Raw genomic sequence first — 57,671 nt, forward strand, 5'->3', positions numbered from 1 at the left:
TCGAGCGCACGTCGTACGAGTCGGCGGACGCCGTGATCGCCGTCAGCGCAGGCATGCGCACGGACGTGCTCGACTGCTACCCGGCGCTCGATCCCGAGCGCGTGCACGTCGTGCACAACGGCATCGACACCGAGTTCTACCGGCCCGATCCCGCCCGCGACGCGCTCGTCTCCGCCGGCGTCGACCCCGATCGGCCGAGTGTGGTCTTCGTCGGGCGGATCACGCGGCAGAAGGGGCTCGGGCACCTCGTCGCCGCGGCGCACGACATCGACCCCGCGGCGCAGATCGTGCTGTGCGCGGGCGCGCCGGACACCCCGGAGATCGCGGCCGAGACCGAGGCCGCCGTCGCGCGGCTGGCCGAGGCGCGCGGCAACATCGTGTGGGTGCAGCGGATGCTGCCCACCACGGAGGTCCGGCAGCTGCTGTCGGCGGCGACCGTCTTCGTCTGCCCCTCGGTGTACGAGCCGCTCGGCATCGTCAACCTGGAGGCGATGGCGTGCGGCACGGCGGTGGTCGCGTCCGACGTCGGCGGCATCCCGGAGGTCGTCGACGACGGGCGCACCGGCCTGCTGGTGCACTACGCCGAGGAGGACGAGCAGACGTTCCGCAGCGGCCTCGCCGAGGCCGTCAACAGCCTGCTCGCCGACCCCGCACGAGCGCAGGCAATGGGAGAGGCCGGCCGGGAACGCGCCGTGCGCGAGTTCGCGTGGGAGCAGGCCGCGACAAGGACCGTGGAGATCTACCGCAGCCTCACGTGACCGTCGACAACGACGTTTTGGTCGATGTGAGCGCTAACAAGCAGCCAGAACGTCGTTGTCGACGGCTACTGGGCTCGGGCGCGGGCCCTGGCGCGGTGGGCCGCGACGGCGGAGCGGTTGGCGCATGCCGGCGAGCAGTAGCGGCGTGCGGCGTTGCGTGACGTGTCGGCGTAGACCTTCGTGCAGCCGTCGGCCGCGCAGCGGCCGTGGCGGTCCATGCCGTACTCCGAGACCAGCATCGCCAGCGCGAACGCGGTGGTCGAGCGCAGCCGGTCGACGACGCCGGCCTCCGGCGGGGAGTAGTGCAGGTGCCACCGCTGACCGTCGTGGCCGGAGAGGTGCGGCTCGACGGTGACGTCGGCGAGCAACGCGTTGACGGCCACTGCCCCGGCATCGAGATCGGGTGCGTCGAACACCGTGCGCAGCCGGCGCGCCCAGGCCCGCAGCGCGGGTTCAGCCGACTTCGGGGCCCGCCCGGCGAGGTAGCCGTGCGCCGTCAGGACCGTCCGCATCTGGTCGTCGACGGGCGGCTCGTCGGCCTTGAGCTCGGCCAGCGCGTTGACGAGCGCGACCGCGGCGCCGAGCGCGTCACTGCGGTAACCGATGAAGTCCACTGGCCTATTACTCCTGAGCGATCGGGTGTAAGATGCTACTTACAAAGACATCTTACATCGAGAGGGGGCGCGGCCCATGCGGTGCGCGCACTGCGGTTGGCCCAACGACGAGGCGAAGGTGCTCTCGACGCACCACACGTCGGAGGGATGGGTGCGGTACCGCCGGTGCATGTGCGGGCAGGTGTCGATCGAGCTGATCACGCTCGACGAGCAGGCCGAGACGCATGCCCAGCCGGTCTCCGCGGGCTGACACCCATCCCCGAACACACGAACGGCGCCACCCGATCCCGGGTGGCGCCGTTCGCTTCTGTCCCAGCGCTCAGCCGGAGGCAGCCTTGAGCGCGTCGCCAAGGTCGCTCGCCTCTTCCGCCGACATTTCGACGACCAGGCGACCGCCGCCCTCGAGAGGGACGCGCATCACGATGCCCCGACCCTCCTTGGTCACCTCCAGGGGACCGTCGCCGGTCCGGGGCTTCATCGCCGCCATCTCCTGCTCCCTCCGTCATCATCCAGCCAGGTCTCTGCGTGCAGGACGCCGCTCCGATGCTGACGAACATCTTTCCTCATCGGCTTCAGCGAGGTGAAACCGGAGCGATCAATCGACCATTTCGTTCACGCTCCGCTGCGATCACGTCGCTGCCCGCCAGCAGTTCTCGATGTGGTCATCGACCAGTCCGGTCGCTTGCATGAGGGCGTAGCACGTCGTCGGGCCGACGAACTTGAAGCCACGCCGTTTCAGCTCCTTGGCCATCGCCTTCGACTCCGGGGTGATGGCGGGGACGTCCGCGAGCGTCGCGGGCCGGACGTGCCGCTCGGGCACGAACGACCACAGCAGCTCGTCGAGCGGGACGTCGAGCTCCAGCACCGCACGGGCGTTGTTGATGCTTGCGTCGACCTTGGCGCGGTTGCGGACGATCCCCGCGTCGGCCATCAGACGTTGGACGTCCGCATCGCCGAACCCGGCGACGGCGGCGGGCTCGAACCCGGCGAACGCCGCGCGGAACGCCGGCCGCTTGCGCAGGATCGTGATCCAGGAGAGGCCGGATTGGAACCCTTCGAGGCACAGCCGCTCGAACATCGCGGTGACCCCTCGCAGCGGGCGTCCCCACTCGTCGTCGTGATAGGCGACGTATTCGGGAGCGCTGCCGGCCCAGCCGCAGCGCGTTCTTCCGTCATCCATTCCGGTACCGCCGTTCGCACACCGCAGCCATTCGACGAAGCGACACCACCACGCCGGCCCTGACGACCGGGCGGGCGAGCGGCCACGCGAGCCGTCCGGCTGCGCCGAGCGGCAGCTCCATCCGCTCGATCCACAGGAAGCGGGACCGCGCGGGCGCCAGCTCCGTCACCTCGAACACCCCCGTCCCGCGCACCACTTTCCCGTCGTGGCGCATCACGCACCGCCGCGGCGGGTCCCACTCGACGACCTCCATCGGGTCGGTGAACCCGAGCGGCCCGACGCCGGTGAACGCGCTCACCCGCGCCCCGATCCGCTGCCCGTCGCCGCCTCCTTCGACCGTGACGGTCGTGCCCAGCATCCACTCGCGCTGGCCCGGCCAGTCGGTGACGGTCGCCCACACGACAGCGGCGGGCGCCGCCACGTCGATCGGCACCGCCAGCTCGACGGTGGCGCTCAACCCGGCTCGCCCTCGCCTGCGCTCACCGGCTCGGCCTCAAGCGCCGCGATCCGGTCGAGCAGGTCGTCCCGTTCGGCCGCGGTGCGGTCGAGCTCGGCGGCCAGGCGGGACAGCACCCAGTCGACGTCGCCCATCCGGTAGCCGCGCACCGCCTGCGGGAACCGCAGACCGCGGACGTCCGGGCCGGTGATGCGGCCGACGGGGAGCCGGGTCGGGGTGGCGGTCGGCGGCAGCGGCGCCAGCTCCTCGCCGCGCCCGAAAACCACGGTCGCGATCCCGAAGACGGCGGCGCCGACCACCGCGACGGAGAGGAGGTAGATCAGCGCAGTGCCCACCTTGGCCATCCCACCACGTCGGGCTTGTTCACCGCACGGGCCCCGGCACATCGCGCATCGCGGGCCGCTCGGCCAGCGGTTCCTCGGCCGGAGCCGCCAACCAAACGCCGTCGACCTGCACGAACTGAGTGAGCGGGGCGCCGGTGTCGGGGACGTCGCAGCGCGCCAGCGCCGCCGCCAGGATCTGGCGGGCCATCACCCCGAGCTGCAGGAGCGACCGGTTGCGGTGCTTGCGGACCCCGAGGTTCACCTGTGCGAGTGCATCGAGACCGTGCCGCGTGTGCGTGTCGAGCAGCAGCCCGATCTCGACGCCGTACCCCGCAGCGAACGGCAGCGACTCCAGCAACGCCCTGGTGGCGGCGTACTCCCCGCCGAGCGGCTGTACCACCCCCGACAGCTCCGGTCGCAACGCCGCCAGCAGAGGCCTGACCAGCAACTCCGTCACCCGGCCGCCGCCGGTGTCGAGCTGGGTCGTCTCCAGCCGCAGCGGCCGGCGGTAGAAGCCCTTCACGAGCCGGACGTCCGGCTCGACGAGCAGCGGACCCAGCAGCGCCGGCACGAAGGCGGCCTCGAAGTCGACGAGGTCGGAGTCGAGGAAGCAGATGATGTCGCCGGACGTCGCGGCGAGCGAGCGCCAAAGCACCTCACCCTTGCCCGGCTGCGGCGTGACACCGGGCAGGACGTCGTCGCGACGCACGACCCGCGCACCGGCCGCTGCGGCACGGGCCACCGTCGCGTCACGGGAGCCGGAGTCGATCACCACCAGCTCGTCGACCAGCGGATCCGGCAGCCGGGTCAGCGGCGCGATCGCGGCCACGATCGCGCCGACCGTCGCCTCCTCGTCGAGCGCCGGCAGCACGACCGACACGGTCCGGCCCGCCTTGGCCGCCACCAGCTCGCGCACCGTCCAGCTCGGTTCCTGCCATGTCCGGCGCACGAACCAGCGCTCGACGAGGGGCTCCACCTACGTCCTGCGGCGGGGCCGCACGACGACCCTGACCGCGAGGAAGAAGATCATCATGACGGCACCGGCAACGACCAGCAGCACTCCGCGCTGCCACCACTCGAGGTTGCCGATCGTCACGCTGGCCGTGCCGGCCGCGAGCAGCGCGATCACCGCGGTGAACAGGGCGAGGATCTCCACCATCCGGAACAGCGAATCGGAGACCTTGCCCTCGATCTGGTCGGCCTTCGTCGCGACCGCACCCTCCAGCGCGCCGACGTGCTCCTCGACCTGCTCGGCGAGCGAGTGCCGCGCCTGCTCGTAGGCCGCCTGCGTGTCGCGCACGGCGATGATCATCGAGCGTTCCCGGACGAAGTCGCGGTGCACGTCGAGCGCGGCCGGCGAGATCTGCGAGATGCCGAGGTCGATGCTCTGCAGCGCCTCGTCGAAGCGGTGCAGCTTGCGCAGGGCGTGCGCCTTGCGCAGCGCGACGACCGGGTCGTCCGCGCGCAGGACGTCGGTCGAGTCGACGAACCGGAGGATGCGTTCGGCCTGGTCGGGGAGCGATTCGGCCAGCCAGAGCCCGTGCAGCAGCGCGTGCTGCACCTTCTCGTTCGAGCCGCCGAGCGCGCTGGTGGCGTCGAACTCCGCGGTCGCCTCCGGGGCGGACTGGCCGAGCAGCGCGAAGGCGTGGATCGCACGGCTGAACGGGTCGAGCGCCTCGACGGCGACGCCCAGCCCGGCCACCGTCTCCCGGATCGCGGCGAACCGGAAGTCGTAGCGCTGCGACTGCAGCAGCAGGTGCAGCAGGCCGCGCTCGCCCGCCGTGATCACCGGCAGCGTCAGGTCGCTCTTGTCGATGTGCAGGAGCGCGCTGTTGCCCGCAGCGCGGGCCGTCCACGAGACGTCGGCGCAGAAGTACGCCGACCGTTCCCATCCGGCGTCGCCGTCCTGCAGCCACGAGATGGCCATCCCGATCCACTCGCCGCCACCGGCCCTCGCGGCGTCCTCCACCTCCCACGTGGCCAAGACCCACGCGTTGTCCGCGAGGTCGGGGTCGGACATGCGCTCGACGACGTACTGCCTGCCGGTGACGTCCGCGAAGACCTCCGCGGCCAAACCGGCAACCTCGATAGTGGGGGCATTGTGGATACGGACCAGCCGCGCGTCCCAGCGGTTGGTCTGCTCGTTCGACTCCACTCGAATCCTTTGCGTAGTGTTTCTGCAGGTCAGGCAGCTGGTGGAGCGCAGGCGTCGAGTGCGGCGTCGACATCGGTCGCGACGATCAGCCGGGCAAGCGCCTCCGGCACGACGAATCCGCGGTCGGCGAGCCCGCGCACCCACTCCAGCAAGCCGCGGTAGTGCCCGTCGGGGTCCAGCACGACCACCGGCTTCGCGTGCAGACCGATGTAGCCGGACGTCCAGACCTCGAACAGCTCCTCGCAGGTACCGATGCCGCCCGGCAACGCGATGAACGCGTCGGCGTGGGCCTCCATGAGCGCCTTGCGCTCGCGCATGGTGTCGACGATCAGCAGCTCGTCGGAATCGTGGTCGGCCCATTCCCGCTCGACCAGGGCCTTCGGCATCACACCGATGGTGCGCGCGCCGCCCGCGCGGGCCCCGATCGCGACCGCGCCCATCAGCGACGAGCGCCCGCCGCCGGAGACCAGCTGCCAGCCGCGGGCGGCGATGCGGCTGCCCAGCTCGGTGGCGAGTTCGCGGTAGTGCGGTGGAATGCCTTCGATGGAGGCGCAGTAGACGCAGACGGCCAGCGGCCCCATCAGTGCGCTTCCTCCCACGCCCGCCAGGCTTCCTGGACGATCTTGCAGGCGTCATCGACGTCGTCGGTGAGGTGCAGCAGGGCGAGGTCCTTCTCGCCGATCTTGCCGCTCTCCAGCAACGTGCCCGCGATCCACTCGTAGAGGCCGCCCCAGTACTGGCTGCCCAGCAGGACCACGGGGAACTTGGTGACCTTCTTGGTCTGCACCAGCGTGAGCGCCTCGAACAGCTCGTCGAGCGTCCCGAACCCGCCGGGAAGGCAGACGAACGCCTGCGAGTACTTCACGAACATCGTCTTGCGGGCGAAGAAGTAGCGGAAGTTGATGCCGAGGTCGACCCAGTCGTTGAGGCCCTGCTCGAACGGCAGCTCGATGCCGAGCCCGACCGAGAGCCCGCCCGCCTCCGAGCAACCCCGGTTCGCGGCCTCCATCGCGCCCGGCCCACCACCGGTGATCACGGCGAAACCGGCCTCGGCGAGAGCCGCACCCAGCGCGCGGCCCTGCTCGTACTCGGGATGGTCGCGCTTGGTGCGGGCCGAGCCGAAGACCGTGACCGCGCGCGGCACCTCCGCGAGCATCCCGAAACCCTCGACGAACTCCGCCTGGATGCGCATCACCCGCCAGGGGTCGGTGTGCACCCAGTCGCTGGGGCCCCGGGAGTCGAGCAGGCGTTGGTCGGTCGTTGTCGGCTCGTTCCGGCGCTCGCGGCGCAGGATCACCGGACCGCGCTGCTTCTCGTCCGGGCGCCGGTCGACGCTCTCGCTCATGAAAGCAGCCTATTGGGTGGTGTTCCTGGCGGCAGGCGCGGTCAGGAAAGCCACTTTCATGCAACGTCATTGCATGAAAGTGGCTTTCCTGACCCCCAGAGCCCTATGGGGCGAGGAACGTGCGCAACATCGCGGTCGCCTCGGTGATCTGGCGGGTGTCGACGTGCTCGTCGCGGGTGTGGGCGAGGTTCGGGTCGCCGGGGCCGAAGTTCAGCGCCGGGATGCCGAGGGCGGCGAAGCGGGAGACGTCGGTCCAGCCGAACTTCGCGGTGGGCGTGGTGCCGGTCGCGGCGACGAACTCCTGCGCGGCGGGCGCCGTCAGGCCGGGCAGCGCACCCGGCGAGGAGTCGGTCAGCCGCACGTCGAACCCGTCGAACACGTCACGCACGTGCGCCTCCGCCGCAGCTACATCACGGTCGGGGGCGAAGCGGAAGTTGACGGCCACCACGCAGACGTCCGGCACGACGTTGCCGGCCACTCCCCCGTCGATCCGGACGGCCTGCAGGCCCTCGCGGTACTCGCAGCCGTCGATGTCGACGGATCGCGGCTGGTAGGACCCGAGTCGTTCGAGCACGGCCCCGGCCTTGTGGATCGCGTTCTCGCCCAACCAGGAGCGTGCCGAGTGCGCCCGCCGTCCGCTCGTCGTGATCTCGACGCGCAGCGTGCCCTGGCAGCCCGCCTCAACAGCGCCGTTGGTCGGCTCGCCGAGGATCGCGAGGTCGGCGTCGAGCCACTCGCGGTGCTCGCGCTCGATCCGGCCGAGGCCGTTGCGCGCTGCCTCGACCTCCTCGCAGTCGTAGAAGACGAGCGTCAGGTCGTGCCGCGGGTCGGGCAGCGTCGCGGCGAGGTGGGCGATCACGGAGTCGCCGGCCTTCATGTCCGACGTGCCGCAGCCGTACAGCATGTCGCCCTCGCGGCGGCTGGGGAGATTGTCGGCGATCGGGACGGTGTCGATGTGGCCTGCCAGCAGAACGCGACGACCGCGGCCCAGTCGTGTGCGCGCGAGCACGGCGTCGCCGGACCGCAGCAGCTCCAGGTGCGGGGCCTGCGCGCGGAGCGCGGCCTCCAGCGCGTCGGCGAGCGTCGCCTCGTCGCCCGAGACGCTCGGCACGTCGACCAGCGCTGCGCACAGGTCGACCGGGTCGGCGGTGAGATCGAGATCAGCCACGGCCCCGACGCTACCCACCGGCCGGTGGATCGACGGAATGTGGCCTTCCGGCAACCCTCCAGCTCGGCGATCCCTCCTATCCTCGATCACGTGGACCCGTCGAGCTGAGGAGCGTCATGACGAAGCAAGGCCTGACCCTGATCGCTGCGCTGCTGGACCGCTCCGGCTCGATGCAGAGCCTGCGGTCCGACACCGAGGGCGGGTTCGACGCGTTCGTCGCGGACCAGCGTGCCGTGCCCGGCGAGGTGCAGGTGACGCTCGCGCAGTTCGACGACCACTACGAAGTCGTCTACTCGCGCCGCCCGATCGCCGAGGTGCCGCCGCTGCAGCTGCACCCTCGCGGGACGACCGCGCTGCTCGACGCGATCGGAAAGCTCGTCACCGACGTCGGCAGCGAGCTCGCGGCGCTGGCGGAGCAGGACCGCCCGGAGAAGGTCATCGTGATCGTCATGACCGACGGGCACGAGAACTCGAGCCGGGAGTGGACTCCGGAGGCGGTCCGCTCGATCATCGCGCAGCAGGAGCAGGTCTACTCGTGGGAGTTCCTGTTCCTCGGCGCCAACATCGACGCCGTGACCGTCGGGAGCCACCTCGGGTTCTCCGCCGAGCGGTCGCTGACGTACGGCGCGAGCAGCAGGGGCGTCGGTGGCGCCTACCGGGCCGCCTCCGCCTACACCAGCCGTTCGCGGACGGCGCGCCCCGGCGCCGCCCGACCGGTCGGGTTCGAGCAGTCCGAGCGGGAGGCCGCCGAGCCGCCCCGCTGACCGGGCCGGATACCGTGGTTTCCCGTGAGCACCGCACCGCGCCGCGAGGGCGCCTCCGGCACCGGCCTTGCCACGATCACCACCGACGGGGTCGTGCTCGATACCTGGTACCCCGCGCCCGCGCTCGGCCCCGAGGCGCCTGACGTCGCCGCCGATCTCGAACCGCTGGCCGGTCCCGACGCCGCGCGTGGTGTCACGACCGTCGTCGTGCGCACCGCGATCGAGTCGCTCGCCGACCCGCCCGTCGACGCGCAGGACGTCTACCTGCGGTTGCACCTGCTCAGCCACCGGCTCATCGCCCCGCACGAGGCGAACCTCGACGGCCAGTTCGGACTGCTCGCCAACGTCGTATGGACCAACCACGGCCCGTGCCCCGTCGCGGGGTTCGAGATCGCCAGAGCCCGCCTGCGCGCCAAGGGCACCGTCACGGTGTACGGGGTCGACAAGTTCCCGCGGATGGTCGACTACGTGCTGCCCAGCGGGATCCGGATCGCGGAGGCCGACCGGGTGCGCCTTGGCGCGCACCTCGCCGAGGGCACCACCGTCATGCACGAGGGCTTCGTGAACTTCAACGCCGGGACGCTCGGCGCCTCGATGGTCGAGGGCCGCATCTCCGCGGGTGTTGTGGTCGGCGACGGCTCCGACGTCGGCGGCGGCGCGTCGATCATGGGAACGCTCTCCGGCGGCGGCAAGGAGGTCATCTCGCTCGGCCGGCGGTGCCTGGTCGGCGCGAACGCCGGCATCGGCATCTCGCTCGGCGACGACTGCATTGTCGAGGCGGGCCTCTACGTCACCGCCGGCACGAAGGTGCGGCTGCCCGACGGCACGGTCGCCCCCGCGCGCACGCTCTCGGGGCAGAACGGCCTGCTCTTCCGGCGCAACTCCGTGACCGGCGCCGTCGAGGTGCTGGCGCGCACCGGCGACGGCGTGGCGTTGAACACAGCGCTGCACGCGAACTGAGCTTGGCCGCGTTTAGGAAGTCAGGGTCGATGCTCTTCGTGATCCAGATCGTCGCTGGCAAGGCGCCGCTACGAGCCGTCGTACTGAGTACCCGGTCGTAGCGGCAACGCCGCCAGCGGCGATCTGGGCGCGAAGAGCGCGATCAGGACTTTCTAAACGCGGCCTAGCTGCGCCGACTATCCTCGGACGTCGTGCCGACCGCGACTCCCCGCCGCCCTCGCCAGCGCCTCGTCCAGCTCCCGGAACCGCTCACCGCATCCCCGACGGACGCGCCGGCGCACCACGTGCGTGCCGCGCTCGACCTGCGGCTGCGGGCGCTGCTGGCGCACGACCCCGGCACCCGGACCGGCGAGGACATCGAGGACCTGCACCAGATGCGGGTATCGGTGCGGCGGATGCGGGCCGCGCTGAAGGCGGCGCGGCCGCTGCTCGACACGGTGTGGGCCGACGGGCTGCGCGCGGAGCTGGGGTGGCTCGGCGGTGCGTTGGGCCCCGTCCGCGACCTCGACGTGATGCTGCTGCGGCTGCGCGGGGAGATCGCCGACCTGCCGGAGGCGGAGCAGGCCGCCGGCGAGACACTGGTCGCGGCGCTCGACCAGGAGCGGGTCGAGGCCCGCGCGACGATGCTCGCGGCGCTCGAAGCGCCCCGCTACACGGCGTTGCTGGAGCGGCTCGCCGACTCGATCCGGCTCCCGCTGCCCTCGCCGTCGGCCACGCGGGCCCGTCCCGAGCTGATCGACCTGGTCCGCGGCGAGGCCGACAAGCTGCGCAAGGCCGTGCGGCGGGCCGGCGACGACCCCGCCGACGAGGTGCTGCACGGGCTGCGGATCTACGGCAAGCGGGTGCGCTACACCGGCGAGCTGGTGGAGCCGAGCATGCGCGGCACCGAGCGCGGCGCGGCGATCAAGAAGCTCCTCGGGGCCACCGCCGAGCTGCAGGAGGTGCTCGGCGATCACCAGGACGCGTGTGTCGCGGAGCAGCGCATCCGCCAGCTGCTCGACGGGTTCGGCGAGCTGCCCGACGCACACGTCGTCTTCGTCGCGGGGCGGCTGGTGGAGCGCGAGCGCACCCGGGCGGAGGAGAAGCGCGGGCAGTGGCGCGCGGCGTGGGCGACCGTCGACGAGCGCATCAGCGCGCTGGCGGCGGCGCGGCCGGAGTAGTGCCTGCTCGGCGAGCGCCGGGATCCGCGTGAACCACATTTTCGGGCCAGCCCTGCCGTCCGGAAATGCCGCTCGCGCAGCTCACTCGAGGGCGGCAAGGGCAGGAAAGCCACTTTCCTGCCCTGTGAGGGCGGGAAAGTGGCTTTGCTGCCCTCACATGCGCAACGCACACATCCCCGGCCGGCTGTCGCGGCCCGGGTCGGGCTGCGGGGCGGCCCTCCGGGGGCCGCCCGCGCTCGGTCAGCATGTCGTGAGGCGCGTGATCGCAGCGTCGATGCGCTCGTCCGTCGCCGTGACGGCCACGCGGACGAACTGCTCGCCCGCCGGGCCGTAGAACTCGCCCGGCGCGACGAGGATGCCCTGCTCCGCGAGCCGGCGGACGGTCGAGCGGCCGTGCTCGCCCGCCGTCGCCCACAGGTAGAGGCCGGCCTCGGAGTGCTCGATGCGCAGCCCGGCGCTCTCCAACGCCCTTCTCAGCACCGCCCGGCGGCGTGCGTAGACGGCGGCCTGCGCCAGCACGTGCGCGTCGTCCGTCGCCGCCGCCTCCATCGCGGCCTGCACCGGCCGCGGGACGATCATCCCGGCGTGCTTGCGGATCTCCAGCAGCGACGAGATCAGCGCGGGGTCGCCGGTGACGAAGCCGGCGCGGTAGCCGGCGAGGCTCGACGACTTCGACATCGAGTGCACAGCGAGCAGGCCGTCGGCCGAGCCGCCGGACACGTCCGGGTGCAGCACGGAGCTGGCGCCGTCGGACAACGAGAGGTAGCACTCGTCGGACGCCACGACGGCACCGCGCTCGCGGGCCCACTCGACGACCTTGCGCAGATGTTCGGGCGGCAGCACCCGACCCGTCGGGTTGGACGGCGAGTTCAGCCACACCAGCGACACCCGGCGCGGCCCGAGCGCGGTGGTCGAGTCGGAGCGGATCGGCTCCGCACCGGCCAGCAGCGCGCCGACCTCGTACGTCGGGTAGGCCAGCTCGGGGATCACGACGGTGTCGCCCGCGCCGAGGCCGAGCAGCGTCGGCAGCCAGGCCACGAGCTCCTTCGACCCGATCGTCGGCAGCACCGCGACGGGGTCGACGACGACTCCGAACCGGCGCGCGAGCGACCCCGCTATCGCCTCCCGCAGTGACGCCGGCCCGTGCGTCGTCGGGTACCCGGGCTCGTCGGCCGCCGGCCCGGACAGCGCGGCGCGCACGACGCCGGCGACCGGGTCGACGGGTGTGCCGACGGAGAGGTCGACGATCCCGTCAGGATGGGCCTGCGCCCGCGCCTTGTCGTCGGCGAGCGAGTCCCATGGGAAGTCGGGAAGGTTCTTGGTCACTCGTCGTGCTGCTGCGGCGGCAGGCTGGCCGCAGGCTCGACGTCGCGCTCGACCTTGCCGACCTTCGACGCACCGCCCGGCGAGCCGAGCTCGTCGAAGAAGTCGACGTTCGCCTTGGTGTACGCCGCCCATTGCTCGGGCACGTCGTCTTCGTAGTAGATGGCCTCGACCGGGCAGACCGGCTCGCAGGCACCGCAGTCCACGCACTCGTCGGGGTGGATGTAGAGCATCCGCCCGCCTTCGTAGATGCAGTCCACCGGGCACTCTTCGATGCACGCCTTGTCGAGCAGGTCGACGCAGGGCTCGGCGATCACGTAGGTCACGGGTGGTCCTCCACTCGACCGAACAGGGTCATTGCACAGTATGTCCCCGGACATGATCGGATCGAGAGCCGGGGCGGTGTGACACTGATCCGACCGGAGGGGGAACCGATGGAGCTCGACGGCCTGCTGGGGCAACGCGTGGCCCTGCGCCACCTCGTCGGGACGCGTGAAGGGCGCCCGCTGTACAGCGACGCGGTCGGCGAGCTGGACGTCGTCGGCGACGACGTGACCGTGGTCACCCGTCGTGGACCGGTGCGGGTGGCGCGGGCCGCAGTGGTGGCGGTGCGGGCGGTGCCGCCTGCCGTCGCCCGGCGGGCACCGCTTGCCGCGGTGAGCCGGCTGGAGGGTTTGTGCGCCGACGCGTGGCCGGCGATCGTCGACGAGCCGTTGGGCGAATGGCGGCTGCGTTCGGCCGGTGGTTACACCGGTCGGGCCAACTCGGCGCTCGCCATCGGCGATCCGGGCCTGCCGGTGCCCGCGGCCCTCGACGCCGTGCGGGCGTTCGCCGAGCGCACCGGGACGCCGATCCGCGTGCAGGTGCCCGTCGGGTCGCCCTGGGAGAAGGCGGTCGCGGCGCAGGGGTGGGTGCTGGACGCGGGACACCGCCGTGGCGCGGAGGTGTCGGTGCAGGTCGCCGCGCTCGACACGCTGGGTGAACGCGAGCCGCTCGACGTCGAGCTCCCGGAGCGGCCCGACCCCCGGTGGTGGGAGCTGGTGACCGGCGGTCCGCCCACCGCCGCCGAGCGCCACGTGCTGGCCCCCGAGACCGGGCTCGTGACCGCATTTCCGCTGCTCACCGGCCCGGACGGGACCGTGGGCGGCGGGCTGCGCGCGGCGGTCGTCGAGGATCATCTGCACCTCTCGGCGATCGAGGTGGCGCCCGCCGTGCGCCGCAACGGCATCGCGAGCGGACTCGTCGCGACGGCCGCGCGGTGGGGCCGTGACCGCGGCGCGCGGTGGGCCGTGCTGCAGGTGGCGCTGCACAACACGGGAGCGCTGGCCCTCTACGACCGCCTGGGGTTCAGCGAGCACCACCAGTACCGCTACCTGATCCCCCTGACGTAACGCCACAGCCCGAACTTTCCCACCGTTTTGCCAACCTGCACGCCGAACAGCCCGTGCAGGTTGGCAAAACGGTGGGGACGTTTCGCGGCCGAGACGCACCACGACCCGAAACTTGGGTCAGATGAGGCGCTTGTAGCCGGCGAGCCGCTCTTCGGCCTGCTGCGCGGCCTTCTTCAGCCCCGACCACTCACCGAGGTACTTCCCGACCGCCCCGACGACCGGCAGCATGCCGAGGCCCTCGTGCAGGAGGTTGCCGTGCGGCCGCTTGTCGAGCTCGCCCTCCAGCGCGAACAGCGCCCGTCCGAGCCGCCACACGACCCGGCCGATCCGCTGGATGGTCGGCGGCGTGCCCTTCTCCGCCAGGTCGCCGGCGATCTCGGCTGCCTGCTCGTCGGCGACGGCGTCCGCGGCGGCGTCGGGCGCGGTGACCTCCAGCTCGCGGCGGAAGAGGATCGCGCCCAGCAGCTGGACCAGCTCGTCCTCGTCGCGCATGCCGTGCTCACCCGCGATCGCGACGAGCAGCAGCCCCTGCCCGGCAGCACCGATCGCCTTCGAGACGGGCAACCGGTTCGCCAGCGCGCCGCCGATGCCTGGAACGGCGGCGATCAACGTCGTGAACCTGCCGACCCTGCGCACCCACCACCGCGAACGTTCCGGCACGCCCATCGCCGCCCAGGCCGCCGTACCGGGCACCTCGACGGCCGCGAGCGCGTCGAGGATCTTCTCGCCGAGCTGGCGCTCCTCGCCGTCGGCGGCCTCGGCCCCGACCACACGTGCGCGCAGGCCGAACGGGTCGGACTCGCGCAGCCCGTCGAGCACGGGCCGGGTGGCCCGAACGAACGGGCGGAGCACACCGATGATCGCGCGGTCGGGAATGGCCTCAGCCACCCTTCACCACCGGCTTCGCCAATTGCACCGGCGAGAGCAGCACCTTGCGCAACGCCCACAGGCCGGTGCCCAGCCCGCCCAGCACCAGCAGCGCCGACTGCCACGTCGGCGGCAGCAGCACGTCGCCACCGGGACCGAGCAGGCCGAGCACGCCGACGACGAACAGCCACGCCCACAGCGGCGCGCCCGCCATCGACGGCCCGCGGTCGATCTCGCCCGCCTTCAGCACGAGCCACGGCAGCACGATCATCGAGATCACCGCGCCGATCGGCACCGGGATCGCCGCGACGTAGAGCGGGGTGAACCCGAGGCCGAACCCGCCGATCAGGGCACCGTCGATGGTCAGGAGCGTGAGCGTCCCGACCCCGTCGCCGGTGTTGCCGTCCTCGTCGAGACCCGGGTCGTCGAGACCCTGTGTCATGCGGTCACCCCTGTGAACAGGTCGTCGGACAGCGGGGTGTCCCGCTGCGCCGCGACGTACTCCTCGACGTCCAGCAAGGGCTGGGCCACCAGGTTGCTCATCGCGTACGCGACGGCGGCGCCACTCTGCCAGAGCGCTATCTGCGTCGCGTGCGCCCGCATCGCCGCGATCCGGCGTTCGCGCTGGTCGGCGACGTCGATCCGGACGGTGATCTCGTCGTCGGGGACGCTGGGCAGCTCGTCGGGCGCCGGCACGCGGAACGGCTGCGCGGCATCGAGGCCGGCGAGGCCGGCATCGAGCCCGGAGCGGGCGATCGCGGTGAAGTAGAGCCGCGCCGGCACTCGTTCGACCGCCGCGACCGTGATCTCGTGCGCCCGCACGTGATCGGGGTGGCCGTAGCCGCCGTCGGCGCCGTAGGTCAGCACGACCTGCGGGCGCACCTCCTCCAGCACCTCGACGAGCGCGTCCACCTGCGCGTCGAACGACTCGGTGCGCGCGAACGCCCGCGGGTGCAGCACCTCCGGGGTCGCGGCGCGGACGCCGTGGCCCGCCAGCGCCATGCCGGAATCACGCCAACGCCCGACGCCGCCGAGCATGCGGTGGTCGGTGACGCCGAGCGCGGTGCAGGCGCCGGCGAGCTCGCCGATCCGGTAGCCGCCGAGCTGGTCGGCGTTCTCGGCGTCGAGCAGCGCGAGCTCGGGCGGGATCACCTCACCCTGCTCGCCCAACGTGCAGGTCACGAGCGTGACCGCGGTGTCCGGCTCGGCGGCGTAGCGCGCCATCGTGCCGCCCGTCGTGAGCGTCTCGTCGTCAGGATGGGCGTGCACCAGCAGCAGCCGTCGTGCGGCGGTAGGCGTCACGACTGGAGCCTATGTCGCGGCCGCCGTGGCCGGCGCAGGCCCCACGTCGCGGGCCCCGGGCCGTCGGCTCGACGTCGCGCCGGGTGCGGGGAGGGCAGGAAAGCCACTTTCAGGCCCTGTGGGGGCGGGAAAGTGGCTTTCCTGCCCTCGCGGCTGGGGCCCGTGGCCCCGCCACCAGCTCCACCTCGAACCCGGCCGAGTTCTCCAAGTAACCCGCGTAGTGCCCCGCTCCTCCCGCATGCGGGTACCGCTCCGCGAACAGCGGCCGCCAGCCGTGCGCCGGTCCCGCGGCGTGCAGCGCGTCCACGTCGGCCCTGCTCCCGGCGTGGAATGCGAGGTGGTTCAGGCCGGGCCGGCGCCGCTCGTGGACGTCGGCCGTGAGGTCGGGCGAGCGTTCCACGACGACGTACGTGTGCCCGAGCCGCCAGCTGCGCCCCGCGGCCCATTCCTGGTACGGCTCGTAGCCCAGCTCACCCAGCAGCCATCCCCATTCCGCGACGGCGGTGGCGAGGTCCGGCACCCACAGCTCCACGTGGTGCAGGACCCCGCGGTCAGGCCTCGACGGGCTCACCTCGCAGCACCTGGCGCTCGCCGGAGAAGTGGCAGGCCACCGTGTGCCGCGGCGACGTCGGCGTGAACTCCAGCTTCGGCTCGACGTCGATGCACCGCTGCTTGTCGGCCTCGGACAGTTCGAGGTGCTTCCAGCAGCGGGTGCGGAAGCGGCAGCCGCTGGGCGGGTTGGCCGGGTTCGGCACGTCGCCGACCAGCATGATCCGCTCGCGGGCACGCTCGACGGCGGGGTCCGGGATCGGGACCGCCGAGATCAGCGCCTGCGTGTACGGGTGCTGCGGCCGCTCGAACAGGTCGTCGCGGTCGGCGAGCTCGACGATCCCGCCCAGGTACATCACGGCGACCCGGTCGGAGATGTGGCGCACCACCGACAGGTCGTGCGCGATGAACAGGTACGTCAGCCCGAACTCGACCTGCAGGTTCTCCAGCAGGTTGAGGATCTGCGCCTGGATGGAGACGTCCAGGGCGGAGACCGGCTCGTCGAGCACGACGAACTTCGGGTTGAGCGCGATCGCCCGTGCGATGCCGACCCGCTGGCGCTGGCCGCCGGAGAACTCGTGCGGGTAGCGGTCGGCGTACTCGGCGGAGAGCCCGACGGTGTCGAGCAGGTCGGAGATCGTGGTGTCGGTGACGGTGCCGCCGAGCAGCTGGAACTTCTCGGTGAGGATCTGCCGGATCGTCATGCGCGGGTTGAGCGACGCGTACGGGTCCTGGAAGACGATCTGCATGTTCTCGCGGGCCTTGCGCAGCGACTGCGCGTTGAGCGAGGTGATCTCCTTCCCGCCCAGCCGCACCGTGCCCGACGTCGGCTCCTGCAGCCGCAGGATCGACCGCGCCGCCGTCGACTTGCCGCACCCCGATTCGCCGACCAGCGAGAGCGTGGTGCCCGGCTCGATCTCGATGTCGATGCCGTTGACGGCCTGCACCGAGCCGACCTCGCGGCGGAACAGCAGGCCCGCCTTGATCGGGAAGTGCTTGACCAGCTTCGACACCTCGACCACCGGCGGCTTGCCGAGGTCGACCTTCACCTCGGCCGTGACAGCGGCGGGCTTCGGGGCGGCGTGCGCGGCAGCGACGTCGTCGGGGTGGATGCAGGCGTGCATGTGCCCCGAGTGCTCGACGATGGGCAGCAGCGCCGGGATGTCCTCCATGCAGGCGTCGGTGGCGAACGCGCACCGCGGGTGGAACGCGCACCCGCTCGGCACCCGCGAGAGACTCGGCGGCTGCCCCGGGATGGGCTCCAGCTTGTCGGGCCGCGCATGGTCCATCCGCGCGAGGCTGGAGAGCAGTCCGTATGTGTACGCGTGCCGCGGGGTGCTGAAGATCTCGTCGGTCGTGCCGGTCTCGACGATCCGGCCCGCGTACATCACGGCGATCCGGTCGGCGTGGCTCGCGACGAGCCCGAGGTCGTGCGTGATCAGCACGATCGCCGTGCCGCGACTCTCCTGCAGGTCCACCAGCAGCTGCATGATCTGCGCCTGCACGGTGACGTCGAGCGCCGTGGTGGGCTCGTCGGCCAGCAGCACCTGCGGGTCGTTCGCCAGCGCCATCGCGATCATCGCGCGCTGCCGCATGCCGCCGGAGAACTCGTGCGGGTACTGCAGCGCACGCGCGCGCGGGTTGGGGATGCCCACCTCGCCGAGCAGGTCGACGGCCTTCTTGCGCGCGCCGGCCTTGCTGATGCTCTGGTGCGACAGCACCATCTCGGCGATCTGGTCGCCGACCTTGAACACCGGGTTCAGCGCGGTCAGCGGGTCCTGGAAGATCATCGCGATGTCGTTGCCGCGCAGCTTGCGCTGCTGCGACTCCGGCATCTCCAGCAACGAGCGACCGCGCAGGAGCACCTTCCCGCTCGGGAAGGTGGCGGGCGGGCTGGGCACCAGCCCGAGGATCGTCATCGCCGAGACCGACTTGCCGGAGCCCGACTCGCCGACGATGGCCAGCGTCTCGCCCTCGTGGACGTGCCAGTTCACGCCGTCGACGGCCTTGACGGTGCCGGCTTGCGTCTCGAAGTGCACCCTGAGGTCACGGACCTCGAGCAGCGGCGCCTCACGCGACGCGAAGCCGGATTCGAGCACGTCCTCCGACGCGATCGTCTTCGTCATGTCTGCCACGGGTCAGTTCCCTCCGCGGAGCTTGGGGTCGAGCGCATCGCGGAGACCGTCCGCCACGAAGGCGAACCCGAGCGTCGTAATGCAGATGGCGAGCGCGGGGAAGGCCCACAGGTGGGACTGGCCCGGCACCTTGATGAAGCCGTAGGCCTGCGAGAGCATGCGCCCCCATTCGGGGACGTTCGCGGGGACGCCGACGCCGAGGAACGACAGCGACGCCATCGCGACGACGACCACACCGATGTTCGTGAACGCGTAGACGAGCACCGGCGCGATCGCGTTCGGCATGATGTGGCGCAGGATGATCCGGCCGTCGCTGGCCCCGATCGAACGGGCCGCCTCGACGTACTCGCTCTCCCGCAGCGCCAACGTCTGGCCGCGCATGAGCCGCGCCGTCGTCGCCCAACCGAAGACGACCAGCGCGATGATCACCGGCGTGATCCCCGCCCCGAACGTCCGCACCACCAGGATCGCGCCGATGATCAGCGGGAACGCCAGGAAGATGTCGGTCAGCCGCATGATCAGCGTGTCCCAGAACTTGCCGCGGAACCCGGCGATCGCACCGAACACCACGCCGACGAGCAATGACATCAGCACGGTCACGACACCGACGATCACGGCGAGCTTGGCGCCGTAGATGATCGCCGAGAACATGTCCCTGCCCAGCACGTCGGTGCCGAAGAAGTGCCGCGAGTCCGGCGGGGCGGTCGTGTTGAGCAGGTTCTGCTCGAACGGGTCGAACGGCGTGAGAATCGGCTCGAAGATCGCGAGGAACACCAGCAGCCCGACGATGAACGTGCCGACGAGCGCGAGCTTGTTGCGCCGGTAGCGGTTCCAGATGTCGCGGAACTGGCCGGGGCTGCCGCTGCGCCGCCGTTTGGGCAGCTTCGCGTCGACCGCGGAGGCGGACCGGGCCGAGTCGGCCGACCCGCTCGACCGGACGGGGTCGGATGTCCCGACCGCCTCGGACTCGCCGGATGTGGGAGGAAGAGAGCTCATATGAGGGGTCGCCTCACCTAGTTCAGTCGGATCCGCGGATCGAGGAACGCGTACAGGATGTCCACGATGAGGCTCAGGACGGTGTAGGCGATCACTCCGAACACGATGACCGCGGAGATCACGGGGGCATTGTTGGAGCCGATGGCACGGAAGAGCAGGTAGCCGACCCCGTCGTACTGGAAGATCGCCTCGGTGATGATCGCGCCGCCGAGCAGCGTGCCGAGCGAAACACCGACGTACGTGACGACCGGGATGATCGAGTTGCGCAGCGCGTGCACACCGATCACCCGACGCTCCGAGACACCCTTCGCGCGGGCGGTGCGGATGTAGTCGGCGCGCAGCACCTCCAGCATCGAGCCGCGCATCAGCCGCGCCACGAACGCGGCGTCGATGATCGCGAGTGCGAACGCCGGCAGCAGCACCTCCTGGTACCAGGGCACCTGGTCGGTGAAACTTCGTGGCACCACCGGGAACGGCCCGACGCCGGACAGGAACGCCAGCAACCCGAGCCCGATCACGAACGTGGGGACGCCGATCGCAACCGTCGACACGACCGTGACCAGCACGTCGGCGAACGAGTAGCGCTTGACGGCCGCGATGATGCCGGCGATGACACCGATCGCGACGTCGATCAGGATCGCCACGAGCGCGAGCCGGGCCGTGTTGGGCACGACGGCACCCAACATGTCGATCACCGGGCGGCGTTGGTCGAAGTCGAGACCGAGGTCGCCGGTGACCAGGTTGCCGATGTAGTTGATGTACTGGATCGGCAGCGGCTGGTCGAGCCCGAAGATGGCCCGGTTCTGGGCCGCGATCTCCGGTGGGACCTGCCGGTCGCCGGTGGAGGCGAACGGGTCGCCGAGTGCGTAGGTTGCGACGTAGACGAGCAGGATCGCGGCGAGCACGACGATGACTGCCTGACCGACCCGGCGCAGGATGAACTTGCCCATGGACGCCTCTCTCCGTGCGTGAGCCGGCGGCCCCTGGGTCGGGGCCGCCGGCTCACCTCACGAGGTCACTTCAGGAAGATCTTGTCGAACGTCGGGTTCTCGCTGAAGTCCATGTTGATGTTGGCGAACCTGTCGGTCGCGACCAGGCGGAACTGCTGGCGTTGGAACATCGGCATGAGTGCGAGGTCACGGCCGATCGACATCTGCTCGGCCTGCTGCCACAGCTTGGACCGCTCCGCCTCGTCCTTCGTCGCGCTCGCCTTGAGGACGAGTGCGTCGAACTCCGGGTTGGAGTAGCGGCTGTAGTTGTTGCCCTTCACGTTGCCCTGCGCGTCGAGCTTCATCGACGACGTGGCCATCAGCGGGATCATGAAGTTGCCGGGGGTCGGGTAGTCCGCACTCCAGGCGAGCCTGTTCAGCCCCGACATCGTCGGCGCCTCCAGGTTGTTCAGGTGGTCGTTGAACGGCACGCCGCTGTACTTGACGACCAGCCCGAGGTTCTTCTCCAGCTGCTGGCGCACCGCCGCGGTCCACTCCTCGTGGCCGGCACCGGTGTTGTAGAACAGGTTGATCTCGGTACCGGGCTTGAGGCCCGCCTTCTCGGCGAGCTTCTTCGCCTCGTCCAGGTTGAACGTGCAGGCGTCGCAGACGCCTTCCTGGTACACGTCGCGGAACGCGGCCGGGATCATCGACGTCGCCGGCACCTGCGCACCCTTGAACACGCCTTGCGCGATCGCGTTGCGGTCGATCGCCATCGACACGGCCTTGCGGGCGTCGACGCTGTTGAGCGGCGCGGTGGTGTCACCGGTGACGAAGTAGTTGGTGGCGTTGGTCTTGCGCGAGATCCACTTGCCCTGCGGCTCGTACGTGCTGCGGTTCTGCGCGATCAGCGGCGCCGGCATGCGGGCCCAGTCGAACGTGCCGTTGACGAAGCCGTCGTACTCCAGCTGCACGCCGTTGCTCGGGCTGACGATCGTGAACTCGATGGCGTCGAGGAACGCCTTCGGGCCCGCGGTGTAGTCGTCGAACCGGACGAGCCGGATGCCCTGGTCGTGGTTCCACTTCCCGTCCATCTTGAACGGGCCGTTGCCGATCGGGGCGTCGTTGAACGCGGTGTTCGACGTGGGACCGGCCGCCACCGGCATGGGGGCCGCGACGGGGTGGATCGTGCGGAGCGGGAACTCGCAGTCGGCGTTCTTGAGCGTGACGACCAGCTGGTTCGGGTTGCTCGCGTTGACGCCGCTCATCTCGGTCGCGGCGCCGCTGCTGATCTCGTCGTAACCCTTGATCACGTCGAGGTGGTAGCTGACCTCGGAACCGGAGTCCTTGATCGAGGCCCGCTCCCAGCCGCGCTTGAACGCCGCGGCGTCGACGATCTCGCCGTTGTGGAACTTCGTGCCCGGCTTCAGGTTGAACGTCCACGTGTCGCACGTGTCGTTCGGCGACCAGTCGGTGGCGACACCGGGCACGGGCTCGCCGTCCGGCGTGACCTCGAGCAGGCCGGTGAACAGGGAATCCTCGACGCCCTGGCCCTCGGACTCCTGCGTGTTGTACGGGTCGATCGCGGTGGGCTCGGTGATGCCGAGCCGGAAAACCCCTCCCGGTTTCCCGCCTGGTACCTCAGGATTGGGGGGCGTCTCCGGGAATCCGACGGCCGGCTGTGCGCCGCTACCCGCTGGTGGGCCCGAGTTGCTCTGCTGGGCACAACCGGCGAGTACCAGACTGGCCGCCGCCGTCACGGCGACAGCTGCTAATCCGGCCTTCGATCTCGTCATCGATTCCCTGACCTCTCTCTGCGAGGGGGCCCGTGGTCGGCGCCGCCCGATAAGCATGTGTCGACACCTGTCCATGTGTTGGGACGGGAGCCGACTCCGGCACGGTAGGAACCCAACATGTGGTCGTCACGAGCGTGCTGGCGATCGTGACCAAAGGGTGACCGTATCCTCACGCTCCGCCTGCAGCCGCTTACCGCTCAGTAACCCTCTGCGACGGACACACCCATGAGGTGCCGTCTTATGCGCGAGCGTCCGACGGCCGAACGGCCGCGATCGGGGCGTCGGGTCGATCTCACCGTGGTTTCCGCTGGTCAACCCTCTAGGAGGCTTACCGGTTCCGCTCTCGGCTTTGCGTGCGATCTGCGTGGAAGATCAGAAAGCCACTTTCGTGACCTTCGCGGGCCGACTTTCTGCCTCCCGGCGACGCCGGCGCTCCCGCGAACCCGGGTGCTCAACCGGCGGTCACTTGCCGCCACCGGCCGGGCCGACGCAACCCGCCGCCGGCCGGCCCAGGCCGGGAGCGGCGTTGCGCAGCGAGGGCAGGAAAGCCACTTTCCTGCCCTGTGAGGGCCGGAAAGTGGCTTTCCTGCCCTCCCCCAGCCACGTCAGCTTGCGGGCGGCCGCCAGCGTTCGGCGCCGGTCAGCGGGCCCGTTCCGAGCGGACCGGGGCCGATGCCGGTCGCCGTCTCCCCCGTGGCCGTGCTGATGACCAGCGAGACGGGTTGGAAGAGCGGCAACGCCGGCAGCTGCTGCCAGAGGATCCGCTCGACCGCCGCTGCGGTCTCCGGTCGGGGGTCCGCCATCACGAGCTCGTCGAGCAGCGGCTGCAGCAGGTGGAAGCAGAAACCCGTCGGCGAGCGCGGCGGCTCCGGCACCAGCGCCGTCGCGAGCGGGCAGCCGTAGTCGGACGCCATCTCGGTGCCGACGTCACCACCGACGGTGCGTGGCACGACCATCAGATCGACCTCGACCCCGCCGGTGGGAGCCGGTGCGGCGGTCGTCGTCGTGGCGGCGGTCGTCGTCGTGGCGGCGGTCGTCGGTGGGCCGGTCGTGGGTGCCGTCACCGGCGCCGACACCGGCGTCGGGATCGGCGCCCGGCTCGGTGTCGGGGCCGGCGTCGGCCGCCGCTGGCCGGCACCGGTGGTCGGGGCCGGCGCGGCCGTCGTGGTCGTGGAGGCCGTGGGTGTCGGCTGCGCCGTCGTGCTCGGCGGGATGGCCGGGACGGTCGCACTGCCGAACAGGTCGACGCCGGGCGGCACCACAACCGTGACGCCGATCCCGGCCGCGGTCAGCTGTGCCGCGACGTTCTCCGCGACCTTCTGGTCCTGCGGGCGCTCCGCGGCCGCACCGATCACCAGCTGCACGGGGGTGCCGTCAACCGTCCAGCGGCCGGTGCCGGCCTCACGCGTCCAGCCGGCCGCGGTGAGCAGCTGGGCGGCGGCCACCGGGTCGGGTCGCGCCGGCGCGCCGGCGGGCGCGGTTGCGCTGTAGCCGGGCTGGGACGGCGCCACCCCGAACGCGTCGGCGGCCAGCGCCTCCGGCGCGACCGCGGCACGCACGGCCTCCCGGTCGATGACCGCGGCGATGCCCTGCCGCACCCGCGGGTCGGCGAGCGGTCCGGCGTCGGCCCGCATGCCCAGCTGGGTGACCGACGGCTGCGGCCCGGGCTGCAGCTTCGGGGGCGGGGTGAACCCGCCGAGCGCGGTCCGGATGCCCTCGCGAGCCTCCGGCATCGCGACGGTGACGTCGCCGGATGCGAGCCCGGCGGCGATCGCGGGTGCATCGAGCCTGCGGAAGGCCAGCTGGTCGACGACGGACGGGGTGGTCCAGTACAGGTCGTTGCGGGCCAGCACCACCTCGCCGCGCGCGCGGTCGACGGTGAGCACCTTGAAGGGGCCACCCGATGCCGGGAGGCCGCCGACCAGCGCGCCGACCCACGAGCCCGGCGCGTCCTTCAGGACGTGCGCCGGCAGCAGGTTCGAGAACAGCCGCTGCCACGCCGGGTAGGGCTCGGCGAAGACGACGTCGACCGCCTTGCCACCCGCCCGCGACCGGACCTCGGTGATGAGGCGGTAGCCGGCGGCGTCGGCCACGCCGGTGTCACCGCGCATCCGCTCCCAGAGGTAGACGAAGTCCTCGGCCGCGATCGGGGTGTTCGTCGACCACGAGGCCTCGAGGTTGAGCTCGTAGCTCACCGTGAACGGCTCGGTCGACGTGACCTCGGCGCTGGTCGCGATCGTCGTGTCGAGCTGCGGCGTGCCGGCGGCGTCCACCCGGAACACCGAGGGCAGCACGAGCGTGGCCAGCGCGGTCGTCACCGGCGAGGTGTCGGCGATCAGGTGCGGGTTGAACCCGGGCGGAAGGTCGTCGACGCCGACGACGATCTGGGTGGGTTCCGGCTGCGGGGTCGGCGTCGGTGTCGTGGGCTGTGGGGACGGCACCGGCGCGTTGGTGCAAGCAGCCAGCATGACCCCGATGATCAGGATCAGCACCGCCCTCAGGCGAATCACCAGCCACCCCCGTTGCCGGGCGGACCCACGGCCCGCGGAGCCGCCATCCTCGCACCGGTCGTGTGACGACCGGCGCCTGCCCTTCTCGGACGGATCGAGCTCAGCCTGCGGTCCGGGCGCGCGAGCGGGCCCGGGCCCGGAGGTGCGAGTCGAGCTCGACCTTGCGGATGCGCACCGACTCGGGTGTGACCTCGACACACTCGTCGTTGGCGCAGAACTCCAGCGACTGCTCGAGGTTGAGCACGGTCGGCGGGGTGAGCTTCACGAGCTCGTCGGCCGTCGACTTGCGCATGTTGGTGAGCTTCTTCTCGCGCACGATGTTGACCTCGAGGTCCTCGTTGCGCGTGTACTCGCCGATGACCATGCCGCCGTAGACGATCGTGCCCGGACCGACGAAGAGCACGCCGCGGTCCGAGAGCGCGTCGACCGCGTAGCCGGTGACCGGGCCGCTGCGGTCGGCGATCAGCGAGCCGCGCAGGCGGTTGTTGATCTCGCCGACCCAGGGGCCGTACCCGTCGAAGACGTGGCTGACGATGCCGGCGCCGCGCGTGATCGTCAGGAACTCGGTGCGGAAGCCGATCAGACCGCGCGACGGCACGCGGTAGTCCATCCGGACCCGGGTGTCGCCGTGCACGAGGTTGGACAGCTCACCCTTGCGCGAGGCGAGCAGCTGGGTGACGGCACCGAGGTGCTCGCTCGGCACGTCGGCCGAGAGCTGCTCGAACGGCTCGTGCAGCTTGCCGTCGATCACCTTGGTGACGACCTCGGGCTTGCCGACGGTCATCTCGAAGCCCTCGCGGCGCATCGTCTCGACCAGGATGGCCAGCGCCAGCTCGCCGCGGCCCTGCACCTCCCAGGCGTCGGGGCGCTCGGTGGGCAGCACGCGCAGGCTGACGTTGCCGATCAGCTCGCTCTCCAGCCGGCCCTTGACCTGGCGGGCGGTGAGCTTGGTGCCCGGGTGCGGGTCGCGGCCGACCAGCGGCGAGGTGTTGATGCCGATGGTCACCGAGATCGCCGGCTCGTCGACGTGGATCCGCGGCAGCGCCACCGGGTTCTCCGGGTCGGCCAGGGTGTCGCCGATCGTGACGTCCGGGATGCCGGCGACGGCGACCAGGTCGCCCGCGCTCGCCGACTCGGCCGGGACACGGGTGAGTGCCTCGGTGCGCAGCAGCTCGGTGATCTTGACGCGGGTGACCTTGCCGTCGGCGGTGCACCAGCCGACCTGCTGGCCGCGGCGGATCACGCCGGCACGGACGCGGCAGAGCGCGATGCGCCCGAGGAACGGGGTGGCGTCGAGGTTGGTGACGTGCGCCTGCAGCGGGGCGTTCGGGTCGTCCGCCGGCGGCGGAACCGTCTCGGCGATCACGTCGAACAGCGACTCGAGGCCCGGCTCGTCGGGCAGGTCGCCGTCGGCGGGCCGGTTGCGGCTCGCCCGGCCGGCGCGGCCCGACGCGTAGACGACTGGCAGGTCGAGCAGCCGGGCCGTCATGGACTCGTCGAGCTCCAGCTCGTCGGCCAGCTCCAGCAGCAGCTCGAGGCTCTCGTCGACGACCTCTTCGCAGCGGGCGTCGGGGCGGTCGGTCTTGTTGACGACCAGCACCACCGGCAGGCCGGCGATCAGGGTCTTGCGCAGGACGAAGCGGGTCTGGGGCAGCGGACCCTCGCTGGCGTCGACCAGCAGGACCACACCGTCGACCATCGAGAGGCCGCGCTCGACCTCACCGCCGAAGTCGGCGTGGCCGGGGGTGTCGACGACGTTCAGCGTCATGCCGTGCCAGTTGATCGCCGTGTGCTTGGCGAGGATCGTGATGCCCTTTTCGCGCTCGAGGTCGCCGGAGTCCATGACCCGGTCGACAACGGCGGCACGCTCACCGAACGCGCCGGAGGCGCGGAGCATGGCGTCGACGAGGGTGGTCTTGCCGTGGTCGACGTGGGCGACGATGGCTACGTTGCGGAGTTGCGCGCCCGTCTCGCGGGTCGCGCGAGCCGAATCCGCGGGGGCCGCGAGGGTGGATGCTGCAGTGCTCACAACTCAGGGTAGCCCGGACGAGCTGCAGGACATTCCCCTGTGTGAGCCAAGGCTCCCCTCACGAATCGCCAGCTCCACGGGCCGAGCGGTCGATGACCCTCTGCCTTCTGAACCGATTCGCCCCGGATCCGCGGTGAGCGGTGGGACTGCAGGGGCGGGCGGTCTCCGATCCGGCCCGCAACCGCCTTTCGTGCCCGATCCCCATGATCACGACGTGGTGGAAATCACTTCGCAATCGATCCGGCGGCGTACTGCATCCGGCTGCGCGAGCACGTCCTGCCATCGACAGGTCAGGACCCGCCAGCCCGGCCGGGGCGGCGGCGACGGCACGGCGGCGACCTCGACCAGCACCCGGGCGGCGGGGAAGGCGATGCCGGCGGGGACGCGGTGCCACCCGGCCACGCCGGCATCGTGCAGCATCCTGGCGAGCAGGCGCTCGGCCGACGCGGCAGCCCGTTCGGCCGCGACGAGCAGCACGGACCGGGCGCCCGCCGCGCCCGGCCCACCCGCGGTGCGCCGGTGGGCGGCGAGCAGGTCGTCGAACCCGGTGCCGGCAGCGCGCAGCCGGCTTTCCAGCCATGCGGCACCGGGCTCGCCCAGCTCGACGGCGGTGTCGAGGAGCGTCAGCGGACGCGCGGTGACGTCGATGCCGCGCAGCGACGTCACGTCGAGCTGCGCGAGGTCGCGGCGGACGAGCAGCACGCCGTCGCGCCTGCGGGACGCGCGGCGGCGCGGGATCGTCACCGTGACGGTCGCGGGCGGCCGTTCGACCAGCCCGCGCCACCACGCCGCGGCCGCTCCGGAGAGCACCGCGCCCGCGCCCGCCCACAGCACGGCGGCGCGCACGGCGACCTCGTCGGTGTAGGCGTGCCGGCCGGCGAGGTAGGTGCGCGGGTGCAGCGGCCACCAGTGGCGCAGCCGCACGTGGTCGTCGACATCGTTGCGGGACATCCCGGCGGCGACGGCCTGCGCCCGCGAGATCACCCCGGCCTGCGCGGCGAGGATCCGGTCAATGCTCATGGCCACTTTGACGGCTCCCGACGCACCCCGGTTCCGTCGAAAGCGCAATCAGTTCCGCGGTCAGCTCGGGGAGCACCGCGAGGTCGGCGTCGAGCCAGTCCAGCTCGCTGAGCTCGGTGGCGTCGACCCAGCGCAGTTCCTGGTGCTCGAGCGCCTGCGGCTCGGCGCCGAGCAGCTCGGCGCGGTGCACGCGGAGCACGCCGAAGTCGATCGGGAGGTCCGTGCCGAGCCGGCCCGTCACGCGGACGGTCGTGGCCAGCTCCTCCTGGCACTCCCGCTCGACGGCCGCCTCCTCCGACTCGCCCGGCTCCACCTGCCCGCCAGGCAGCTCCCAGCGCCCCGCGAGCGCGGGTGGTTCCCTGCGCTGGGCGGCCAACAACTTGCCGTCCCTGATCAGCGCCGTCGCCACGACGACCTTGGCCGCGGCGAGCTCCGCAGCGCGCTCGACCAGCACCGTCGAGCGGGCGGCGAGCACCCGGCGCATGGACCGGCGCACGGCGAGCACGTCGGCGAGCACCCCGGTCCGGGAGCGCCAGCTCAGCTCGTCGTGCACGAGAGTGCCGTTGTCCTGCGGCGTCAGCGTCGTCGTGTGCACCAGCTCCCGCAGCGGCCCCCTGACGAGCTGCGATGTCATCCCGGACGTCGACACGGCCGTGATCCGCGTGCGTTGGGCCCACCGGAGGCCGAGCAGCCGCCCCTCCACCCGCACCTCGTCACCCACGACGAGCAGTCGCCGCTCGCCGACCCAGCGGTGCCCGGCACGCCCGAGCGCCTGCGCGGCGACGGACGTGTCACGCAGCAACCCCGCGACGGAGGCCTGCGGGGCGTCGACGAACGTGGTGGCGCTGAGCACGGGCACCACGAGATCGTCCCGCACCACCCCGAACGCGGCACTCGCGCGCCGAAACGTGGAACTCGCGCGCCCAAACGTGCAACTCGCCCGCCGGGGCGTGGGACTCGCGCGCCGAAACGTGGGACTCGCGTACACGCGGCGAGTCCCGCGTCTCAGCGGGCGAGTCCCGCGTTTCGGTCGGCGAGTCCCGCGGTTCAGTGGGCGTGTGGCGCGTTTCGGTGCGTTCAGCTGCTCCAAGGGGCGCGCCAGCGCACCTCGATCCGGGCCCCGCCCGTCGCCGTCGCCCCGGCCGTGACGATTCCGCCGCGCCCGTTGACGAGCGCCGCGACGAGGGCGAGGCCGAGGCCCGCGCCGCCGCCGGCCTCGGGGTTGAGGCGGGTGAAGCGGTCGAAGATCCGGGTGCGGTCGGGCTCGGGGATGCCGGGGCCGTCGTCCTCCACGACGAGCCGAACCCACCGGCCCGCCGGCAGCACGCCGACCCGCACCAGCGTCGTGGCGTAGCGCTGGGCGTTGGAGATGAGGTTGTCCAGCACCAGCGCGACCTCCGACGGGGTCGCGGCTACCAGCGCGGGCACCGGGGTGACGACTTCGAGCGCGGGGCCTTCCGTCCCGGTGGTCGCCGCCCGTTCGACCGCAGTGCGCACCGCGGCGATCAGGTCGACCGGCACCGCCGCGGCCCGCTGCCCGGCGTCGGCGCGGGAGAGGGCCAGCAGGTCGGCGAGCAGGGTCGTGAGGCGGGTCGCCTCGGCCGCGATGGCGCGCAGCGTCTCGTCGGCGAGGTCGGGGTCGGGGTGCGCGACGGCCACTTCCGCCTGCGCGCGGATCGCGGCCACCGGCGAACGCAGCTCGTGCGCGGCGTCGCCGGTGAAGCGTTCGAGCCTGGCCACGGCGTCGTCGCGCCGGGCCAGCAGCAGGTTCATCTCCTCCGCGAGCGAGCGCAGCTCGTCGCGGGCCACCGGTACGGGCAGCCGCTCCCCCGGCGGCAATGCGGCGGCGGCGGAGCGCAACCGGTCGACGGGTCGCAGCGCCGCCCGGGTCGCCGCCCACGCCGCGGCCGCGACGACCGCCGCGACGACGAGCGCTCCGAACAGGAAGCCACCCGTGGCCCGGCGCAGCAGCGTCGAGCCGCCCACGAGGTCGGCGTTCGCGACCACGAGGCGGGTCGTGCCGTCCGGGGCGACCGCGGCGACGGCCAGCCAGCGCTCGACCTCGGCGAAGTCGCCGACGGTGATCGATTCGCCCGCGGCGAGCCGCCGCAGCTCCCGCTCCGGGATCTCCAAGAGCGGGCCGCCGTCCAGCGGAACACCAGCGGTGTCGACGATCCGGATGCCCGGCATGGCGGCCTGCGCGGGCGACTGGCCTTCCGCGATCCGGGACGCCGACTCCTCCGCGCGCAGGCTCAGCTCGGCGTCGGCCGCACCGACCAGCGTGTCGTACAGCAGGCTCGCGCCGAGCCGGCTCAGCAGCAGCAGCGCCACCAGCGCGACCACGCCGACGACCAGCGTGATGCGGAAGCGCAGCGTGTGCCGCCCCCACCAGCGCAGCAGCCGCTGTGACGTACTCATGGTGACTTGCTCATGGTGAGGCGACGATGTAACCGAAGCCGCGGACCGTCTTGAGGACGTGCCCGGCCCCGACCGCCTCCAGCTTGCGGCGCACGTACCCGACGTACACCTCGACGACGTTGCGGCTCGCCGCCTGCTCGTCGCCCCACACCATGCGCAGCAGGTCGTCCTTCGACACCGCCGTGTCCGGCCGGCTCGCCAGCGTGTGCAACAACGCGAACTCGCGGGGCGACAGCTCGATCGACTCGCCCTTCCAGCTGACCGACCGCGCGACCGGGTCGACGACGAGCGAGCCGAGCCGCACGCGTTGCCCGGTTCGACCGAGCGCGGCATCGCGTCGGCGCAGCAGCGCACGCAGCTGCGCCACCAGCACGACGAACGCGAACGGCTTCACGAGGTAGCCGTCGGCGCCGAGGTCGAGGCCGTCCGCCTGGTCGAACTCACCGTCCTTCGCCGAGAGCAGCAGCACCGGCGTGTCGACGCCGGCGCCGCGCAGCGCCTCCAACACGCGGTACCCGGACAGCCCCGGAAGGATGATGTCGAGCACGATCGCGTCGAAGCTCCCCGTGAGCCCTTGCTCCAACGCGGAGTTGCCGTCGGCGACCGCGACGACCTCCATGCCTTCCGCCGTCAGGCCGCGCGCGACTGCCGTCCGGATCCCCGGTTCGTCGTCGACCACCAAGACACGAGCCATATCGATGCGGGACGCTACCGGGCGAACGTGCACTACTACCTCAGAACACTCTCAGCAGCGATGGGTCAGGCTGAGCACATGGTCAAGCGAACCGGAAATGCAGGGCGCAACGTCGCCGCCGGCCTCGCGGTGGCCTGCGTCGTCGGGCTGGGCCTCTTGGCCGTCCCTTCCGGCGCGGGCGCCGCGCCGGAGTTGCCACCGATCTCGGCGGAGGATCTGCTCGCCTCGGTGGCGAAGGCGAAGCCGGAGGCGTTCAACGGCACGGTCGGGCTCGAGAACGCGCTCGGCCTGCCGGCGCTGCCGAACCTCCCGCAGGCCGGGAACGGCGACAGCACCGCGCGGATCTGGTCGGACGGTGCCGGCCGCGGCCGGGTGCAGCTGCCCTCGCCGCAGGGCGAGCGCACGCTCGTCTCCGACGGGACGACGTTCTGGGCCTGGGACTCCAGCACCCGCACGGTCACCAAGCACAGCGAGAGCGGGCACCCGGGCGCGAAGCCCGATGTCAACGCGACCGACCCGACGGGCGCGGCCACCGAGGCGATCAACAGGCTGCGCTCCACCAGCCAGATCCGCGTCGACGGCACAGCGGAGGTCGCGGGCCGCCCGGCGTACGAGCTGGTGCTCGCGCCGGCGGCGCAGGAACGTACCCTCCTGCGCGAGGTCCGCATCGCGATCGACTCGGAGAAGCGTGTGCCGCTGCGCCTGACCGTGCTCTCGAACGGGTCGAACGACCCGGCGCTGCAGCTCGGGTTCACCGATCTCTCCTTCGGTCCGCAGGACGAGAAGCTGTTCACGTTCACCCCGCCGCCCGGCACCAAGGTCGAGGAGGGCGAGAAGCACGACCAGGGGCAGCGGCCGCAGCGCCCCGAAGGCGTCGAGCCCACGATCGTCGGCGACGGCTGGGACACCGTGCTCGTCGCGAAGCGGCCGGAAGGAGCTCCCGCGGACAAGGACCAGCCGGACAAGAACCAGCCGGACAAGGACCGGCCGGGCGGAGTCGACCTGAACGCGCTGGGCACGCCGGTGAGCGGCGCGTGGGGCAGCGGCCGGCTCATCACGACGGCCGTCGCCTCGGTGATCGTCACCGATGACGGACGGATCGCGATGGGCGCCGTGCCCGAGCAGGTGCTGACCGAGGCACTCGCCAAGTGACGACGTCCTCCCCTGCCACGTTCTCCTCTGCCACGCTGGCCCCGGGCGGGTCTGCCGGCTCCGCGGTGGGTGCCCCGGTGGCGGCGCGGGCGATCGGGCTGCGCAAGGTGTTCGGCCGGACGGTCGCCGTCGAAGGCATCGACCTCGAGGTCCCGTCCGGTGCGGTGCTCGGCATGCTCGGCCCGAACGGCTCCGGCAAGACGACGCTCATCAGGATGCTGCTCGGGCTCACCCGCCCGACGGCGGGCGCGGCCGAGCTGCTGGGCCACCCGGTGCCGGAGCAAGCGGCGTGGGCGTTGCCACAGGTCGGCGCGCTGGTCGAGGGGCCTGGCTTCCACCCCTTTCTCTCGGGACGGGAGAACCTGTGCCGCGTGGCCGCCGCCGAGCCGCTGCTTGCGAGCTCCGAGATCGCCAACGCCGTCGGCGCCGTGCTCAAGCGGGTCGGTCTCGCCGACGCGGCCGACCGGCGCTACCGCGGCTATTCGCTCGGGATGAAGCAGCGGCTCGGGCTGGCCGCCGCGCTGATCGTCCCCAGGAGGCTGGTCGTGCTCGACGAGCCGACCAACGGGCTCGATCCCGCCGGCACTCGGGACGTCCGGCGGATCATCGGTGAGCTGCATGAAGGCGGCGCGACCGTCATCGTCTCCTCGCACCTGCTCGCCGAGGTCGAGGCGACGTGCACGCACGTGGCCGTGCTGCAGGCCGGGACGCTCGTGGCGACGGGCGACCTCCCGTCGCTGCTGGAGGCCGGCACGTCCGGGATGGTCGTCGTGACGCCCGACGTCGAGCTCACGATCCGCACGATGCGCGAGGCCGGCGCCACGGCGTACCGCTCGGAGAGCACCGAGCCGGCCGTCGTCGTCAAGGACGGGCCGCCGGCGCCGGAGGCGATCTCGCTGCTGGTGCGCGCCGGCGTCTCGGTGCACGAGGCCCGGCGGAGCAGGGCGAACCTCGAGGAGCTCTTCGCCAGGCTGACCGAGGAGACCGGATGACGGCCATGACGGAATCAACAAGGGCCGCCGCACTCGCGCGCACGACCGTTCCCACCGCGGCGCCGCGGCACGCCCCGATGGGCAGGTTGCTGGCCGCCGAGGCCCGCTGGGTGCTGCGCAGGCCGCGGACGCTCGTCATGCTCGGGGTGTTCGCGCTGGTCCCCGTGCTGATCGCGATCGGCGTCGCGGTCGCGGACGACACCCCCGGGCCCGGCAGCGGGCTGATCGGCGCGATCGCCGGCAACGGGTTCGTGCTCCCGATCGTCTCGATGACCATGGCGCTCGGCCTGCTGCTGCCGCTCGCCGTCGCGATGGCCGCGGCCGACGCGATCGCGGGCGAGACCGCGCACGGAACGTTGCGCGGGCTGCTCGTCGCGCCCGTAGGCAGGCTGCGGCTGGTCGGGATGAAGGCGTTCGGGGTGCTGCTGGTCGCCACCCTCGCGACCACCGCGATCGCCGTGATGGGGCTGCTCGCCGGATTCGCCGTGATCGGCGGCGCGGACGGGCAGCTGATCACCCTTTCCGGCACCACACTCGGTCTCGGCGAGGCGCTGGCCAGGGTGGCGCTGGTGGTGGTGTGGACGGTCGGCCAGCTCGCCGCCGTCGGCGCGGTCGCGCTGGCGATCTCCGCCTACACCGAGCACCCGCTCGTCGTGCTGGCCTCCGTGCTCGGCGGCCTGATCGTCTTCGGCGTGCTCTCGGCGATCCCCGCGCTCGACTGGCTCCAGCCCTACCTGCTGACGTCGGGATGGACGGCGGGCGTCGACGCGCTGCGCGACCCGACGCCGTACGGCGGGATGATCGAGAGCAGCCTGCGCGCCCTCTGCTACCTGGGCCTCGGCGCGGGCGTCACCGTCCACCGGATGCTGCGCCGCGACGCCTGACCGACTTCCCCACCGTTTTGCCTACCTGCAGACCCTGCGGGGCATGCAGGTTGGCAAAACGGTGGGGAACTTCGGTGCGGGGGTGCGCCACCCGCGGAGGGAACGTGTCGATCCGTCGCGTATTGTTGTCGCCAGTTCCGCGGCGAGGGCGGGTGTCCTTCTAGCCCGCCGTGATCGACGTGGGTCCGGCTCGACCGGTGCCCCTCGCCGCGCGTCCACATCGCAGAACGCTGATCGAGGAGTCCTACCGTGGCCGAGGCCCGTATCGTCGCCGAGACCCGCACGGAGTTCGGCAAGGGCGCAGCCCGCCGCACCCGCCGTGCCGGCAAGATCCCCGCTGTCCTCTACGGACACGGCACCGACCCGCAGCACCTCTCGCTGCCGGAGTTGGAGTTCAAGCGCATCGTCCGCGAGCAGGGCCGCAACGCCGTGCTCACGCTCGACATCGCGGGCAAGCCGCAGCTGGCGCTCACCAAGACCGTCGTCGCGCACCCGATCCGCCCGTACATCGAGCACGTCGACCTGCTCGTGATCCGCCGCGGTGAGAAGGTCGTCGTCGAGGTCCAGGTCGTCGTCACCGGCGACGCCGTCCCCGGCGCGCTGGTCAACCAGGAGCTGAACACCATCGAGGTCGAGGCCGACGTCTCGAGCATCCCCGAGTCGGTCGAGGTCTCCGTCGAGGGTCTTGCCATCGGCACCCAGATCCACGCCTCCGACGTGCAGCTGCCCGAGGGCACGACGCTGCGCGCCGACGCCGAGATCCTGGTGGTCAACGTCATCGCCGCCCCGACCGAGGCGCAGCTCGAGGCCGAGCTCGACACCGAGGGCGCCGGCGTCGTCGAGGACCAGCCGGAGACCCCGGCCGAGTCCGACGACGAGCCCGCCGAGTCCTGATCGTGGCGCCGGGTCCCGCTCTCGTCGTCGGGCTCGGCAATCCGGGCCCCGACTACGCCGAGACCCGGCACAACGTCGGCTTCCGCGTCGTGGAACTGCTCGCGGCGCGGGCCGGCGGAGGCCGGTTCTCCAAGCACCGCTCCAACTCGGACGTGCTGGAGGGCCGCCTCGCCGGCCGGCGGGTCGTGCTCGCGAAGCCGCGCACCTACATGAACGTCTCCGGTGGCCCGGTCGCCGGGCTGGCGAAGTACTTCTCCGTCGCGGTCGAGGACCTCGTTGTGGTCCACGACGACCTCGACCTGGGGTTCGGTGTCGTGCGCCTCAAGCGCGGCGGCGGCGAGGGCGGCCACAACGGGCTGCGTTCGATCAGCTCGTCCATCGGCACCCGCGACTACCTGCGCATCCGCTTCGGCATCGGCCGCCCGCCCGGCCGGCAGGATCCGGCCGACTTCGTGCTCAAGCGCTTCTCCGGCACGGAGAAGAAGGAGCTGGAGTTCGCCGTCGACCTCGCGGCCGACGCCGCGGAGGCGCTGCTGGCAGACGGCCTCGAACCGGCGCAGAACCGCTTCCACGCCCTCTCCGGCTGACCGTCGACAACGACGTTTTGGCTGTTGTGAGCGCTAACAAACAGCCAGAACGTCGTTGTCGACGTCAGGCGCGGTGCACCACTGCGCCGTCCAGCACCGTCAGCCAGGTGCTGACGTCGGCCAGCTCGCTCGTCGGCGTGCTCTCGACGTCCGCGTCGAGCACGACGACGTCGGCGAGCTTTCCCGGCTCCAGCGAGCCGATGCGGTCCTCCATGCCCAGCGCGTAGGCCGCGTCGATCGTGTGCGCCCGCAGCGCCTCCTGCAGCGTCATCGCCTGATCGGCCCCGATCTCGGCGCCGGCGAACGTCCGCCGCGTGATCGCGTTGGCGATCGTGTCCATGGGCCGCAGGCTGGAGACGAACGAGTCGCTGGAGAGCACCGGGCGCAGCCCGGCGTCGAGCTCCTCGCGGATCGGCTGGAGGCGGTGGGCGCGGCGGCCGAGCCTGCGCAGGAAGTCGTCGCCACTGTCGCGGAGGAAGTTCGGCTGGTTCACCGGGATCACGCCGAGCCCGCCGAACCGGCCCACCTGGGCCTGTGTCGGGTATCCGCAGTGCTCGATCCGCGGCCGGAAGTCGTCGCCGTACGCCCGGCTGCCGGCCTCGATCGCCTGCAGCGTGTTCTCCATCGCCAGGTCGCCCTGGGTGTGGATGGCCACCCGCCAGCCCGCCCCCGCCGCCTTCGCGACCAGCTCGGTGAGCTGCTCGGCCGGCCAGTAGAGGCTCCCGGTAAACTCGCCGTGCTCGCCGTAGGGCTCGCGGAACGCGGCCGTGCCGCCGATCAACGTGCCGTCGGAGTAGAACTTCATGGCGCCGAGGCTCAGCCGGTCGTCGCCGAAGGGCCCGGCGAGCCCGATGCCCGCCATCGCGTCGAGCTGGTGCGAGAGCGGCATGGCGACCGTGCGCAGCGGCAGCCACCCGCCCGCGTGCGCGGCCCGGTAGACGCGCAGCTCCCGCGCCGAGACCTGCGGGTCGGCGACGGTGGTGAGCCCGGCGGCGAGGTACTGCCGGCCGGCGTCCCGCAGCCAGCCCGCGAGCTGCTCGAACGGCAGATCCGTGTGGAAGTTCGGGCCGTGGCAGCCGATCTCGACGGCCACCGGCAGCAGGTGCTGCATCGCAGCGTCGAGCACCATCCCGGTGAGCCGGCCCGCCTCGTCGCGGACGAACCTCCCGCCGGCCGGGTCGGCGACGTCGGCCCCGATGCCCCGCCAGGCCAGCGCCGCCGAGTTGACGACGGCGTGGTGGCCCGAGACGTGGTAGATGATCACCGGGTGCTCGGTGGTGGCGTCGTCGAGGCGCTGGCGGGTCGGCCGGCTGTCGGCGAACTTCGCGTCGTCCATGCCGAACGCGCGGATCCACTGGCCGGGCGGTGTGACCGCCGCCGCGGCGGCGACCAGCTCGACCAGGTCGTCCAGCTCGGCGACGGCGGGGAACCTGGCGTCGAGCGCCGCGAGCGACTCCGCGGTGGAGAGCAGGTGGTTGTGCGGGTCGACGAAACCCGGCAGCACCGTGCGCCCACCGGCGTCGATCCGCTCGACCTCCGGGCCGGCATGCGCCACGGCGTCCGCGCCCAGCGCGTGCACCCGCCCGCCGCGCACGAGCAGCGCGTCGGAACGCGGCACCGCGCCCATCGTCAGCACGCGGGCGTTGTGCAGGAGCAGGTCAGGCACGGGAGACCTCCGGGACGGGCTGGTCGCGGTCCGGCTCGTACCGGGGCGCGAACCGCAAGCAGACGATGCTGATCAGGCACATCGCGACGAGCAGCACGATCACCGGCGTCACGCCGCCGAACGCTGCGACGAGCGCGGTGCAGGCCAGCGGGGCGAAGCCGCCGAAGATCGCGGCGGCCAGCGAGTAGGAGAGCGAGATGCTCGTGTAGCGGGCCTCGGGGGCGAACATGCCGGAGAGGATCGCGGCCATCGGACCGTAGATCGCCGACATCGCCAGCCGCATCAGCGCGAGCATGCTGATGATCAACCCGGCCGAGCCGCTGCTCAGCACGAGGAACTGCGGCGCAGCGAGCACGGCGACCACCACCAACCCGACGATCACCACCCGGCGGTCGCCGAACCGGTCGCCCAGCCAGGCCAGCCCGACCGTCGCGACCAGCTCGACGATCGCGGCGATCGAGAGCCCGTAGAGGATCAGCTGCTCGTCGACCCCGAGGTCGGTCGTCGAGTAGGCCAGCAGAAAGGTCGTCACCACGTAGTAGCCACCGGTCGCGGCCGGCAGCGCGCCGAGGCCGAGCAGGATCGTGCGCCAGCCACTGCGCAGGGCGGTCCCGATCGGCAACGACACGACGGCGTTGCGCTTGCGGACGGCGACGAACTGCGGCGACTCCTCCACCTTCAGCCGCACCACGAGCCCGACGATCACAAGCACCGCGGAGAGCAGGAACGGCAGCCGCCAGCCCCAGCCGAGCAGCACCTCGTCGCCCGCGCCGGCGAGCAGCCCGAAGATGCCGGTCGCGAGCAGCGCGCCGGCCGGGTTGCCGAGCTGGGCGAACGAGCCGTAGAAGGTGCGGCTGCGTTCCGGGGCGTGCTCGACGGCCATCAGCACCGCGCCGCCCCACTCGCCGCCGACCGCGAGGCCCTGTGCGAACCGCAGCACCACCAGCAGCACCGGCGCGAGCACGCCCGCAGCGGCGTAGGTCGGCAGGATGCCGACGGCGAACGTGGCCCCACCCATGATCAGCAACGTCGTGACCAGCGCCGCCTTGCGCCCGACCCGGTCGCCGAAGTGCCCGAAGACCACCCCGCCGAGCGGCCGGACGAGGAACCCGACGGCGTACGTCGCGAACGCCGCCATGGCCGCGACCGCCGGGCTGCTCTCCGGGAAGAACAGCTTTCCGAACACGAGGCTCGCGGCCGTCGCGTAGACGTAGAAGTCGTACCACTCGATCGTCGTGCCGACGAAGGCCGCGGCGGCGGCCCGCCGGGCGCTCGACGTGCTCTGGTCGGACATCGCGTTTCCCCGCTTCATCGAGGTAGAGCCGCTTTGGTTGCGCGGAACGCTAGCTGTCGGGCGCCCGCTCGCCGCCGTATGATCCGCACAGTTGCCCACCCGTTCTTGGAGGGTCCGCACAGTGAAGTTGGCGCAGTGGAACTGACCGTCGCCGACGTCCTCGGGATGGACAGGCTGGAGCTGGGTCTGCTCGCCGGCGCCGGCGGGCTGCACCGCTCCGTCCGGTGGGCGCACGCGATCGAGCTGACCGATCCGGTGCCGTGGCTGCTCGGCGGCGAGCTGGTGCTGACGATCGGCCTCGGGCTGCCCGACGACGCAGCCGGCTGCCGGGCCTACGTCGAGCGCTTGAAGGACGCGGGGTGCGCCGGGCTCGGGTTTGCCGCCGAGGTGCTCGACGAGATGCCCGCCGAGGTGCTCACAGCGGCCGACGAGCTGGACCTCCCGGTGATCGGGGTGCTCGGCACCACCCCGTTCATCGCGGTGAGCATGGCCGTGGCCGGCTGGTACTCCGACGCGGCCCGGCGCGCGGAACGCCACGCCGTCGAGGCGCAGGAGGCGCTGGCCAGAGCCGCGCTGCGGGCGGGGGCGGACGGTCTGCTCGCCGAGCTGGCGCGGCGGCTGGGCGGCGCAGCGCTGCTGCTCGACACCGCCGGCCGGACCCGGTCGGCCCACCCTGCCACCGCGACCTCTCAGACCGGGTGGCACATCCAGGCCGCCGAGCTCGCTGCCGGGATGGGCGGGCGGGGCCAGGCCGCCGGCACCGCGGAGCTCGGCGGCGAGACACTGCTCGTGCACAGCCTCGGGCTGTCCGGCCCACCCCGCGGCTGGCTCGCCGCACTCGCTCCGACCAGCGCGAACGTGCACCGCGGGCTGATCGTCAACCATGCCGCGGTGCTGCTCTCGATCCACGTGCTGGGCATCGGTGCCGTCGGCACGAGACTGCACGAGCAGCGGGCGCGCCTGCTCGGTCCGCTGCTCGACGGCACGGCAGTAGACATCGACCCGCTCCTGCTGCCCAGGCCACCGTTCGAGGTGCTCGCCGTCGCCGGATCGGCGCGCGACGTGCCCGATGTGCTCGACGCGCTCGACGACGTGCTCGGCGACGCCGCCGCAGCCGAACGGATGCTGGTCGTGCCGCGAACCGACATGATCGTGCTGGTGCTGCCCGACGAGCGGCCGCGCGTCGGACCGCGGCTGGTCGGGCGGCTCGCGGAGATCACCGGGGCGCCGGTGCGGGCGGGCGCGGCAACTGCCCGCGAGACCGCCGGGCTGGCCACCGCGGGCCGGCAGGCCGCCGACGTCGTGCCGGCCGGTCCGGGTTACGTGCACGCCGACGAGGTGTCGGCGTGGGCGGTGCTGCGCGACGGGCTACGCCCCTCGGCCGTCGCCGCGTTCACCACCGCGGTGCTGGGGCCGCTGCGCAGCCACGACGAGCGCAACGGCAGCCGGCTCGTCGAGTCGCTGCACGCTTACCTCGACGCGGGCGCGAACCTGGAGGCCGCCGCGGCGGCGCTCGGCGTGCACCGCAACACGCTGCGGGCGCGGTTGGCCGCCGCCCAGCGCATCGCGGGGCGGGATCTCTCCGATCCGGCCGCCCGGCTTGAGCTGTGGCTCGCCCTCTCCGCGGCGGCCGTACTGTCAGCGCCTAGTTAGCAGATCGCCGGTCGCCGCGCGGCGCAGCTTGCCGGAGGGCGTCTTCGGCAGGCTGCCCGGCCCGAGCACAACCACCTCCGACGGGCGCACGCCGACCGCCGAGACCACCCTCGCGGTGACGTCCTTGCGGATCGCCTTCTCGGCGTCCTCGTCGCCCGCCTTGCGCGACTCCACGGCGACGGCGAACGACTCGCGGTGCCGCCCGTCGCCGGCGAGCTGCCGTACCGCGACGACGTTGCCGGCACGCACGTCGGCCGCCTCGGCCGCGGCCCGTTCGATGTCGGTCGGGTAGATGTTGCGACCACCCATGATGATCACGTCCTTGCGGCGGCCGCAGACCACGACCTGGCCGTCGACGACGTATCCCTCGTCGCCGGTGTCGAACCAGCCGTCGGCGTCCTGGGTGTCGACGGGGCCGTCGACCGTGAGGTAGCCGGGCGTCACGGAAGGACCACGCAGCTGCAGCGCGCCGACCCCGCGGTCGCCGAGCACCTCGCCGCCCTCGCCGAGCACCCTCACCTCGATCCCCGGCAGCGGCGGGCCCAACTTCGGGAACCGCCGCGACGGTCCCTCGCCCGCCGGCTCGGCGCGACGGTGCGCCTCCAGCTGCTCCGCGTCGATCGTGTCGATCTCCATGCCGGTGTTGATCGGCGCGAACGCGACCCCGAGCGCCGTCTCCGCCATGCCGTAGGCGCAGAGCACGGAATCGGCGCGCAGGCCGAACCTCGCGCCGGCATCGACGAACCCCGCGACCGCGTCGGGGTCGATGGGCTCCGCGCCGTTGAGCGCGATCCGCAGCGTCGAGAGGTCGAGCGGGCCGTCGGCGCGCGCGAGCTGCCGGCCGAGCACGGCGTAGGCGAAGTTGGGGGCGGCGGTGACGGTGCCGCCGTACTTCGAGATCAGCTCGGCCCACAGCAGTGGTCGGCCGAGGAAGTCGACGGGCGTGACGGTCACCAGCTCCAGTCCGGTGACCATCGGGACGGTCAGGAACCCGACCATGCCCATGTCGTGGAAGAGCGGGAGCCACGACACCATCACGTCGTTGTCGGTGTCCAGCGCGGCGGCCTGCATCATCGCGGTGATGTTGGCGTGCAGGTTGCCGTGGGTGATCCGGACTGCCTTCGGCTCGGCCGTCGACCCGCTGGTCAGCTGCAGCAGCGCGGTATCGGCCTCCTGCGCGACGTCGGCGTCGGCCTCGATCGCCGCATCACCGCTGGTCAGCGACTCCATCGTGCGGAACGCGATGCCACGCTCCGCCAGCACCGGCGCGAGCGCGTCGAACGGCGCGCCGAGCAGCACCAGCTCCGCATTGATCATCTTCAGCACGGAGACGGTGTCCTCGGCCCACGCGGCGAGGTCGGTGCGCGCGGTGGGCTGGTGCAGCATCGTCACGCTGCCCCCGGTGAGCCAGACGGCCTGCGCGGCCGGCGCGATCGTGACTGGCTCCCCCGCCAGCACCCCCACCGACGCCCCACGCGGCAACCCGGGCACACCGTCGGCGCCGTCGCGCAGTGCTGCCGCCATCCGGCGGGCGATCTCGTGCACCTCCGGCCAGGTGCGGCGAGCCGGCGCCTTGGGCTCGCCCGTCGTCATGCCGTGGTGGGATCGGGACGCGGAGTCCAGCAACATCGCCAGGAACCAGGACATACCCCGAGCCTACGGTCCGAACATGACGTCCCGCCCAAGCGGGAAGGATCTCGGGGCGGCGGGGCAGCTGCGCGTACCTTCGTTGTGCCGTGCCCGTTGCGCACGCGAGGGCAGGAAAGCCACTTTCCTGCCCTGTGAGGGCCGGAAAGTGGCTTTCCTGCCCTCCCCCGACCCCGGGTAAGCCGCGTCGATCCGGGTGCGCGGGAGTGGGCGCCCCCGTGTGTGCGGAACGCACACAGGCCGCCAGGGCTACTAGCATCGGGTCGCGTGTCACCGACTCACATCGCCGCCGAGCTGGCCGCCGCCGTGCACGCCGCGGTGCCCGCCGCGATCGACGACCTGAAGAACCTGGTCCGCATCCCCAGCATCTGGGCCGATCCGGCGCGCGCCGACGACACCCGGCGCAGCGCGGAGGCCGTGGCCGCGCTCGCCGCCGCTGCCGGCGCCGCGGACGTCGAGATCATCGCGGCCGAGGGCGGCGCACCGGCCGTCGTCGCGCACTGGCCCGCGCCGGAGGGTGCGCCGACGGTCCTGCTGTACGCGCACCACGACGTGCAGCCGACGGGCGGTGACGAGCACTGGACCACCCCGCCGTTCGAGCCGACCGAGCGCAGCGGCCGCCTGTACGGCCGCGGTGCGGCCGACGACAAGGCCGGCGTGATGACGCACCTCGCGGTGCTCCGCGCCTACGGTGGACGCCCTCCGGTGGGCGTCACGCTGTTCATCGAGGGTGAGGAGGAGTCGGGCTCCCCCACCCTCTCGACCCTGCTGCGCGATTACCACGAGCAGCTGACCAGCGACGTCATCGTGATCGCCGATTCCGCCAACCCTGCCGTCGACGTCCCGGCGCTGACGACGAGCCTGCGTGGGCTGGTCGACGTCGTCGTCGAGGTATCGATGCTGGAGCGCCCCGCGCACTCCGGCGTCTACGGCGGCCCCGTCGGCGACGCGCTGACCGCGCTCTGCCGCGCGCTCGCGACGCTGCACGACGAGCGCGGCGAGGTCGCCGTCGCCGGCCTGCACCACGGCTCGTCCGACGCACCCGACGTCGACGAGGCCACCTTCCGCTCCGACGTCGCGCTGCTCGACGGGGTCGAGCTGCTCGGCAGCGGCACCATCCACGACCGCACCTGGCGCAAGCCCGCCGTCGCGGTGCTCGGCATCGACGCGCCGAAGGTCGCGGAGGCGTCGAACATCCTGATCCCGCGCGCCCGCGCGATGGTCAGCATGCGGATCGCGCCGGGCGACGACGTCGCGAAGGCGCAGCGTGCGCTGGTCGAGCACCTCGAGACGAACGTCCCGTGGGGCGCGCACGTCACGGTCACCCCGGGCGCCGGGGTCGCCGAGCCGTTCAGCGTCACGACCGTCGGGTCGGCGTTCGACGCCGCACGCAGGGCGTTCGCGGCCGCGTACGGCAACGAGGTCGTCGAGACCGGCGCCGGCGGGTCGATCCCGTTCATCGCCGAGTTCGCCCGGACGTTCCCGGGCGCCTCGGTGCTGGTCACGGGCGTCGGCGACCCGGCGAGCCGCTGGCACGGCATCGACGAGAGCGTGCATCTGGAGATGTTCGGCCGCGGGGTGCTGGCGGAGGCGCAGCTGCTGGCGGAACTCGCTCCCTGACACGCGGGCACAATGGGCCCGTGCGGGTCGGTCTGCTGGGGGGCGTGGTCGCGTGGGGCGACGACGGTGGTTCCGTCGCGCTCGGCGGGCTGCGCGTCCGTGGCCTGCTGGCCAGGCTCGCGCTCGACGCGGGGCGGACGATCAGCACGCCGGTGCTCGTCGACGACCTGTGGGGCGAGTCGGTGCCCGACCACGCCGCCAACGCGCTGCAGGCGCTGATCTCGCGGCTGCGCAAAGCGATCGGCGCCGAGCTCGTGCAGACCGACGCCCGCGGTTACCGGCTCGCGCTCGATCCCCCGTGCGTCGACGCGAGGCAGTTCGAAGGGCTCGTCGGCACTGGGTCGCTGGCGGCCTTGCGGTCGGCGCTGGCACTGTGGCGTGGCCCGGCGCTGGCCGACCTCGACGGGATCCCCTTCGCCGCGGCCGCGGCCGCGCGGCTCACCGAGCAGCGGGCAGCCGCCGTCGAGCAATGCGCCCGCGCAGCGCTCGCGGCCGGCGACCCCGAACCTGAGGTGGCCACGCTCGCCGCGCAGCTCGAGGCGCACCCGCTGCGCGAGACGACCGCGGCGCTGCTGGCCCGCGCGTTGCACGCCGCCGGGCGGCAGGCCGACGCGCTCGCGGTGCTGGACCGGACGGCAGAGCGGCTCGTCGACGAGCTCGGGGTCGATCCCGGCGCCGAGATCGACGCCGCCCGCCTGGCCGTGTTGCGCAACGAGCCGGTCGCACAGCCGCGGTCGGCCCCGCTGCCGCGGCGGCTGACCAGCTTCATCGGCAGGGATGACGACGTGCTGCGGGTTCGCGAGCTGCTGGAGCGTGGCCGGCTGGTCACGCTCATCGGCCCCGGTGGTGCCGGGAAGACCCGGCTCGCCAAGGAGGCCGCCCCCACCGGCGCCGCCCGCCCGCTGGTGATCGCCGAGCTCGCGGCACTCACGGAGGTCGACCAGCTCCCGGCCGCCGTGCTCTCGGCGGTCGGCGGCCCGGAGCAGCTCATCACCCTCCACGACGACACCGAGCCGGACACCACCGGCCGGCTCGTCGCCGCCGTCGCCGCGCAACCGATGATCCTGCTGCTGGACAACTGCGAGCACCTGGTCGACGGGGTCGCCGGGCTCACCGCAGCGTTGCTCGACGCCTGCCCCCGGCTCACCGTCCTGGCGACCAGCCGGGAACCGCTCGGGATCATGGGCGAGGTGCTGCATCCCGTCGAGCCGTTGCTTGCGGCGGACGCTGTCGCGCTCTTCGTCGACCGCGCAGCGGCCGTGCGTCCGGGCTTCGCGCTCGACGCCGACGTCGAGCCCGCTGTGCGGGAGATCTGCACGAGGCTCGACGGCCAGCCGTTGCCGATCGAGCTGGCGGCGGCGCGCCTGCGCACGTTGACGCCCGCCGAGATCGCCGCGCGCCTCGACGACCGCTTCCGGCTGCTCACGTCCGGTGCGCGCACCGCGTTGCCGCGGCACCAGACGTTGCGGGCCGTCGTGGACTGGAGCTGGGACCTGCTGACCGAGCCGGAACGGGCAGTGGCCCGACGGCTCGGAGCCTTCGCCGGTGGCGCGACCGTGGCCGCGGCCGAGCGGGTCTGCTCGGCGCCCGCGGGGCCGCCCGTCGACGACGTCTTCGAGCTGCTCGCCTCGCTCGTCGACAAGTCGCTCGTGGTCGCCGTCCCGCAGCAGCACGGCGCGCCGACGCGGTACCGGATGCTGGAGACGATCAGGGAGTACGCCGGCGAGCGGCTCGACGAGGCCGGCGAGCGCGCCGACGCGGTAGCGGCACACACGGCGTTCATGCTGGAGCTCGCGGAGACCGCCGAGCCGCACCTGCGCGGTGCGGAGCAGCTGGACTGGCTGGCGAAGCTGCGCGCGGAGGACGACGAGATCGACCTCGCCATGCGGCGGGCGCTCTCGGCACGGGACGCCGCCGTCGCGCACCGGTTCGTCGCGGCGATGGGCTGGTCCTACCTGATCAGAGGGCTGGTCCAGGAAGCGGACCGCTGGGCCGTGGCCGTGCACGGCCTCGACGGCCCGGTCCCCGCCGCCACCAAGGCGTTGAACTGCACGTTCTTCGCGCTCAGCCACCTCGGGCGGGGCAAGATCGACGAGACGAAGGTGTACGCGAACCAGGCGATGCAGCTCGCGTACACCCTGCCGAGGCCGTGGCACCCGATGCTGGAGCTGCTGCAGCCCGTCTACGCCATGTACGTCGACGACGATCGCGGACCGCTGATCAGGCAGTCGGAGGACGCAGCGGATCCGTGGGTGCGCGCGTTCGCGATGCTGACCGGGGCGCAGTACGCCGAGAACGCGGGGCTCGTCGACGAGCAGCGCAAGCTGCTCCGCCAGGCGCACGAGCTGCTCAGCGTGATCGGCGACCGGTTCGGCCTCGGCATGGTCGTGCACGGGCTCGGTGAGCTGGAGGACTTCGCCGGCGAGTACGACGCCGCCGCGCGCGCCTACGACGAGGCCATCGTGCTCGCCACGGAGCTGAGCAACGTCGACGACCTCCCGCAGTTCGCGATGAAGCGCGCGCTGCTCGAGGCGCGGCGGGGCAACGTCGAGGACGCCCGGCGGATGATCGCCGAGGTTCATTTCGAAGAGGCTCTCGACGACTCGTTCAACTCGGTCGGCGCCCTGCACATCATCGCCGCCATCGTCGAGATGATGGCCGGCAACATCGCGACCGCCCGGGCGCGCATCGAGCTGGCCGCGGCCGACTTCCGCGTCACCGGCGACGATCACGCCTCGCCGCAGCGCCAGGCGTGGCTGTCCTCGATCCTCGCGCTGGTCGAGATGCGCGCTGGTGATCGAGCGGCCGCGCGCGCGGCGCTGCGCGCGGCGGTGGAGCCGGCTCGCCGCAGCGACGACGGCCCGATCTGCGCGACCGTCGTCGAAGCCGTCGCCCGCTTCGCCCATATCTGCGGACGGCACGAGCATGCGGCGCTGCTGCTCGGGTCGAGCGTCACGTTCCGCGGGATGCTCGACAAGGGCAACCCCGAGATCGTCGCGCTGCTCGAGGAGCTGCGCGGCCGCCTCGGCGACGAGGCCGCCGCCGCGGCGCACCAGCTTGGCAAGGCGATGTCCACCGCCGAGGCCTTCACGCTGATCCACGAGATCGTCGACAACGACGTCATGGCTGTCCCGGAGGCCCCGGAACAGCCATGACGTAGTTGTCGACGGGTCAGGTGCGCCGGCGGTAGAGGGCGACCGCGAGCGGGGCGAAGATCACGACGATCACGGCGGCCGCGATGAGCGACGCGGTTGCGGGTGCGGCGACCGGCCCGCCGACCAGCAGGCCGCGCACGGCGTCGACCGTCTTGGAGACCGGGTTGATCTCCACGAACCCGCGCAGCCAGCCGGGCATCGTCGAGGCCGGGACGAAGACGTTGCTGCCGAACGTCAGCGGCATGATCGCCAGCATGCTGAGGCCCTGCACCGATCGTGGGGCCTTGACGACCATCGCGAGCGCGGTGAAGACCCAGCAGAGCGCGAACGCGAACACCATGACCAGCCCGAGCGCGGCGACCAGGCTCATCAGGTCGGTGCCGAGGCGGAAGCCGAGGATGGCGCCGAACACCAGCATGATCACGCCGGAGGTCAGGTAGCGGACGAGGTCGGCGCCGATCGCGCCGAGCAGCGGGGCCGCTCGGGAGATCGGCATGCTGCGGAAGCGGTCGAAGATGCCTGTGTCCAGGTCTTCCGCGAGCGCGACGCCGGTGCCGATGGACGCGAAGATGACGGTCTGCACCAGCACGCCGGGCAGCGCGAACTGCAGGTACGTGCTGGTGTCGCCGGAGATCGCGCCGCCGAACACGTAGACGAACAGCAGCAGGAAGATCACCGGCTGCAGCGTGACGTCGATCAACGCCTCCGGCGAGTTGATCGTCTTGATGACCCCGCGCCACGCGAGGGTAAGCGAGTGGCGGAGGGTGGACGGCCCCGCCCTGCCGGCACTCCTCGCCGTGGGTTGCGGCGGAACGGCCTGGCTGGGGCGGGTGGTAGTGGTGGAGGTGGTCATGCTGCGATCTCCTTCTCGGAGTCGGTGTCGGATTCGTCGGAGGCCGTGCGGCCGGTGAGGGTGAGGAAGACGTCGTCGAGGCTCGGCAGGCGCAGGCCCAGCTCGGCGACGGTGACGCCGAGCTCGTCGAGGCGGCTGGAGACGCGCACCAGCACACCCGGCTCGATGACGGGGACGAGCAGCTCGCCCGTCGCGTCGATCACGGGCACCTCCATCGGGACGTGCTCGGCGACGACGGAGGCGACGGTCGCCATGTCGCCGCGGTGCAGTGGCCGGATGTGCAGGCGCTGCCCGCCGACCTCGGCCTTCAGCGACGCCGGCGTGCCACCGGCGATCACCCGGCCGCGGTCGAGCACGACGAGGTCGTCGGCGAGCTGGTCGGCCTCCTCGAGGTACTGCGTGGTGAGCAGGACGGTGACGCCGTCGGCGGCGAGTGCGCGGACGCTGTCCCACACCTCGTTGCGGTGGCGCGGGTCCAGCCCGGTGGTCGGCTCGTCGAGGAACAGCACGTCGGGGCGTCCGATGAGGCTGGCCGCGAGGTCGAGCCTGCGGCGCATGCCGCCCGAGTAGGTGCGCACACGCCGCCGCGCCGCTTCCTGCAGCCCGAACTGTTCGATCAGCTCGGCCGCGCGCCGCTTGGCATCGGCGCGCGGGATGTCGAGCAGGCGGGCGATGAGCATGAGGTTGTCGGTGCCGGTGAGCGCCTCGTCGACGGCGGCGTACTGGCCGGTGAGGCCGATCCGCCTGCGCACGGCGGCCGCCTCGGTGACGACGTCGTGGCCGAACACCGAAGCCCGGCCGCCGTCGGGGCGCAGCAGGGTGGCGAGGACGCGAACGGTGGTGGTCTTGCCGGAGCCGTTGGGGCCGAGGAGGCCGAGCACGGCCCCGGGGCGGGCGGCGAGGTCGATCCCCGCCAGCGCTGTCGCGTCGCCGAACTTCTTGACCAGGCCTTCGACCTGGATGACTGGTTGCATACGAGCAGTGTCGGCGCGGGTGCTGACAGGCCGCGGCCAAAGCGCTGACAGCGGCGCTGACGGCGGTCCGACGGAGACGCCCTGGGGTTCCCGGGGAGGGCAGGAAAGCCACTTTCCTGCCCTGTGAGGGCCGGAAAGTGGCTTTGCTGCCCTCGCGTGGCGCCCGAACGGCCATGGCGGACTTTCCGGCACCCATCGCCGCGGTTTTGTGCGGAAACGCAGATCGGTCCGCCGCCCCGTCGGAAGCGGCGGACCGATCGGCCCCCGTGTGCAACTCCCCGCCGGGTCCCCCGACCCGGCCGCACTCCAGTAACGGTACGTGGTGGTGATCTCGGCCGGATCAGCCGAAAGTCGGATACCTGATCAGACCTTCGGCGTCAGAGGTGCCGTATCTCTGCCCAGATGTCCACCCAGGGTCGCGTGCGCCCTTCGAGCAGGAAGATCGGTCTGCCCTGGTTCATGTTGTTGATCCGCTGGTCGTTGTCGAGCACGCCGACCTGCTCGACCTGCGTGAACGCACCCGCCAGCCGTTTCGGGTCGCCGACGAACACCACCGCGCCGGAGTCCTCCGGCGGGGTGGCGAACCACGCCGCGCCGCGCGACGGGCTGTAGGAGGGCAGCTGGGGCGCGTACATCTGCATGGCGGCGACCGTCCAGTAGCTGGACGTGACCACGACGGCCCTCTCCCGCTCGCCGGGCGGCAGCGCGTCGTGCGCGGCGACGACGTCGGCGACGGTCTCGGGCCAGCCGACCTCGTCGAGCTGGAAGTTGCCGATGACGAGCGGTTGATCGGCGAAGTCGGAGACCGGGCGAATCGGCAGGATGTTCATCACCACGAGCAGGACCGCGGTGAGCGCGTAGACCGGCCACGTCGGCACCCAGCGCCACCACACCGCCGGGCGTCGACGCTGGATCCCGGCTGCCGATGCCGCCCAGAGCAGCGGGAACATCCCCGCGATGTAGTACGGGCGCCCGCCGGTGACCATGAACAGCACGGTTACGCCGACCGCCGTGATGCCCAGGTAGCGCAGCGCCGGGTCACGCAGGAGCAGCCCGACACCGTGCACGGCGAGGACCGTGCCGATCAGGAGCCCGCCGAGCAACAGCCCGAGCGGGAGGAAGCCGAGCATCCCGCCGGCGTAAACGCTCTCCGATGCGACGACCTGGCTGAACTCCACCTGCGGCCAACCGTTCTGCGCCTGCCACACGATCGTCGGCACGGCGGAGCCGACCGCGATGGCGCCGCCCACCCACAGCGCCGGACGTCCCAGCAGCGCACGAGGTCCGACGACCAGCAACACAACAAGCGCAACCGCCCAGAAGCCGACGACGAGCACCTTCGTCTGCAGCGCGACGGCGGTGATCACGCCCGCGGCGAGCAGCAGCCGGTCCGACCGGGTGCGCGACCAGCGCACCAGCACGAACGTGAGCGCAGCCCACCAGAGCGGATCGAACGTCGAGGTGGCGAGCCAGTGGCCGTTCGCGAGGAAGTTCGGCGCGACGGCGACGGCGCCCGCGGTGACCAGCTGCGCCCGCCGTCCGCCACCGAGCTCGCGGGCCGTCAGCGCCGCGATGACGATCAGCGCGACGATCGCGAGCGTCGCCGGGACCCGCAGCGCGACCACGGAACCCGGCGCGATCGTGTCCATGAGCAGCGCGATCAACGGCAGCAGCGGCGGCTGGTCGGCGTAACCCCAGGCCAGGTGGTGCCCGGCGGCGACGAAGTACAGCTCGTCACCGAAGTACCCGTAGTTGCCGCTCACGGCCGTCAGCGCGACGGCCACGACGGCCGCCACCACGAGCACCGGCGTGCGGGCGAACCCCGGCACCTCCCGGACTGCCTCGTGCCTCTCGGTCACCGTCATGCGTTCGACGCTAAGAGCGCGCGCCCGGTCGCGCGTCCATCGATCAGTGGACCGGGGATCAACCGAATCTCCCCATCGTTTTGGGTGGATGCGCGCCGCCAGAGCGCTCATCCACCCAAAACGATGGGGAAGTTGGGCGCCCCGGCGCGACGACCGGTAGAACGTCCCCACCGTTTTGCCAACTTGCACACCGTTTTGGGCGTGCAGGTTGGCAAAACGGTGGGGAAGTTTGCGCCCGTCAGGACTCGGCTAGCTCCGCGGCGGCCAGCCACTCCAGCTCGACGTTCTCGCGCTCGGCGACGACGGCCTTCAGCTCGGCGTCGAGGGCGAGCAGGCGGGCCGGGTCGGTTGCCGCTTCCGCGAGCTGGACGTGCAGCTTCTCCTCTTTCGACGCGAGCGTCTCCATCCGCCGCTCGAGTCGCGCCGCGTCCTTGCGGGCCGCGCGCTGCGCGGCCGAGTTCGTCACGGCCGGCGTCGCCACCGCGGGCGCAATGGGCGCCGCCGTCAGGCCGTTGACCTGCGCGCTCGCCCCGGCGCGCCGCCGCAGGTACTCCTCGATCCCGCCGGGCAGGTGGGTGATCTTGCCGTCGCCGAGCAGCGCGACGACGGTGTCGCACGCGCGCTCGACGAGGTAGCGGTCGTGGCTGACCACGATGAGCGTGCCCGCCCACCCGTCGAGCAGGTCCTCCAGCCGGGAGAGGGTGTCGACGTCGAGGTCGTTCGTCGGCTCGTCGAGGAGCAGGACGTTGGGCTCGGCCATGAGCAGCCGGGTGAGCTGCAGGCGGCGCCGCTCGCCACCGGAGAGATCGCCGACCGGCGTCCACTGCCGCGACGCCGGGAACCCGAGCCGTTCCAGCACCGACGACGCCGTGAGCTCCAGCTTCCCGAGCCGAACGAACTTCGCGACCTGCTCGGTCGCCTCCAGCACGCGCATGTCCTTCGGCAGGTCCACGAGCTCCTGGCTCAGCTCCGCGAGCTGCACCGTGGTGCCCCGGACGAGCCGCCCGGCGTCGAGCGTCCGCTCACCGGTGAGGGTGCGCAGCAGGGTCGTCTTGCCGGAGCCGTTGACCCCGACGATGCCGATGCGGTCGCCGGGCCCGATCCGCCAGGTCACGTCGTCGAGCAGGGTCCGGCCTGCGATCGTGACGGACGCGTCCTCAAGTTCCAGCACGGTCTTGCCGAGCCGGTTGGTGGCGAACCCGAGCAGCTCGACGGTGTTGCGCGGCGGCGGCACGTCGGCGATCAGCGCCTCGGCCGCCTCGATCCGGAACCGCGGCTTCGACGTGCGTGCGGGCGCGCCGCGGCGCAGCCAGGCGAGTTCCTTGCGGGCGAGGTTCTGCCGGCGCTGCTCGGCGGCGTCGGCCTGCCGGACGCGCTCGGCGCGCGCGTAGATCCAGTCGGCGTAGCCGCCGAGGTAGCTCTCGACGCGCCCGTTCGCGACCTCCCACGTGCGCGAGCAGACGGCGTCGAGGAACCAGCGGTCGTGCGTGACCACCACGACCCCGCACCGCCGCTCGAGCAGGTGCTCCGCGAGCCACCCGATGCCCTCGATGTCGAGGTGGTTGGTCGGCTCGTCGAGCACAACGAGGTCGGGGTCGCCGACGAGCGCGGCCGCGAGCGCGACCCGCCGCTTCTCGCCGCCGGACAGGCCGGTGACCGACCGGTCGAGATCGCCGATGCCGAGCCCGTCGAGCACGTCGCGGACCTTCGCGTCGGACGCCCACTCGTGCTCGGCCGCCCAGCCGTGGTCGTTGCTGTGCCATGCCGCGAGCACGACGTCGCGGACCTTCGCGCCGGCCGGCAGCTTGTCGCCTTGCGCGAGGTGGGCGAGGTTCAGCCCGCCGACCCTGCTGACGCGACCGCCGTCCGGTGCGCGCTCGCCGGTGATGATGTCGAGCAGGGTGGTCTTGCCGCCGCCGTTCAGCCCGACGACGCCGATCCGCTCACCGCGCTCGACGCCGAGCGAGACCGCGTCGAGCAGCACGCGCGACGCATCGCCAGGGACGTGCGCGGTGACGGATTCGAGGTTGACGAGGTTCTGGCTGGGAGGCATCAGGCACGCACCGGGGGCCACGAGGACGGCGGGCCGGGTGGAACGCCTGGTGGTTCGTTCTGGTCGACGACCCGCGCGCCGGGCACCGGGCCGTGCGCGACCCGGACGGTCCGGCAGACGCCGGCGCCGGCCAGCTGGGTGGCGACGTCGATCGCGGCATCGGCGGAGACGCACAGGAACGCGCAGGTCGGGCCGGAGCCGGAGACGAGTCCGGCGAGCGCGCCCGCATCGACACCGACCCGCAGCGTGCGGCGCAGGTCGGGCACCATGCTGACGGCCGCGGCCTGCAGGTCGTTGCCCAGCGAGAGCGCGAGCTGGCGGGGATCGCCGCCCGCGATCGCCTCCAGGACGGGCTCGACGGGCCGCGGGGTGGGTTCCGCGCCCGCCCGGAGCCGGTCGAGCTCGGAGAACACCTTCGGGGTGGAGAGCCCGCCGCGGTGCAGCGCGATCACCCAGTGCTGCGGGTGCCGCGAGAGCACGGGGACGATCTGCTCACCGCGGCCGGTGCCGACGGCCGTCCCGCCGTAGAGCGCGAACGTGACGTCGCTGCCGAGCTCGGCGGCGAGCACCGACAGCTCGTCACGGCCGAGGTCGAGTTTCCAGAGCGCGCTGATGCCCACGAGCGCGCCCGCGGCGTCGGCGCTGCCGCCGGCCATCCCGCCGGCGACCGGGATGCCCTTGCGGAGCACGAGCCGCACGTTCGGCTCGCGTTTCGCGTGTTCGGCCAGCAGCTGGACGGCGCGCCACGCGAGGTTCGTCTCGTCGGCGGGGACCTCGGAGACGCCCTCGCCGTGCACCGCGATCTCGGGCGCCTCACTCGCGGCGACCGACACCTCGTCGAAGAGGCTCACGGCGTGGAAGACGGTGACCAGGTCGTGGAACCCGTCCTCGCGCAGCGGGCCGACGGCCAGATGCAAGTTGATCTTGGCCGGGACCCGCACGGTGACCGGGGAAGGGACAGCTGCGAGCACGCGACAACCCTACGTGCGACCGGAAGGACCGGGCGACGCGACCGGAGACCACCCGAACTTCCCCACCGTTTTGGGTGGATGCGCGCCGAAATCGCGCGCATGTGCCCAAAACGGTGGGGAAGTTACGAGGCGGTGGTCGCGGCCGCTTCGGTGGGCGTCTTGCGCAGGTGGCCGGGGGTGGCGAAGGAGAGTGCCGCGACCAGCCCGATCGCGATCACGGCGGCCGGGAGGATCAGCGACTGCGCCATCGCCGTGCTGAACCCGTCGTGCAGCGCCGCCGGGAGGTGCGTGACGGCCGCTTCGGGGTTGGGCGCACCGCCCCCGCTCGGCAGGATCGCCGAGAGCCGCGACTGCATGAGCACCGCGATACCCGCGCTGCCGAGCACCGCACCGATCTGGCGTGCGGTGTTGTAGATGCCGGCGCCCGAGCCGGCGTCCTTCATCGGCAGGTTGCGGGTGGCGGTGGTGCTGATCGGCGACCACATGAACCCGTTGGCGACGCCGAGCAGCGCGAACGGCAGCAGCAAGAGCCAGATCGGCGTCGTCGGCGACATGATCGTGGCGAGCCACAGCAGCGCGACGACGAACGCGGCCAGCCCGATCCCGGCGATCCAGCGCGGGTGCAACCGGTCGGTCAGCCGCCCCACCCATGGCGAGAGACCCCCCGAGATCACCGCCATGGGCATCATCAGCAGCGCGGCGCCCGTCGGGCTCAGCCCGAGCACCCCCTGCGAGTAGAGCATCATCGGGAACGCCATCGACGTCACGCCGAAGCCGACGGTGGCGATCGCCAGGTTGGCCAGGCTGAAGTTGCGGTCCTTGAACAGCCGCAACGAGACGAGCGGCTCCGACCGGTTGCGGGCCTGCCAGACCAGGAAGATCGCGAAGACGACCAGGCCCACGACGATGAGCGACCACACCGTGATCGGGCCGGCGATCGTGCCCCACTGATAGGTCTGGCCTTCCTGGATGCCGAACACCAGCAGGAACAGCCCGACCCCGCTGAGCAACACCCCGAGCAGGTCGAAACGGTGCACGTGCGTCTCCAGGTCGGGGACGAGCCGGAACGCCAGCACGAACCCGATCACCCCGACCGGCACGTTGACAAAGAAGATCCACTCCCAGCCCAGCCCGTCGACGAGCAGGCCACCGAGGATCGGCCCGACGAGCGTGGCGACGCCCGCGACGGCGCCCCAGAGGCTCATCGCGCGCCCACGGCTGTCGGCCGGGAACGTCCTGGTGATCACGGCCATCGTCTGCGGGTTCATCAGCGACGCACCGAGACCCTGCACCACCCGCGCGGCGACGAGCCCGCCGATGGTGTCGGTCAGCCCGCACCACAGCGACGCCAGCGTGAAGACGACCAGCCCGACCAGGTAGACCTTCCGCGGCCCGAACCTGTCGCCGAGCCGGCCCGTCACCAGCAACGGGACGGCGTAGGCCAGCAGGTACGCGCTCGTGACCCAGACGACCGAGTCGACGTCGGCGCCGAGGTCGGCCATGATCGCCGGCGTCGCCACCGAGACGATGGTGGTGTCGACGAGGATCATGAAGAACCCGATCACCAGCGCCCACAGCGCGGGCCACGGGCTCGTCGCGGCGGCCTTCATGCCCTCTCCTCCAGCGGCCATTCCATCTCCTTGTTCTCGAGCCGGTCGGCCACCTTCCGCAGCCAGTCCAGCTCCGCATTGCGCATCTCGACGCCGTAGTGCGCGGCGATCAGGTACGGCTCCCGTTCCGACGGGTGGTTCGCGGCCATCAGCACGGCGATCCTGGCCAGCTCGCTCTCGATCGCGCTGATCCGCATGCGGAGCAGGTCGACGACCTCCAGTCGCGGCAGGTTGTGCGCCTCGCCCAGCGCGACCGGGAACCGTGGGAACTCATTGGTGGGGGTGGCCAGCACGTCGCGGATCCACTCGCGCAGCGTCGCGCGGCCCTCGGACGTGATCCGGTACGTCGTGCGTTCCGGCCGCCCGCCCTCGCGGTCGGACCCGACGGCCTCCACCTGCTCGGCGCCGGCCAGGCGGTCGACCGTGTGGTAGAGCGAGCCCGGCCGCACCTTGACGATCTCGTCCTCGTGCCTGGAAATCATCAGGCGGTACATCTCGTACGGATGCATCGCTCGCTCGCAGAGCAGCGCGAGCACGCTGACTGCGAGCGGGGTCAGGTTCACGGTCATCAACTCTCCCGTCCGGACTATTCCACTCGGAATAATACACACGGAGCAGTCCCCCGACCCCGGGCCCGTCACCTCGTCCGGGATGCGTGCGTTCCGCACGCGTGGGCAGGAAAGCCACTTTCCTGCCCTGTGAGGGCCGGAAAGTGGCTTTCCTGCCCTCCCCCGGCCACCGGGACGCCGGGCTCCGACCTCCGCGGATCAGGTTGCGCGGGCGGCGGCCAGCCGGGCGAAGTCCTCGATCGAGAGCCGTTCGGCGCGTTCGAGCGGTTCGATCCCCGCCGCGCGCAGCGCTTCCTCGGCCGCGGCCGGGCTGCCGGCCCAGTCGGCGAGCGCGGAGCGCAGCGCCTTGCGCCGCTGGGCGAACGCGGCGTCGATCAGCGTGAACACCGCTTCGCGATCGCCGGCCGGTGGCTCGCGGCGGTCGAAGGCGAGCAGTCCGGAGTCGACGTTCGGCACAGGCCAGAACACCGCGCGCGGCACGGGCCCGGCCCGCCTCGCCGCCGCGAACCACGCGAGCTTCGCGCTCGGCACTCCGTACGCCTTGCTGCCCGGATCGGCGGCCAGCCGCTCGGCCACCTCGGCCTGCACCATCACCAGCCCGCGACGCAGTTTCGGCAGCTCGACGAGCAGGTGCAGCACGACGGGCACCCCGACGTTGTAGGGGAGGTTCGCGACGATCGCGGTCGGCTCGGGGCCGGCGAGGTCGCCCGCGCGCACCCGCAGCGCGTCGGCAGCCGTCACGACGAGCCGGTCGGCCAGTTCGGGCGCCCGGTCCGCGACCGTGGTCGGCAGCTGCTCCGCCAGCACCGGGTCGATCTCCACGGCGTGCACGGCCGCGACCGCCGGCAGCAGCGCGAGCGTCAGGGACCCGAGGCCGGGGCCGACCTCGAGCACCACATCGTCGGGCTGCAGCTCGGCGGCGCGCACGATGCGGCGCACCGTGTTGGGGTCGTGCACGAAGTTCTGCCCGAGGCGCTTCGTCGGCCGGATCCCCAGCTCCGCGGCGAGCGCGCGCACTTCAGCGGGCCCGAGCAGCCGCGACCGTTCGTCCGTCACCTCTCCAGCCTGCCCGGAACGGCCAAGCAGTTACTCATGGGGGCACTCATTGGGGCAGGCCGAGCTTGCGCGAGCACGCCGGCCATGCGCCGTAGCCGCCGCGGGCGTCGCGCATCTTGCTGGCGACGGCGATCTGCTCCTCGCGGGACGCCTGGTGCGGCAGCGGCGCGTAGTCGGTGCCGCCGTAGGCGCTCCACGTGCCGGCGTCGAACTGGAGGCCCCCGTAGTAGCCGTTGCCGGAGTTGACTGCCCAGTTGCCGGTCGCCTCGCAGTTCGCGAGCTGGTCCCAGATGCTGCCGTCCTCGACCGCCGGCGCCTTCAGCTCGTCGTTCGTGCCGAGCTTGACGATGCGCGGCTCCGGCGGGGTCAGGCTGCCCGCCCGCACCTGCTCGCGGCGCACCTCCTGCCCGTTCTGGACGTAGATCCGGATGACGGCGGTCCGCTCGCCGGGCTTGCCGCGCTCGGCGACGACCTTCTTGCCGCGTGGCAGCGTGTTGTCTTCGATCACCTGTTCCGGAGGGGGGATCGGCTGCACCTCGATGACCTCGCCGACGCCGTTGCGGACGACCTGGACGGTGCTGCCCTCGACGAGCGGGGTGTCGCCGCTCGGCACGGCGACGTCGTCGACACCGAGCTCGATGCCCTGCTCCTGGAGCAGCCCGCTGACGGTGCCGGCGATGGTCGTGACCGGCGCGGGTGCAGCGGTGCCGTCGCTGAAATCGACGGTGCGCGGCACGGCCAGCTGGACGCTGAGCCCGCCGAGCGGGATCTCGGTGTCGGGCGGCTCCGAGATCTGCGTCGGCTCGGCCTTGATCCCGAGACCCTCGAGCGCCTCGCCGATCGTGGCGCCGGTGCTCCAGACCTCGCGCGTCGACGGTCCTTCGAGCAGCGTGAGCCGGCGGGCCCGGTTGAAGATGATGTGGTCGCCCTCGTCGATCTCGGTGGGCAGCGCGGGTTCGACGCGGTCGCGCGGCGTCGGCCGCATCCCTGCCGAGGCCAGCGCCGACGCGACGTCGGTGGCGAACGTGTGCAGCTTGATGTCCTTGCCGTCGACCGTCAGCAGCACGGTCTTGTCGAACACGACCGCGCTGGCGCTCCCGCCGAGCAGTGCGAGCACCACCACCATCACGAGCAGCCGCAGCGGGCTCTTCTTGGCCGCGGCCTGCTCCAGCGCGACCCGCCGGGCGGCCCGCGTCCGGGGTGCCGCGGCGGAGGACGCGGGCTGCTCGCCGACCGTGTCGGGCGTCGGGGCCTCGGCCGGCGGCTCGACGGGGGCCGCGGGTGCCGGCCGGGGCCGGGGCGTCGGCCTCGGTGCAGGTGGTGCGGGTGGTGC

52 protein-coding genes (2 of these 52 running past the window's edge) are annotated in these 57,671 nt (G+C 72.2%); 14 read left to right on the top strand and 38 right to left on the bottom strand.

Annotation, left to right across the window (positions count from 1 at the left end; translation table 11 throughout):
- Nucleotides 1–758, top strand: the 3' portion of a protein-coding gene (glgA, locus tag LL648_RS01125) for a glycogen synthase (protein WP_232660462.1). The gene continues 400 nt to the left of window position 1, outside the view; only the last 758 of its 1,158 coding nucleotides appear in the window; the start codon falls outside the window, past its left edge; its stop codon occupies nucleotides 756–758.
- Between the two features lie 65 nt (nucleotides 759–823).
- On the opposite strand, the gene LL648_RS44940 is transcribed toward glgA, so the two are convergent.
- Entirely contained in the window at nucleotides 824–1,372 is a 549-nt protein-coding gene (locus LL648_RS44940) for a CGNR zinc finger domain-containing protein (protein WP_232660463.1), read from the bottom strand.
- A 76-nt stretch (nucleotides 1,373–1,448) separates the two neighbouring features.
- On the opposite strand from LL648_RS44940, the gene LL648_RS01135 reads away from it, so the two are divergent.
- A complete protein-coding gene (locus LL648_RS01135; RefSeq protein WP_232660464.1) occupies nucleotides 1,449–1,622 on the top strand; it encodes a hypothetical protein in 174 nt (57 codons plus the stop codon).
- A 69-nt stretch (nucleotides 1,623–1,691) separates the two neighbouring features.
- On the opposite strand, the gene LL648_RS01140 is transcribed toward LL648_RS01135, so the two are convergent.
- The 9 genes from LL648_RS01140 to dapE all read right to left on the bottom strand — a co-directional run bounded on the left by LL648_RS01140 (nucleotide 1,692) and on the right by dapE (nucleotide 8,000).
- On the bottom strand, nucleotides 1,692–1,859 hold the full coding sequence (locus tag LL648_RS01140; protein ID WP_084211001.1) for a DUF3117 domain-containing protein: 168 nt from the start codon (nucleotides 1,857–1,859) through the stop codon (nucleotides 1,692–1,694).
- 141 nt (nucleotides 1,860–2,000) lie between these two features.
- A complete protein-coding gene (locus LL648_RS01145) occupies nucleotides 2,001–2,552 on the bottom strand; it encodes a DNA-3-methyladenine glycosylase I (protein WP_232660465.1) in 552 nt (183 codons plus the stop codon).
- Nucleotides 2,545–3,009, bottom strand: a complete 465-nt coding sequence (locus LL648_RS01150; RefSeq protein WP_232660466.1) for an SRPBCC family protein — start codon at nucleotides 3,007–3,009, stop codon at nucleotides 2,545–2,547. The genes LL648_RS01145 and LL648_RS01150 overlap by 8 nt, the downstream gene beginning before the upstream one ends.
- Nucleotides 3,006–3,344: a DivIVA domain-containing protein gene (locus LL648_RS01155; RefSeq protein ID WP_232660934.1), complete on the bottom strand. Its 339-nt coding sequence runs from the start codon at nucleotides 3,342–3,344 to the stop codon at nucleotides 3,006–3,008. Before LL648_RS01155 ends, LL648_RS01150 begins: the two co-directional genes overlap by 4 nt.
- Nucleotides 3,345–3,372: 28 nt before the next feature.
- Nucleotides 3,373–4,308, bottom strand: a complete 936-nt coding sequence (locus LL648_RS01160) for a glucosyl-3-phosphoglycerate synthase (protein ID WP_232660467.1) — start codon at nucleotides 4,306–4,308, stop codon at nucleotides 3,373–3,375.
- Entirely contained in the window at nucleotides 4,309–5,487 is a 1,179-nt protein-coding gene (locus tag LL648_RS01165; RefSeq protein WP_232660468.1) for a hypothetical protein, read from the bottom strand.
- Nucleotides 5,488–5,516: 29 nt separating this feature from the next.
- A complete protein-coding gene (locus LL648_RS01170; protein WP_441344296.1) occupies nucleotides 5,517–6,086 on the bottom strand; it encodes a TIGR00730 family Rossman fold protein in 570 nt (189 codons plus the stop codon).
- Nucleotides 6,068–6,832, bottom strand: coding sequence for a TIGR00730 family Rossman fold protein (locus LL648_RS01175; protein WP_232660469.1), 765 nt, complete (start codon nucleotides 6,830–6,832; stop codon nucleotides 6,068–6,070). The genes LL648_RS01170 and LL648_RS01175 overlap by 19 nt, the downstream gene beginning before the upstream one ends.
- A gap of 103 nt (nucleotides 6,833–6,935) precedes the next feature.
- On the bottom strand, nucleotides 6,936–8,000 hold the full coding sequence (gene dapE, locus LL648_RS01180; RefSeq protein ID WP_232660470.1) for a succinyl-diaminopimelate desuccinylase: 1,065 nt from the start codon (nucleotides 7,998–8,000) through the stop codon (nucleotides 6,936–6,938).
- A gap of 116 nt (nucleotides 8,001–8,116) precedes the next feature.
- On the opposite strand from dapE, the gene LL648_RS01185 reads away from it, so the two are divergent.
- The 3 genes from LL648_RS01185 (at nucleotide 8,117) to LL648_RS01195 (ending at nucleotide 10,884) form a co-directional block, all read left to right on the top strand.
- A complete protein-coding gene (locus tag LL648_RS01185) occupies nucleotides 8,117–8,764 on the top strand; it encodes a vWA domain-containing protein (protein ID WP_232660471.1) in 648 nt (215 codons plus the stop codon).
- A 24-nt stretch (nucleotides 8,765–8,788) separates the two neighbouring features.
- Nucleotides 8,789–9,724 (top strand): 2,3,4,5-tetrahydropyridine-2,6-dicarboxylate N-succinyltransferase, encoded by a 936-nt coding sequence (dapD, locus tag LL648_RS01190; RefSeq protein WP_232660472.1) that lies wholly within the window; start codon nucleotides 8,789–8,791, stop codon nucleotides 9,722–9,724.
- 191 nt (nucleotides 9,725–9,915) lie between these two features.
- Nucleotides 9,916–10,884 (top strand): CHAD domain-containing protein, encoded by a 969-nt coding sequence (locus tag LL648_RS01195; RefSeq protein ID WP_232660473.1) that lies wholly within the window; start codon nucleotides 9,916–9,918, stop codon nucleotides 10,882–10,884.
- A 240-nt stretch (nucleotides 10,885–11,124) separates the two neighbouring features.
- Here LL648_RS01195 and dapC read toward each other — a convergent pair whose 3' ends face one another.
- Together dapC and fdxA are read right to left on the bottom strand one after the other, a co-directional pair.
- Nucleotides 11,125–12,210 (bottom strand): succinyldiaminopimelate transaminase, encoded by a 1,086-nt coding sequence (gene dapC / locus LL648_RS01200; protein WP_232660474.1) that lies wholly within the window; start codon nucleotides 12,208–12,210, stop codon nucleotides 11,125–11,127.
- Nucleotides 12,207–12,533 (bottom strand): ferredoxin, encoded by a 327-nt coding sequence (fdxA, locus tag LL648_RS01205; RefSeq protein ID WP_232660475.1) that lies wholly within the window; start codon nucleotides 12,531–12,533, stop codon nucleotides 12,207–12,209. The genes dapC and fdxA overlap by 4 nt, the downstream gene beginning before the upstream one ends.
- Nucleotides 12,534–12,641: 108 nt before the next feature.
- Here fdxA and LL648_RS01210 point away from each other — a divergent pair, with 108 nt between their 5' ends.
- Complete coding sequence (locus tag LL648_RS01210; RefSeq protein WP_232660476.1) at nucleotides 12,642–13,598, top strand: GNAT family N-acetyltransferase; 957 nt, start codon at nucleotides 12,642–12,644, stop codon at nucleotides 13,596–13,598.
- A gap of 117 nt (nucleotides 13,599–13,715) precedes the next feature.
- On the opposite strand, the gene LL648_RS01215 is transcribed toward LL648_RS01210, so the two are convergent.
- From LL648_RS01215 to LL648_RS01280, 14 genes are all read right to left on the bottom strand, one after another.
- Nucleotides 13,716–14,486: a hypothetical protein gene (locus tag LL648_RS01215; RefSeq protein ID WP_232660477.1), complete on the bottom strand. Its 771-nt coding sequence runs from the start codon at nucleotides 14,484–14,486 to the stop codon at nucleotides 13,716–13,718.
- Nucleotides 14,479–14,907: a hypothetical protein gene (locus LL648_RS01220; RefSeq protein WP_232660478.1), complete on the bottom strand. Its 429-nt coding sequence runs from the start codon at nucleotides 14,905–14,907 to the stop codon at nucleotides 14,479–14,481. The genes LL648_RS01215 and LL648_RS01220 overlap by 8 nt, the downstream gene beginning before the upstream one ends.
- A complete protein-coding gene (gene mshB, locus LL648_RS01225) occupies nucleotides 14,904–15,767 on the bottom strand; it encodes an N-acetyl-1-D-myo-inositol-2-amino-2-deoxy-alpha-D-glucopyranoside deacetylase (RefSeq protein ID WP_232660479.1) in 864 nt (287 codons plus the stop codon). The genes LL648_RS01220 and mshB overlap by 4 nt, the downstream gene beginning before the upstream one ends.
- Nucleotides 15,768–15,876: 109 nt before the next feature.
- On the bottom strand, nucleotides 15,877–16,338 hold the full coding sequence (locus LL648_RS01230; protein WP_232660480.1) for a VOC family protein: 462 nt from the start codon (nucleotides 16,336–16,338) through the stop codon (nucleotides 15,877–15,879).
- A complete protein-coding gene (locus LL648_RS01235; RefSeq protein ID WP_232660481.1) occupies nucleotides 16,319–18,442 on the bottom strand; it encodes an ABC transporter ATP-binding protein in 2,124 nt (707 codons plus the stop codon). The genes LL648_RS01230 and LL648_RS01235 overlap by 20 nt, the downstream gene beginning before the upstream one ends.
- A gap of 12 nt (nucleotides 18,443–18,454) precedes the next feature.
- A complete protein-coding gene (locus tag LL648_RS01240; RefSeq protein WP_232660482.1) occupies nucleotides 18,455–19,447 on the bottom strand; it encodes an ABC transporter permease in 993 nt (330 codons plus the stop codon).
- 17 nt (nucleotides 19,448–19,464) lie between these two features.
- A complete protein-coding gene (locus LL648_RS01245) occupies nucleotides 19,465–20,397 on the bottom strand; it encodes an ABC transporter permease (RefSeq protein ID WP_232660483.1) in 933 nt (310 codons plus the stop codon).
- 65 nt (nucleotides 20,398–20,462) lie between these two features.
- Nucleotides 20,463–22,172, bottom strand: a complete 1,710-nt coding sequence (locus LL648_RS01250) for a peptide ABC transporter substrate-binding protein (protein ID WP_232660484.1) — start codon at nucleotides 22,170–22,172, stop codon at nucleotides 20,463–20,465.
- Between the two features lie 605 nt (nucleotides 22,173–22,777).
- Entirely contained in the window at nucleotides 22,778–24,682 is a 1,905-nt protein-coding gene (locus tag LL648_RS01255) for an ABC transporter family substrate-binding protein (RefSeq protein WP_232660485.1), read from the bottom strand.
- A 100-nt stretch (nucleotides 24,683–24,782) separates the two neighbouring features.
- On the bottom strand, nucleotides 24,783–26,711 hold the full coding sequence (gene typA, locus LL648_RS01260; protein WP_308190222.1) for a translational GTPase TypA: 1,929 nt from the start codon (nucleotides 26,709–26,711) through the stop codon (nucleotides 24,783–24,785).
- Nucleotides 26,712–26,918: 207 nt separating this feature from the next.
- Nucleotides 26,919–27,731, bottom strand: a complete 813-nt coding sequence (locus tag LL648_RS01265) for a hypothetical protein (RefSeq protein WP_232660486.1) — start codon at nucleotides 27,729–27,731, stop codon at nucleotides 26,919–26,921.
- Nucleotides 27,721–28,590: an NUDIX domain-containing protein gene (locus LL648_RS44945; protein ID WP_232660487.1), complete on the bottom strand. Its 870-nt coding sequence runs from the start codon at nucleotides 28,588–28,590 to the stop codon at nucleotides 27,721–27,723. The genes LL648_RS01265 and LL648_RS44945 overlap by 11 nt, the downstream gene beginning before the upstream one ends.
- A gap of 218 nt (nucleotides 28,591–28,808) precedes the next feature.
- A complete protein-coding gene (locus LL648_RS01275; RefSeq protein ID WP_232660488.1) occupies nucleotides 28,809–30,149 on the bottom strand; it encodes a sensor histidine kinase in 1,341 nt (446 codons plus the stop codon).
- 10 nt (nucleotides 30,150–30,159) lie between these two features.
- The gene (locus tag LL648_RS01280; RefSeq protein WP_232660489.1) at nucleotides 30,160–30,843 is read right to left on the bottom strand and encodes a response regulator transcription factor; all 684 of its coding nucleotides are present in this window, start codon (nucleotides 30,841–30,843) and stop codon (nucleotides 30,160–30,162) included.
- Nucleotides 30,844–30,921: 78 nt separating this feature from the next.
- Between LL648_RS01280 and LL648_RS01285 the strand changes: the two genes are divergently transcribed.
- From LL648_RS01285 to pth, 5 genes are all read left to right on the top strand, one after another.
- A complete protein-coding gene (locus LL648_RS01285; RefSeq protein WP_232660490.1) occupies nucleotides 30,922–31,995 on the top strand; it encodes a LolA family protein in 1,074 nt (357 codons plus the stop codon).
- Between the two features lie 35 nt (nucleotides 31,996–32,030).
- Nucleotides 32,031–32,987 (top strand): ABC transporter ATP-binding protein, encoded by a 957-nt coding sequence (locus tag LL648_RS01290; RefSeq protein WP_232660937.1) that lies wholly within the window; start codon nucleotides 32,031–32,033, stop codon nucleotides 32,985–32,987.
- Nucleotides 32,984–33,871: an ABC transporter permease gene (locus LL648_RS01295; protein ID WP_374111954.1), complete on the top strand. Its 888-nt coding sequence runs from the start codon at nucleotides 32,984–32,986 to the stop codon at nucleotides 33,869–33,871. Before LL648_RS01290 ends, LL648_RS01295 begins: the two co-directional genes overlap by 4 nt.
- A 249-nt stretch (nucleotides 33,872–34,120) precedes the next feature.
- A complete protein-coding gene (locus tag LL648_RS01300) occupies nucleotides 34,121–34,765 on the top strand; it encodes a 50S ribosomal protein L25/general stress protein Ctc (RefSeq protein ID WP_232660491.1) in 645 nt (214 codons plus the stop codon).
- Nucleotides 34,762–35,352, top strand: a complete 591-nt coding sequence (gene pth, locus LL648_RS01305; protein ID WP_255684368.1) for an aminoacyl-tRNA hydrolase — start codon at nucleotides 34,762–34,764, stop codon at nucleotides 35,350–35,352. The genes LL648_RS01300 and pth overlap by 4 nt, the downstream gene beginning before the upstream one ends.
- Nucleotides 35,353–35,416: 64 nt before the next feature.
- On the opposite strand, the gene LL648_RS01310 is transcribed toward pth, so the two are convergent.
- Nucleotides 35,417–37,018 (bottom strand): amidohydrolase, encoded by a 1,602-nt coding sequence (locus LL648_RS01310; RefSeq protein WP_232660492.1) that lies wholly within the window; start codon nucleotides 37,016–37,018, stop codon nucleotides 35,417–35,419.
- Complete coding sequence (locus LL648_RS01315; RefSeq protein WP_232660493.1) at nucleotides 37,011–38,312, bottom strand: MFS transporter; 1,302 nt, start codon at nucleotides 38,310–38,312, stop codon at nucleotides 37,011–37,013. Before LL648_RS01315 ends, LL648_RS01310 begins: the two co-directional genes overlap by 8 nt.
- Nucleotides 38,313–38,447: 135 nt before the next feature.
- Between LL648_RS01315 and LL648_RS01320 the strand changes: the two genes are divergently transcribed.
- Complete coding sequence (locus tag LL648_RS01320) at nucleotides 38,448–39,965, top strand: PucR family transcriptional regulator (protein ID WP_232660494.1); 1,518 nt, start codon at nucleotides 38,448–38,450, stop codon at nucleotides 39,963–39,965.
- Here the strand turns inward: LL648_RS01320 and LL648_RS01325 are convergent.
- Nucleotides 39,951–41,612 (bottom strand): fatty acyl-AMP ligase, encoded by a 1,662-nt coding sequence (locus LL648_RS01325; protein WP_232660495.1) that lies wholly within the window; start codon nucleotides 41,610–41,612, stop codon nucleotides 39,951–39,953. The two genes, LL648_RS01320 and LL648_RS01325, sit on opposite strands and share 15 nt — an antisense overlap.
- A 267-nt stretch (nucleotides 41,613–41,879) precedes the next feature.
- Here LL648_RS01325 and LL648_RS01330 point away from each other — a divergent pair, with 267 nt between their 5' ends.
- Both LL648_RS01330 and LL648_RS01335 read left to right on the top strand, forming a co-directional pair.
- Nucleotides 41,880–43,232, top strand: coding sequence for a dipeptidase (locus tag LL648_RS01330; protein WP_232660496.1), 1,353 nt, complete (start codon nucleotides 41,880–41,882; stop codon nucleotides 43,230–43,232).
- A 20-nt stretch (nucleotides 43,233–43,252) separates the two neighbouring features.
- Nucleotides 43,253–46,387, top strand: a complete 3,135-nt coding sequence (locus tag LL648_RS01335; RefSeq protein WP_232660497.1) for a BTAD domain-containing putative transcriptional regulator — start codon at nucleotides 43,253–43,255, stop codon at nucleotides 46,385–46,387.
- 16 nt (nucleotides 46,388–46,403) lie between these two features.
- Here the strand turns inward: LL648_RS01335 and LL648_RS01340 are convergent, their stop codons facing one another.
- The 9 genes from LL648_RS01340 to LL648_RS44950 all read right to left on the bottom strand — a co-directional run.
- On the bottom strand, nucleotides 46,404–47,240 hold the full coding sequence (locus tag LL648_RS01340; RefSeq protein ID WP_232660498.1) for an ABC transporter permease: 837 nt from the start codon (nucleotides 47,238–47,240) through the stop codon (nucleotides 46,404–46,406).
- Nucleotides 47,237–48,214 carry an ATP-binding cassette domain-containing protein gene (locus tag LL648_RS01345; protein ID WP_232660499.1) on the bottom strand — a complete coding sequence of 326 codons (978 nt, stop codon included), beginning with the start codon at nucleotides 48,212–48,214 and terminating at the stop codon, nucleotides 47,237–47,239. The genes LL648_RS01340 and LL648_RS01345 overlap by 4 nt, the downstream gene beginning before the upstream one ends.
- A 377-nt stretch (nucleotides 48,215–48,591) precedes the next feature.
- On the bottom strand, nucleotides 48,592–50,079 hold the full coding sequence (locus LL648_RS01350) for an ArnT family glycosyltransferase (protein ID WP_232660500.1): 1,488 nt from the start codon (nucleotides 50,077–50,079) through the stop codon (nucleotides 48,592–48,594).
- A gap of 238 nt (nucleotides 50,080–50,317) precedes the next feature.
- Complete coding sequence (locus tag LL648_RS01355; protein ID WP_232660501.1) at nucleotides 50,318–52,132, bottom strand: ABC-F family ATP-binding cassette domain-containing protein; 1,815 nt, start codon at nucleotides 52,130–52,132, stop codon at nucleotides 50,318–50,320.
- The gene (locus LL648_RS01360; RefSeq protein ID WP_232660502.1) at nucleotides 52,132–53,103 is read right to left on the bottom strand and encodes a 4-(cytidine 5'-diphospho)-2-C-methyl-D-erythritol kinase; all 972 of its coding nucleotides are present in this window, start codon (nucleotides 53,101–53,103) and stop codon (nucleotides 52,132–52,134) included. Before LL648_RS01360 ends, LL648_RS01355 begins: the two co-directional genes overlap by 1 nt.
- A gap of 122 nt (nucleotides 53,104–53,225) precedes the next feature.
- Entirely contained in the window at nucleotides 53,226–54,734 is a 1,509-nt protein-coding gene (locus tag LL648_RS01365) for a DHA2 family efflux MFS transporter permease subunit (RefSeq protein WP_232660503.1), read from the bottom strand.
- Nucleotides 54,710–55,282 carry a PadR family transcriptional regulator gene (locus LL648_RS01370; RefSeq protein WP_232660504.1) on the bottom strand — a complete coding sequence of 191 codons (573 nt, stop codon included), beginning with the start codon at nucleotides 55,280–55,282 and terminating at the stop codon, nucleotides 54,710–54,712. Before LL648_RS01370 ends, LL648_RS01365 begins: the two co-directional genes overlap by 25 nt.
- A gap of 198 nt (nucleotides 55,283–55,480) precedes the next feature.
- Entirely contained in the window at nucleotides 55,481–56,338 is an 858-nt protein-coding gene (gene rsmA, locus LL648_RS01375) for a 16S rRNA (adenine(1518)-N(6)/adenine(1519)-N(6))-dimethyltransferase RsmA (RefSeq protein ID WP_232660505.1), read from the bottom strand.
- A gap of 46 nt (nucleotides 56,339–56,384) precedes the next feature.
- Nucleotides 56,385–57,671: the 3' portion of a transglycosylase family protein gene (locus LL648_RS44950; protein WP_308190223.1), read on the bottom strand. It continues 570 nt past the right edge of the window; 1,287 of the gene's 1,857 nt are visible here — the last part of the coding sequence; the start codon falls outside the window, past its right edge; its stop codon occupies nucleotides 56,385–56,387.

This window comes from Pseudonocardia sp. TRM90224 (assembly GCF_021245725.1).
Lineage (GTDB): Bacteria > Actinomycetota > Actinomycetes > Mycobacteriales > Pseudonocardiaceae > Pseudonocardia.

Excerpts from the sequence above, each read along its gene's own strand:
- LL648_RS01140 (WP_084211001.1), bottom strand. The coding sequence starts at position 1,859 with ATGGCGGCGATGAAGCCCCGGACCGGCGACGGTCCCCTGGAGGTGACC.
- LL648_RS01185 (WP_232660471.1), top strand. The coding sequence starts at position 8,117 with ATGACGAAGCAAGGCCTGACCCTGATCGCTGCGCTGCTGGACCGCTCC.
- LL648_RS01135 (WP_232660464.1), top strand. The coding sequence starts at position 1,449 with ATGCGGTGCGCGCACTGCGGTTGGCCCAACGACGAGGCGAAGGTGCTC.
- LL648_RS01280 (WP_232660489.1), bottom strand. The coding sequence starts at position 30,843 with ATGGCTCGTGTCTTGGTGGTCGACGACGAACCGGGGATCCGGACGGCA.
- LL648_RS01235 (WP_232660481.1), bottom strand. The coding sequence starts at position 18,442 with ATGACGAAGACGATCGCGTCGGAGGACGTGCTCGAATCCGGCTTCGCG.
- LL648_RS01350 (WP_232660500.1), bottom strand. The coding sequence starts at position 50,079 with ATGACGGTGACCGAGAGGCACGAGGCAGTCCGGGAGGTGCCGGGGTTC.
- LL648_RS01265 (WP_232660486.1), bottom strand. The coding sequence starts at position 27,731 with ATGAGCATTGACCGGATCCTCGCCGCGCAGGCCGGGGTGATCTCGCGG.
- LL648_RS01340 (WP_232660498.1), bottom strand. The coding sequence starts at position 47,240 with ATGACCACCTCCACCACTACCACCCGCCCCAGCCAGGCCGTTCCGCCG.
- LL648_RS01315 (WP_232660493.1), bottom strand. The coding sequence starts at position 38,312 with ATGTCCGACCAGAGCACGTCGAGCGCCCGGCGGGCCGCCGCCGCGGCC.
- LL648_RS01285 (WP_232660490.1), top strand. The coding sequence starts at position 30,922 with ATGGTCAAGCGAACCGGAAATGCAGGGCGCAACGTCGCCGCCGGCCTC.
- LL648_RS01355 (WP_232660501.1), bottom strand. The coding sequence starts at position 52,132 with ATGCCTCCCAGCCAGAACCTCGTCAACCTCGAATCCGTCACCGCGCAC.
- LL648_RS01275 (WP_232660488.1), bottom strand. The coding sequence starts at position 30,149 with ATGAGTACGTCACAGCGGCTGCTGCGCTGGTGGGGGCGGCACACGCTG.
- LL648_RS01250 (WP_232660484.1), bottom strand. The coding sequence starts at position 22,172 with ATGACGAGATCGAAGGCCGGATTAGCAGCTGTCGCCGTGACGGCGGCG.
- LL648_RS01295 (WP_374111954.1), top strand. The coding sequence starts at position 32,984 with ATGACGGCCATGACGGAATCAACAAGGGCCGCCGCACTCGCGCGCACG.
- LL648_RS01245 (WP_232660483.1), bottom strand. The coding sequence starts at position 20,397 with ATGGGCAAGTTCATCCTGCGCCGGGTCGGTCAGGCAGTCATCGTCGTG.
- LL648_RS01370 (WP_232660504.1), bottom strand. The coding sequence starts at position 55,282 with ATGACCGTGAACCTGACCCCGCTCGCAGTCAGCGTGCTCGCGCTGCTC.
- LL648_RS01145 (WP_232660465.1), bottom strand. The coding sequence starts at position 2,552 with ATGGATGACGGAAGAACGCGCTGCGGCTGGGCCGGCAGCGCTCCCGAA.
- LL648_RS01175 (WP_232660469.1), bottom strand. The coding sequence starts at position 6,832 with ATGAGCGAGAGCGTCGACCGGCGCCCGGACGAGAAGCAGCGCGGTCCG.
- LL648_RS01365 (WP_232660503.1), bottom strand. The coding sequence starts at position 54,734 with ATGGCCGCTGGAGGAGAGGGCATGAAGGCCGCCGCGACGAGCCCGTGG.
- LL648_RS01220 (WP_232660478.1), bottom strand. The coding sequence starts at position 14,907 with ATGACACAGGGTCTCGACGACCCGGGTCTCGACGAGGACGGCAACACC.
- LL648_RS01325 (WP_232660495.1), bottom strand. The coding sequence starts at position 41,612 with ATGTCCTGGTTCCTGGCGATGTTGCTGGACTCCGCGTCCCGATCCCAC.
- LL648_RS01345 (WP_232660499.1), bottom strand. The coding sequence starts at position 48,214 with ATGCAACCAGTCATCCAGGTCGAAGGCCTGGTCAAGAAGTTCGGCGAC.
- LL648_RS01210 (WP_232660476.1), top strand. The coding sequence starts at position 12,642 with ATGGAGCTCGACGGCCTGCTGGGGCAACGCGTGGCCCTGCGCCACCTC.
- LL648_RS01240 (WP_232660482.1), bottom strand. The coding sequence starts at position 19,447 with ATGAGCTCTCTTCCTCCCACATCCGGCGAGTCCGAGGCGGTCGGGACA.